Annotated in this window: 50 protein-coding genes (2 of these 50 only partly in view); 15 read left to right on the top strand and 35 right to left on the bottom strand. The window is 66.9% G+C overall.

What is annotated here, in order from left to right; translation table 11 throughout:
• Window positions 1–2,255 carry the 3' portion of a TonB-dependent receptor gene (locus N4261_RS02915; protein ID WP_261758741.1) on the top strand. The gene continues 403 nt to the left of window position 1, outside the view, so only the last 2,255 of its 2,658 coding nucleotides appear in the window; its start codon lies beyond the left edge, outside the window; its stop codon occupies window positions 2,253–2,255.
• 230 nt (window positions 2,256–2,485) lie between these two features.
• On the opposite strand, the gene N4261_RS02910 is transcribed toward N4261_RS02915, so the two are convergent.
• The 16 genes from N4261_RS02910 to trpE form a co-directional block, all read right to left on the bottom strand.
• Complete coding sequence (locus N4261_RS02910) at window positions 2,486–3,193, bottom strand: DUF6445 family protein (protein ID WP_261758740.1); 708 nt, start codon at window positions 3,191–3,193, stop codon at window positions 2,486–2,488.
• 111 nt (window positions 3,194–3,304) lie between these two features.
• A complete protein-coding gene (locus N4261_RS02905) occupies window positions 3,305–4,378 on the bottom strand; it encodes an acyltransferase family protein (protein ID WP_261758739.1) in 1,074 nt (357 codons plus the stop codon).
• A gap of 29 nt (window positions 4,379–4,407) precedes the next feature.
• Window positions 4,408–5,253 (bottom strand): glycoside hydrolase family 16 protein, encoded by an 846-nt coding sequence (locus N4261_RS02900; RefSeq protein ID WP_261758738.1) that lies wholly within the window; start codon window positions 5,251–5,253, stop codon window positions 4,408–4,410.
• A gap of 263 nt (window positions 5,254–5,516) precedes the next feature.
• A complete protein-coding gene (locus N4261_RS02895; RefSeq protein WP_261758737.1) occupies window positions 5,517–6,824 on the bottom strand; it encodes an MFS transporter in 1,308 nt (435 codons plus the stop codon).
• Between the two features lie 195 nt (window positions 6,825–7,019).
• Window positions 7,020–8,501 carry a beta-N-acetylhexosaminidase gene (gene nagZ, locus N4261_RS02890; RefSeq protein ID WP_261758736.1) on the bottom strand — a complete coding sequence of 494 codons (1,482 nt, stop codon included), beginning with the start codon at window positions 8,499–8,501 and terminating at the stop codon, window positions 7,020–7,022.
• A 191-nt stretch (window positions 8,502–8,692) separates the two neighbouring features.
• Window positions 8,693–9,703 (bottom strand): SIS domain-containing protein, encoded by a 1,011-nt coding sequence (locus N4261_RS02885; protein WP_261760592.1) that lies wholly within the window; start codon window positions 9,701–9,703, stop codon window positions 8,693–8,695.
• Window positions 9,693–10,835 carry an N-acetylglucosamine-6-phosphate deacetylase gene (gene nagA, locus N4261_RS02880; RefSeq protein ID WP_261758735.1) on the bottom strand — a complete coding sequence of 381 codons (1,143 nt, stop codon included), beginning with the start codon at window positions 10,833–10,835 and terminating at the stop codon, window positions 9,693–9,695. The genes N4261_RS02885 and nagA overlap by 11 nt, the downstream gene beginning before the upstream one ends.
• Window positions 10,832–11,575, bottom strand: coding sequence for a GntR family transcriptional regulator (locus tag N4261_RS02875; RefSeq protein WP_261758734.1), 744 nt, complete (start codon window positions 11,573–11,575; stop codon window positions 10,832–10,834). Before N4261_RS02875 ends, nagA begins: the two co-directional genes overlap by 4 nt.
• A 16-nt stretch (window positions 11,576–11,591) precedes the next feature.
• The gene (locus N4261_RS02870; protein WP_261758733.1) at window positions 11,592–12,536 is read right to left on the bottom strand and encodes a glucosamine kinase nucleotide-binding domain-containing protein; all 945 of its coding nucleotides are present in this window, start codon (window positions 12,534–12,536) and stop codon (window positions 11,592–11,594) included.
• A 582-nt stretch (window positions 12,537–13,118) separates the two neighbouring features.
• On the bottom strand, window positions 13,119–13,820 hold the full coding sequence (locus N4261_RS02865; protein ID WP_261758732.1) for a uracil-DNA glycosylase: 702 nt from the start codon (window positions 13,818–13,820) through the stop codon (window positions 13,119–13,121).
• Between the two features lie 5 nt (window positions 13,821–13,825).
• Entirely contained in the window at window positions 13,826–14,617 is a 792-nt protein-coding gene (gene trpC / locus N4261_RS02860) for an indole-3-glycerol phosphate synthase TrpC (RefSeq protein WP_261758731.1), read from the bottom strand.
• A 15-nt stretch (window positions 14,618–14,632) separates the two neighbouring features.
• Window positions 14,633–15,151, bottom strand: coding sequence for a hypothetical protein (locus tag N4261_RS02855; protein WP_261758730.1), 519 nt, complete (start codon window positions 15,149–15,151; stop codon window positions 14,633–14,635).
• A gap of 57 nt (window positions 15,152–15,208) precedes the next feature.
• Window positions 15,209–16,288 (bottom strand): anthranilate phosphoribosyltransferase, encoded by a 1,080-nt coding sequence (gene trpD, locus N4261_RS02850; protein ID WP_261758729.1) that lies wholly within the window; start codon window positions 16,286–16,288, stop codon window positions 15,209–15,211.
• 13 nt (window positions 16,289–16,301) lie between these two features.
• Window positions 16,302–17,363 carry a low-specificity L-threonine aldolase gene (gene ltaE / locus N4261_RS02845; protein ID WP_261758728.1) on the bottom strand — a complete coding sequence of 354 codons (1,062 nt, stop codon included), beginning with the start codon at window positions 17,361–17,363 and terminating at the stop codon, window positions 16,302–16,304.
• Entirely contained in the window at window positions 17,360–17,944 is a 585-nt protein-coding gene (locus N4261_RS02840; protein WP_261758727.1) for an anthranilate synthase component II, read from the bottom strand. The genes ltaE and N4261_RS02840 overlap by 4 nt, the downstream gene beginning before the upstream one ends.
• Window positions 17,945–17,974: 30 nt before the next feature.
• Window positions 17,975–19,459, bottom strand: coding sequence for an anthranilate synthase component I (gene trpE, locus N4261_RS02835; RefSeq protein WP_261758726.1), 1,485 nt, complete (start codon window positions 19,457–19,459; stop codon window positions 17,975–17,977).
• A 392-nt stretch (window positions 19,460–19,851) separates the two neighbouring features.
• Here trpE and N4261_RS02830 point away from each other — a divergent pair, with 392 nt between their 5' ends.
• Window positions 19,852–20,559, top strand: coding sequence for a chalcone isomerase family protein (locus tag N4261_RS02830; RefSeq protein ID WP_261758725.1), 708 nt, complete (start codon window positions 19,852–19,854; stop codon window positions 20,557–20,559).
• 199 nt (window positions 20,560–20,758) lie between these two features.
• Here the strand turns inward: N4261_RS02830 and gph are convergent, their stop codons facing one another.
• The 3 genes from gph to N4261_RS02815 form a co-directional block, all read right to left on the bottom strand.
• Complete coding sequence (gph, locus tag N4261_RS02825; protein ID WP_435531998.1) at window positions 20,759–21,418, bottom strand: phosphoglycolate phosphatase; 660 nt, start codon at window positions 21,416–21,418, stop codon at window positions 20,759–20,761.
• A gap of 145 nt (window positions 21,419–21,563) precedes the next feature.
• Window positions 21,564–22,559 (bottom strand): 2-hydroxyacid dehydrogenase, encoded by a 996-nt coding sequence (locus N4261_RS02820; protein WP_261758723.1) that lies wholly within the window; start codon window positions 22,557–22,559, stop codon window positions 21,564–21,566.
• Window positions 22,560–22,575: 16 nt separating this feature from the next.
• Window positions 22,576–24,081 (bottom strand): DASS family sodium-coupled anion symporter, encoded by a 1,506-nt coding sequence (locus N4261_RS02815; protein ID WP_261758722.1) that lies wholly within the window; start codon window positions 24,079–24,081, stop codon window positions 22,576–22,578.
• Window positions 24,082–24,683: 602 nt separating this feature from the next.
• Here N4261_RS02815 and N4261_RS02810 point away from each other — a divergent pair.
• The 3 genes from N4261_RS02810 to N4261_RS02800 all read left to right on the top strand — a co-directional run bounded on the left by N4261_RS02810 (window position 24,684) and on the right by N4261_RS02800 (window position 29,316).
• Window positions 24,684–25,919 carry a PfkB family carbohydrate kinase gene (locus tag N4261_RS02810; RefSeq protein ID WP_261758721.1) on the top strand — a complete coding sequence of 412 codons (1,236 nt, stop codon included), beginning with the start codon at window positions 24,684–24,686 and terminating at the stop codon, window positions 25,917–25,919.
• On the top strand, window positions 25,916–26,830 hold the full coding sequence (locus N4261_RS02805; protein ID WP_261758720.1) for a pseudouridine-5'-phosphate glycosidase: 915 nt from the start codon (window positions 25,916–25,918) through the stop codon (window positions 26,828–26,830). Before N4261_RS02810 ends, N4261_RS02805 begins: the two co-directional genes overlap by 4 nt.
• 263 nt (window positions 26,831–27,093) lie before the next feature.
• On the top strand, window positions 27,094–29,316 hold the full coding sequence (locus tag N4261_RS02800; RefSeq protein WP_261758719.1) for a hypothetical protein: 2,223 nt from the start codon (window positions 27,094–27,096) through the stop codon (window positions 29,314–29,316).
• Between the two features lie 49 nt (window positions 29,317–29,365).
• Here N4261_RS02800 and N4261_RS02795 read toward each other — a convergent pair whose 3' ends face one another.
• From N4261_RS02795 to N4261_RS02780, 4 genes are all read right to left on the bottom strand, one after another.
• On the bottom strand, window positions 29,366–29,977 hold the full coding sequence (locus N4261_RS02795; RefSeq protein WP_261758718.1) for a DNA-3-methyladenine glycosylase I: 612 nt from the start codon (window positions 29,975–29,977) through the stop codon (window positions 29,366–29,368).
• A 167-nt stretch (window positions 29,978–30,144) separates the two neighbouring features.
• The gene (locus N4261_RS02790; RefSeq protein WP_261758717.1) at window positions 30,145–30,621 is read right to left on the bottom strand and encodes a low molecular weight protein-tyrosine-phosphatase; all 477 of its coding nucleotides are present in this window, start codon (window positions 30,619–30,621) and stop codon (window positions 30,145–30,147) included.
• Window positions 30,622–30,776: 155 nt separating this feature from the next.
• Window positions 30,777–31,463, bottom strand: a complete 687-nt coding sequence (rpe, locus tag N4261_RS02785; RefSeq protein WP_261758716.1) for a ribulose-phosphate 3-epimerase — start codon at window positions 31,461–31,463, stop codon at window positions 30,777–30,779.
• An 89-nt stretch (window positions 31,464–31,552) separates the two neighbouring features.
• Window positions 31,553–32,659, bottom strand: coding sequence for a substrate-binding periplasmic protein (locus N4261_RS02780; protein ID WP_261758715.1), 1,107 nt, complete (start codon window positions 32,657–32,659; stop codon window positions 31,553–31,555).
• A gap of 56 nt (window positions 32,660–32,715) precedes the next feature.
• Here N4261_RS02780 and apaG point away from each other — a divergent pair, with 56 nt between their 5' ends.
• The 3 genes from apaG (at window position 32,716) to mltA (ending at window position 36,735) form a co-directional block, all read left to right on the top strand.
• A complete protein-coding gene (apaG, locus tag N4261_RS02775; RefSeq protein ID WP_261758714.1) occupies window positions 32,716–33,090 on the top strand; it encodes a Co2+/Mg2+ efflux facilitator ApaG/CorD in 375 nt (124 codons plus the stop codon).
• Window positions 33,090–35,135, top strand: coding sequence for a transporter-like protein TlpB (gene tlpB, locus N4261_RS02770; RefSeq protein ID WP_261758713.1), 2,046 nt, complete (start codon window positions 33,090–33,092; stop codon window positions 35,133–35,135). The genes apaG and tlpB overlap by 1 nt, the downstream gene beginning before the upstream one ends.
• A 304-nt stretch (window positions 35,136–35,439) precedes the next feature.
• Window positions 35,440–36,735: a murein transglycosylase A gene (gene mltA, locus N4261_RS02765; RefSeq protein ID WP_261758712.1), complete on the top strand. Its 1,296-nt coding sequence runs from the start codon at window positions 35,440–35,442 to the stop codon at window positions 36,733–36,735.
• Window positions 36,736–36,897: 162 nt separating this feature from the next.
• On the opposite strand, the gene N4261_RS02760 is transcribed toward mltA, so the two are convergent.
• The gene (locus N4261_RS02760) at window positions 36,898–37,179 is read right to left on the bottom strand and encodes a DUF427 domain-containing protein (protein ID WP_261758711.1); all 282 of its coding nucleotides are present in this window, start codon (window positions 37,177–37,179) and stop codon (window positions 36,898–36,900) included.
• A 152-nt stretch (window positions 37,180–37,331) separates the two neighbouring features.
• Here N4261_RS02760 and N4261_RS02755 point away from each other — a divergent pair, with 152 nt between their 5' ends.
• The 3 genes from N4261_RS02755 to N4261_RS02745 all read left to right on the top strand — a co-directional run bounded on the left by N4261_RS02755 (window position 37,332) and on the right by N4261_RS02745 (window position 40,059).
• Window positions 37,332–37,598: a hypothetical protein gene (locus N4261_RS02755; protein ID WP_261758710.1), complete on the top strand. Its 267-nt coding sequence runs from the start codon at window positions 37,332–37,334 to the stop codon at window positions 37,596–37,598.
• Window positions 37,599–37,819: 221 nt separating this feature from the next.
• Complete coding sequence (locus N4261_RS02750; protein WP_261758709.1) at window positions 37,820–38,491, top strand: dienelactone hydrolase family protein; 672 nt, start codon at window positions 37,820–37,822, stop codon at window positions 38,489–38,491.
• 110 nt (window positions 38,492–38,601) lie between these two features.
• Entirely contained in the window at window positions 38,602–40,059 is a 1,458-nt protein-coding gene (locus N4261_RS02745; protein WP_261758708.1) for a M20/M25/M40 family metallo-hydrolase, read from the top strand.
• Between the two features lie 94 nt (window positions 40,060–40,153).
• Here N4261_RS02745 and N4261_RS02740 read toward each other — a convergent pair whose 3' ends face one another.
• From N4261_RS02740 to N4261_RS02725, 4 genes are all read right to left on the bottom strand, one after another.
• Window positions 40,154–40,852: a hypothetical protein gene (locus tag N4261_RS02740; protein ID WP_261758707.1), complete on the bottom strand. Its 699-nt coding sequence runs from the start codon at window positions 40,850–40,852 to the stop codon at window positions 40,154–40,156.
• Window positions 40,853–41,001: 149 nt separating this feature from the next.
• Window positions 41,002–41,442 (bottom strand): hypothetical protein, encoded by a 441-nt coding sequence (locus N4261_RS02735; protein WP_261758706.1) that lies wholly within the window; start codon window positions 41,440–41,442, stop codon window positions 41,002–41,004.
• 174 nt (window positions 41,443–41,616) lie between these two features.
• Window positions 41,617–43,872, bottom strand: coding sequence for an NHL repeat-containing protein (locus N4261_RS02730; protein ID WP_261758705.1), 2,256 nt, complete (start codon window positions 43,870–43,872; stop codon window positions 41,617–41,619).
• Window positions 43,873–44,197: 325 nt separating this feature from the next.
• Window positions 44,198–44,320, bottom strand: coding sequence for a hypothetical protein (locus N4261_RS02725; RefSeq protein WP_261758704.1), 123 nt, complete (start codon window positions 44,318–44,320; stop codon window positions 44,198–44,200).
• An 11-nt stretch (window positions 44,321–44,331) separates the two neighbouring features.
• Between N4261_RS02725 and N4261_RS02720 the strand changes: the two genes are divergently transcribed.
• The 4 genes from N4261_RS02720 (at window position 44,332) to N4261_RS02705 (ending at window position 50,846) form a co-directional block, all read left to right on the top strand.
• A complete protein-coding gene (locus tag N4261_RS02720) occupies window positions 44,332–44,610 on the top strand; it encodes a TIGR02450 family Trp-rich protein (protein WP_354005397.1) in 279 nt (92 codons plus the stop codon).
• A 153-nt stretch (window positions 44,611–44,763) separates the two neighbouring features.
• Window positions 44,764–45,213: a hypothetical protein gene (locus tag N4261_RS02715; protein ID WP_261758703.1), complete on the top strand. Its 450-nt coding sequence runs from the start codon at window positions 44,764–44,766 to the stop codon at window positions 45,211–45,213.
• A gap of 292 nt (window positions 45,214–45,505) precedes the next feature.
• The gene (locus N4261_RS02710) at window positions 45,506–49,915 is read left to right on the top strand and encodes an NACHT domain-containing protein (RefSeq protein ID WP_261758702.1); all 4,410 of its coding nucleotides are present in this window, start codon (window positions 45,506–45,508) and stop codon (window positions 49,913–49,915) included.
• 31 nt (window positions 49,916–49,946) lie between these two features.
• Window positions 49,947–50,846: a DUF6387 family protein gene (locus N4261_RS02705; RefSeq protein WP_494338143.1), complete on the top strand. Its 900-nt coding sequence runs from the start codon at window positions 49,947–49,949 to the stop codon at window positions 50,844–50,846.
• 628 nt (window positions 50,847–51,474) lie between these two features.
• On the opposite strand, the gene N4261_RS02700 is transcribed toward N4261_RS02705, so the two are convergent.
• From N4261_RS02700 to N4261_RS02670, 7 genes are all read right to left on the bottom strand, one after another.
• Window positions 51,475–51,894 carry a methylglyoxal synthase gene (locus N4261_RS02700; RefSeq protein WP_261758700.1) on the bottom strand — a complete coding sequence of 140 codons (420 nt, stop codon included), beginning with the start codon at window positions 51,892–51,894 and terminating at the stop codon, window positions 51,475–51,477.
• A 46-nt stretch (window positions 51,895–51,940) separates the two neighbouring features.
• Window positions 51,941–53,209, bottom strand: coding sequence for a glycoside hydrolase family 18 protein (locus N4261_RS02695; protein ID WP_261758699.1), 1,269 nt, complete (start codon window positions 53,207–53,209; stop codon window positions 51,941–51,943).
• 173 nt (window positions 53,210–53,382) lie between these two features.
• Window positions 53,383–54,474 (bottom strand): hypothetical protein, encoded by a 1,092-nt coding sequence (locus N4261_RS02690; protein WP_261758698.1) that lies wholly within the window; start codon window positions 54,472–54,474, stop codon window positions 53,383–53,385.
• A gap of 114 nt (window positions 54,475–54,588) precedes the next feature.
• Complete coding sequence (locus N4261_RS02685; protein ID WP_261758697.1) at window positions 54,589–55,248, bottom strand: hypothetical protein; 660 nt, start codon at window positions 55,246–55,248, stop codon at window positions 54,589–54,591.
• 174 nt (window positions 55,249–55,422) lie between these two features.
• Window positions 55,423–56,166, bottom strand: coding sequence for a zinc metalloprotease (locus tag N4261_RS02680; protein WP_261758696.1), 744 nt, complete (start codon window positions 56,164–56,166; stop codon window positions 55,423–55,425).
• A 128-nt stretch (window positions 56,167–56,294) separates the two neighbouring features.
• A complete protein-coding gene (locus N4261_RS02675; RefSeq protein WP_261758695.1) occupies window positions 56,295–57,188 on the bottom strand; it encodes an EamA family transporter in 894 nt (297 codons plus the stop codon).
• 214 nt (window positions 57,189–57,402) lie between these two features.
• Window positions 57,403–57,671, bottom strand: the 3' portion of a protein-coding gene (locus tag N4261_RS02670) for a hypothetical protein (protein WP_261758694.1). 745 nt of this gene lie beyond the right edge of the window; the window shows 269 of its 1,014 coding nt (coding positions 746–1,014); the start codon falls outside the window, past its right edge; the stop codon is at window positions 57,403–57,405.

Genomic DNA, 57,671 nt, shown 5'->3' with positions numbered 1-57,671 from the left:
ACCGCTCGTTCAACTATTCCCTGCTCCCCTCCGAGCTCATCGGCGGCATGGAGGTCTACAAGACTTCCCAGGCCGACCTGACCGAAGGCGGCATCGGCGGCACGGTGATCGTGAAGACCCGCAAGCCGTTGGACATGGACCCCAATGCCGCGTTCTTCAGCGTGAAGAGCGGCAAGGGCACCGTCAGCAAGGACTGGAACAAGGAGGTCTCAGGCCTGTACAGCTGGCGCGACAGCAGCAAGATGTTCGGCGTGCTGGTGGCAGGCGCACTCGAAAAGGGTGACTACATGCGCCGCGGCATTGAGGCCGACGGTCGCTGGTCGGGCGACGTGACACCGGGCACCTTCGTGCAGGAGCGCGAGCGCAAGGCGCTGAACGTCAGCCTGCAGGCCCGCCCGGCGCAAGGCGTCGACCTGGGCTTGACCTACACCCGCCTGGAATACGACGCCGACGCGTCCAACACCACGCATTACCTGTTCACGCTGCAGGACCCAGGCAAGGGTTACGCCAACACCAACGCCTGCGTCCAACCGAATCCGGATCCGGCGCTGCTGTGCCAGAAGACCAGCATTGACGCTGCCAACGCGACCAGCACCTTCCTGCAGACCTGGGCCCGCGCGGCCAAGATGACCTCGGACACCCTGGTGCTTGACGGCTCGTTCAAGGGCAACGGCTTCAAGGTCGAAGGCGTCGCCGGCACCACGAAGGCCGACGGCGGCACCTCGCTGACCACCAACTACAGCTACCTCGGATGGGGCAACGCCCCCGGCCTGCCGAAGTGGTACGGCACGACCGACGCCACCGGCAAGACCGTGTCGATCAATCCGGGGCATGACATGACGGTCGGACTGGGCAACCTGCCCGCCACCTCGTCGCCGGAGTCCTGGGCCACCGCGCGCGGCCCCAACAAGGACAAGGAAGACTACGCACAGGCCGATGTCACCATCGACATGGACTGGAACTTCCTGACCGCCTTCAAGGCCGGCGTCCGGGCCACCAAGCACACTTTCACCAAGGACGAGTACCGCCCCACCTTCGTGACCACGCCGGTGACCGCGTCCACCGACAGCCTGTTCAGCGGCACCATCCCGATGGGCACCCCGGGCTGGAGCGTGCCCAAGCCCAATCTGGGCGCCATGTTCGCGCTGGCCAATGCCAACGTGGCCAGCTGGATCCAATCCCGCGGCGGCTACGGACAGATCGAGGAGAAGAACACCTCGCTGTACGGCATGTTCAACTTCGAGAAGGACGCGCTGCACGGCAACTTCGGCCTGCGCTACATCCGCACCAAGGCGAGCAACGAGGCCTACATCTTCGACGGCACGCCGCTGGCCACCGGCGACGTGGCACAGAACATCGGCTGGAGCACCAACAAGCAACGCAACAGCGCGTCCTACAACGACGTCCTGCCGAGCCTGAACCTGGTGTATGACCTCAACCGCAACACCTTGCTGCGCCTGGCTGCCTCCAAGGCGATCACCCGCCCGAACTACGACAACATGTTCGCCGGTGCCACCCAGGGATGGCAGGACGGGGTGAACAACAACGAGACGGTCAACTACGGCTCACCCAGCCTGAAGCCGATGTCGTCCAAGCAGTTCGACCTGGGCATCGAGTACTACTACGGCCGTGGCAATCTGGTCTCGGCCAGCTACTTCCACAAGACGATCGACAACTTCATCACCACCGACACGCTGATCAATCAGAAGATCGGCCTGGTCAGCCCGGACACGAACGTCGACAACTGGACGGTGAATCGCTACATCAATGCCGGCGGCGGCAAGATCAACGGCATCGAGACCCAGATCAACCATGCTTTCAACAACGGCTTCGGCGTGGTGGCGAACTACACCTACACCGATGCCAAGGCACCGGCGACCAGCTACCAGGACGAGCTGAATGTCTTCACGCTGTCCTCCAAGCACAACGTGAACCTTGTGGGCTACTGGGAAGACCAGGTCTACTCCGCGCGTCTGGCCTACAACTGGCGCTCGAAGTACATGGTTCGCGAGACCGGCTACTACGGCAACCGCATGCATGACGACTACGGCACGCTGGACCTGAGCATGGGCTGGAACATCACGCCCAAGCTGCGCCTGTCCTTCGACGCGATCAACCTGCTGAAGGAAGACGACGTCCAGTACGGCGCGGCGGCTTCGGGCACCACGCTGCGGCAGTCGCTCAAGGGCGGCTATCCCGCCTGGTCCTTCATGGGTGAAACGACCTACCGTGTCGGCCTGAGCGCGAAGTTCTGAGCAAGCGTTCCTGAACGCGTCATTCGGGGCCGAAGCCTCGAGCAAAGCCCGGCACCACGCCGGGCTTTTTCGTTTCGGACGGCAAGCCGGAACGCACCCGGCATCCGCATCCTCAGCGCCCTCACCTGCCCCTTCGGACCGATCGACGTCGAGCGCCTGCAGCCGCCCCCAGGCGCAAAAAAGCCCGGTCGAATGCCGGGCTGAATTCACTGCGGCAGCGGTTGTGCGCGTCAGAAGTCGACGAAGGTGTTCACCGTCAGGCGCCCGCGTCGTGGATCGTCTCGAATGCTCATTCCGGGATTGATGCAGGCGGTGTGCAACAGCCCGCCGCTATAGACCACCAGCCGATTGAAACGCGCGGGCACCATGCCCAGGAACTGGAAGTGCTGGTCGGAGTCATCGAAGTAACGCGGCGGAGGCGGCCGTCGTTCGATCTCGGCGCGATAGGCCTGCGCGTAGCGATCCTTGGTCTGCGGCGTGATCTGCTGCAGCCCGGTCGCGATGTGGCGATAGAAGCCGGTCCCGCCATGCTCCGCACCGCAGAGATACAGCAGCGCCGCCATGTGATGCGGCGTGCTGGAATCGAAATGCGGCGTGCGCTGAAGCGGCCCCAACGAAGCCGGCGCCACCGTGGTCAACGAGAACATGCAGGGCGTCTTGCGCAACGGCAACGCCTCATCGACCCCGAAATTCAGCTTGATCAGCGGATCCAGCAGCGCCCCCAGCGCCTGTGAATAGGCAGACGGTGCGGTCGCGCGCATGCCGGGGTAGCCCTTACCCTCCGCTACGCCGGGGCAGGTCTCGAACGGACTGGCGCAGGCGGCCTCCACCAGCGCCTGCGGATCTTCCAGGAAATCGTCAATCAGCAGCACCTGGTGCTCGCCGATCTGCAATGACTGGACATCGGGCGGCATCCGGATGGAGAACGATGAACTCATGACCAGAACCTGTCGCGGTGATTCGAGTGGACGGGAGGAGCGCCTGCGGGCCTCATCGACAGGCGTCGACGGCCACATTGTCAGCGCGGCAATGCAGGACGTCTTGCAGGTTCACACCTTGATGTAGATCCGACGCGCATCCATCAGACGCACCACCGCCCACCACACCCCGACGAAGACCAGCGCAAACGCAAGCGACCGCCCCTCGGGCCCCACGATCGACGCCAGCCAGCCGAAGCCGTGCGCATAGAGCGGCGCCATCCCACCGGATCCCTCCAGGACCACGGTGCAGATCCACGCGCCGGCATAGGCGGCAATCGCATTCACCCCAAAACTGCGGAACAGCGCCGGCCAGCCGCGGGCATCGATCAATGCATGCGCGAGCCACAGCGCCATCGCGGCCAGCCCGCCGGTCCACAGCACAAACGCGGGCGTCCACAGGTTCTTGTTGATCGGCATGAGGCCCGACGCATCCAGGCCCCAGCCCATCGATGCCGACACCGCCGCAAGGATCGCGAGCTGGCGCAAGTCGCCTTGACGCAACGCCTCCCCGCATCGCCAGCCCAGCAAGGTGGTGGCCAGCGCACCGAGGGTCGACACGATGCCCTCCGGATCGTGCCCCAGCCCCGTCACCGGATCCCATTCATAGCCATGCGGGCCCAACAGCCAGGCATCGACCCGACTGGCGATATTGCTCGCCTTGTCCAGTGGACCGCCCCACAGCAGCAGCGCGCCATAGCCGACCAGCAGCAGCGCCAACCACGCCCACTGGCCGCGTGCACGCCAGTGCAGGGCGATCAACCCCACCAAGCCAAAGCACAGCCCGATGCGCTGAAGCACGCCGGGGATGCGGAAGGCCGGACGGTCCAACACCCACCAGGCCAGCGCATGCAGCGCCACGCCGAGCAACAGAATGCGCAGGGCACGGACGACCACGGTGCGTCGCAAGCCGGTGGCGTGGCCGGTCTCCATCCGCGCGCCCATCGCCAAGGACAGCGACACGCCCACGATGAACAGGAAGAACGGAAACACCAGATCGGTCGGCGTCCAACCGTGCCAAGCGGCGTGCTCCAACGGTGCGTAGACGTGACCCCAATCGCCGGGGTTGTTGACCAGCAGCATCGCCGCAACCGCCAGGCCGCGGAGCGCATCCACCGACGCAAGGCGTTTGGGCATCGAGCTCATGAATTCTTCTTCCTCAGACCGCAGCGCGCTCACACGTCGCAGCGGCTCTCCAACGCCGGCTGTGCGGGCGGCACGGCGTCGAGCCTCGTCACACCGGTTGTGCGCCATTGCGTCACCTGCGCCTCGACCTGGGCCGGCGTGAGGACCACATCCTTTGCATGCAGCACCCAGTCGACATCCTGTTCATACACCCGAGGGGCGCCGCCCTGCGGCAGCGGCCCATTCGGCGAGAACCACAGGTTGAAGTTGATCGACATCGGCACCACCGGATAGTTGCGCCCGCCATGCTCGCTGATCGGCCGACCGTCCAGGAACCACCGGGTCCGGCCGTCCGCCACCTGGATCACCAGCGTGTGCCAGTCCCGCCCCGCGGCACCCAATGCGCCAAATTCCTCATGCTGCTGGTTGTAAGCCAGCCAGGGATCCAGCCGCACCGTCTGCCAGGTGATGCCGTAAAGCCGCGTCTTGTCGCTGCCCCAGCCGCCGTTCGGCAGGTATTCCCAGTCCAGCTCACTGAACTCCGGATCAAAGTCGAATCGCAGCGGGCTCACCGCATAGAAGGTCTGGATGACCGGATCTCCGTCCGCACCCGACACCGGTTGATCGCTGAAGCGCACCCGCGCCGCATAGGTGCCGGCCAGATATTTGCGCTGATGGCAGAGTTGCACCTGCGTCGTGCCGGCGCCCGTGCCGTCGGTGGCCGCACGCAGGCGAAGCCAGCGTTGGCCGCGATGCCGAGGGTCGTCCACCAGGCTCACGCCTTCGACTGACCAGCGTGCGCCGGCAATGCCTGGATGGCCTGCCGCCGTGCGGGCCGTCCATCCCTGCCGCCAGAGCGCAGCCGTGTCGGTGTAGTCAAAGTCGTCGAAGAACATGGGCGCGGCCTGCGCCTGGGCCTGCGCAGGCGCGATCGCGGGCGCACTCGACGCCGCCGTCGAACGGCCCGAAGTCGCAGTCGCAGTCGCAGTCGAAGTCGAAGTCGAAGTCGAAGTCGCAGTCGCAGTCGAAGTCGAAGTCGAAGTCGAAGTCGACTCTGCAGCAGTTGCCGCTGCGGCCCACGCTGACGCGCCACCCATCGCTGCCGCCAGGGCGAGGCCAACCGCACCCACGACCGCACGCGCGGTGAATCGGTCGCTCCTCATGGCGCGCTTTTCACCACATCCTGCTCAGCGACGTCGGCAGTCTGCGACGGCGCAGCAGCACCGGGCAGCCGCACAAACAGCAAGAGCAGGAACGCCGGCACGCCGCAGGCGATGGTCCACAGGAAGAAGCGCTCATAGCCCATGGCGATCTGGATGTCGCCGCTGATGGTCTTCGAGAAGATGAAGCCCAGCTGCATCACGCCCGAGCCCAGCGCGTAGTGCGCGGTCTGGTACTTGCCCGGTGCCACCGCCTGCATGATGTAGAGGATCATCCCGACGAAGCCGAAGCCATAGCCGAACATCTCCACCGCCACGGCGCCGCCCACATGCCACAGGTCGTGCGGCAGGGTGGTGGCGAGGTAGTAGAAGGTCACATTGGGCACCGCCATCGCAACGATCAGCACCGGCATGGCCCGGCGCAGGCTGAGCCAACTGGTGAAATAGCCGCCCAGGATGCTGCCCAGCAAAAAGGCACCGGTCCCGACCGTGCCGTAGATGCCACCAACCTGCTCGGTGCTCAGCCCCAGGCCGCCCTTGTCGCGCGCCTCGATCAGGAACAGCGGGCCGATGGTCTGCACCTGGCCTTCAGCGAAGCGGAACATCATGATGAACAGGATGGCCATGCCGATGCCCGGCTTGCGCAGGAAGTCCTCGATCACCGCCCGCAGCGTCTTCCACACCCCCGAGGCGGTGAGGTCGGCATGATCGGTATTGAGCGCGCCGGGCAAGGCATAGGCGTTGTAGGCCGCCAGCACGAACAGCAGCACCGCCAGCAGGCCGAAGATCACCGACCAGGCGTTCATCACGCCCATCGCCCGCTCCAGATGGCCGGCCAGCACCAGCAACCCACCCAGCGTCAGGAACTTGGACGCATTGAAGAACGCGCCCTGCCAGCCGGCATAGGCCGCCTGCTGCTTGTCGTCCAGCGAGGCCATGTAGAGCCCGTCGCAGGCAATGTCATGGGTGGCCGACGAATAGGCCAGCAGGAACAGCACGCCGATGCTGGCGGCAAACCACATCGGCAGCTGCAGTGCCAGCACCATCAGTGCCAGCCCCGCCGCGCCGGTGAACTGCATCGACACCACGATCAGCTTCTTGCTGCGGGCCAGCTCCAGGAAGGGGCTCCACAGCGGCTTGAAGGCCCAGGCCAGTCCGAGCACGCCGGTCCAGCGCGCGATCTGGTCATTCGGCACCCCCATGTTCTTGAACATCAGCCCCGCGATCAACATGACCACGAAGAATTGCATGCCCTGCACAAAGTAGAGGCTGGGCACCCAGCGGATCGGCGAACGCGGGGAGGTCATGGTGGGGTCCTCGTCTCGAAAGTGGGTGGCGTGGTCGGGGGCGTGCTCAGGGTCGGACTCGGCATCGGCGTGATGGACCGCTCGTCCGCAGCCGCATCCGGCCGACGTCGAGGGGCGAGGCACAACGGCACCGCCGCACGCCGCGCCGGGGCGACGATGCGGGAGACCGACAGTGCGCCGAGGTGCACGTCCGTCTCAGTTCAGCGTCACGGGCGACTGGCCGGCGGCCGGTGCAGCGCCCTGTAGCCAGCCCTTGAGCGCCGCCAGCGCGCCATCGGCATAGCCCCAGCTCACCACCGTCGGCGCCGCCACATCCAGCGCCTGGAACGGATTCCACAGCACCAGATGCAAGTCCGGTGTCCACCGCCGGGCCTGCTCGCCGTAGCGCGCCCGGTGGGTGGACACCACGATGTTGAGCCGCCCATCCGATGGCAGCGAAGTCCAGTCCAGCGCGGCAATGTCGTGCAGCGCCACGAACTCGACATCCCGATGGCCGTCGAACAGCGCGCGGGCCTGCGCACCGGTCGGGCCCGCCTCGGACACGCCGTCGGTCGGCACCAGGTCCTGCACCAGCACCCGCAGCGGCTGATCCAGGCCCGGGGGAAGCGCGCCGCGCAAGGCGCTCAGCCCGGCAGCCCAGGCGCGGCGCATCAGCGCGTCGTCCGCGTCGCGCTGGGCGCCTTGGTAATCGTCGAATCGCACCGGATAAGCCCGCGCCATGCGGTCCAGACGCGCTGCCGACTGCCGCACCCGCTCCGCGGTCAGCGCGCCACTGCCCAGCGCCTCATGAAGCGCCTGGATCGACTGCGCCTGCTCGTCCAGCGAGCCTTGGGCCAGGATCATGTCCGCACCGGCGTTGATGGCCAGCACGGCGGCCTTTGCATAGCCGTAGCGTTCGGCGATCGCCTTCATCATCAGGGCGTCGGTGATGACCACGCCGTCGTAGCCCCATTCCTCCCGCAGGATGCCGCCCAGGATGCGGCGCGACAGCGTTGCCGGATACGCCGGATCGATCTTCGGATAGACGATGTGGGCCGTCATCATCGACGGCGCCAGATCGCGCAAGGCCTTGAACGGACGCAGCTCCAGCGCGTTCAATTGCTCGCGGGTCTTGTCGACCGTGGGCAAGTCCAGATGGGAGTCGACATGGGTGTCGCCATGGCCCGGGAAATGCTTGATGCAGCAGGCCACGCCCGCCGCGAGCGAGCCGCGCATCCAGGCGCCGGCCAGCCGGGTCACGGTCTCGGCGGTCTCGCCGAAACTGCGCTCGGCAATGACCGGATTGGCGGCGTTGTTGTTGATGTCGGTGACCGGCGCAAAGTTCCAGTTGATGCCGATGCCGCGCAAGCCCTGCGCCACCGCAGCACCCACCGATTCGGCCAAGGCCTCATCGCCGGCGGCGCCCAGCGCCATCGCGGATGGGGCCTGCGGCAGGAAGGTGGCACGCACCACCGATCCGCCCTCCTGATCCAGGCCGATCAGCGCATCCGGGCCCATCGCCTCGCGCAGGTCGCGTGTCAGTTGCCGGACCTCGGCTTCGGTGCCGAGGTTCTTGCGGAACAGGCAGACCGCCCGGATCTGATGGTCTCGGATGAAGGCGGCGGTGGCCGCGTCCAGGGTCTTGCCCTGGATGTCCACCATCACCAGGCGACCGGGGTGAATACTCGACTCGTTCATCTCAACTCTCTTCCGGCACACCGGCCGCGTTGATCCCGCTGTGCCGCGGGTCCGGCTTACAGACGCGCCGACAACGGGCGCTCGCCAGGGACCGCCCCCTGCGGCCCGGGACGGCGCTGTTCAGGCGTCACTGCATCCATCGATCGATGCATCAATGCGGCACCGCTTCAACGCATCGATACGTCAATGCATCAATGGGTCTTGGTGACCTTGGCCAGGTGCCGCGGCTGATCGGGATTCAGGCCGCGGGCTTGCGCCAGCGCCTCCACCATCGGATAAAAACTCTGCACCGCAGCGATCGGATCCAGGTCTTCATTGCCGGTGCAGGCCAGTGGCAGCTCGGCACCGGGCGTGCCTTCCGGCGCGGCCAGCAACACCCGGGCGCCGCGGCCACGCATTTCCTCGGCCAAGGCCAGCAGGCCGGCCTGGGCAGGACCACGCGGCGCAAAGACCAGCAGCGGATACCCCTCTTCCACCAGCGCCATCGGCCCGTGCTTGACCTCGGCGCCGGAGAAGGCCTCCGCCTGGATGCCGCAGGTCTCCTTGAATTTCAGCGCTGCCTCCAGCGCAATCGGCAGCGACGTGCCACGGCCGATGACAAACAGCTTGTCCGCCCGCTGAAGCACATCGACCGCCACATCCCAGCGGAGCTTCGCTGCCTGCGCCATCGCCTGCGGCAGTTGCTGCAGCGCGGCAGCGAGGTCCTCATCACCCTGCCAGGCAGCCACCACCCGCGCACCCGCGACCAGTTGCGCGATGTAGCTCTTGGTCGCCGCCACGCTTTGCTCCACGCCGGCATGCAGACGGAAGACGTGTTCGGCGGCCGCTTCCAGCGGTGAGCCGTCGGCGTTGACGAAGGCGACCGTGCGGGCGCCATTGGCGCGGAAGTACTGCGTCGGGGAGACCAGGTCCGGGCTCTGGCCGGATTGGGAGAACGCCAGCGACACCAGGCCCTTGCTCTCGATCTTGCTCTGATAGAGCGTGATCAGCGACATCGGCAGCGAGGTCACCAGCCGTCCCAGGCGCGCCATGATCAGATAGGCCAGGTAGTGCGACGCATGGTCGGAACTGCCCCGGGCGATGGTGAGCAGCGAGCTTGGCGGCTGATCACGCAGAGCCTGTCCCAGCGCGGCATAGGCATTCTGATCGGCGGCCAGTTGACGGGCCACCACCTGCGGCGCGCTGAGCGCCTCATCCAGCATTCGCGAGGTCAATTGCTTCCCCTTCTACGACCACGCGTTGCAACAGCAAGCCACGGTCCAAGACAACAAGATCCGCCCAGGCGCCGGGGGCCAGACGGCCCCGATCGTCCAGACCCAGGTAATCGGCCGCATGCGTCGAGACACGCCGCGACGCGTCCTCGATCGGCAGCCCCAGCTTCAGCACCAGGTTGCGCAGGGCCTGGTCCATCGTCAGCGTCGATCCGGCCAGCGTGCCATCAGGCAGCCGCACGCCGCCCATGCACTTGGTCACGCGGTGACGCCCCAGGCTGTACTCGCCATCGGGCATGCCGGCGGCGGCGGTGGAATCGGTCACGCAGAACAGGCACGGAATGCTGCGCAGCGCCACGCGGATCGCACCCGGATGCACATGCAGCAGATCCGGGATCACCTCGGCGTACTGGGCATGCGCCAGCGCGGCGCCCACCATGCCGGGCTCGCGGTGATGGAGCCCGGTCATCGCATTGAACAGATGGGTGAAACCGCCCGCGCCGCGTCCCAGCGCGGCCACGCCGTCCTCGTAGGTGCCAAGCGTGTGGCCGATCTGGACCTGGAAGCCGGCCTCGCGCAGTTGTGTCACCAGCTCGAGGTTGCCCGGCAGCTCAGGCGCCAACGTGATCAGGCGGATGGGGGCGATCGCATGCAGATCACGAATCTCGTCCAGCGTCGCGACCTTGGCGAAGTCGGGCTGTGCGCCCAGCTTGCCGGGATTGATGTAGGGACCCTCCAGATGCACGCCCAGCACCCGGGCGGCGCCGGCGGGTCGCTGCCGGCAGGGGTCGGCCAGATCGCGCAAGGCGCCGCGGATCTCCTCCAGCGGGGCCGTCATCGTCGTGGCCAACAGGGCGGTGGTGCCGTGCCGCACATGCAGCCGCGCGATCGCGTCGGCTGCGCCCTCGCCTTCCATCGTGTCGCGGCCGGCGCCGCCATGCACATGAAGGTCGATGAAACCGGGCAGCACGATCGGCAGATCCTCGCCCCCGTGCCGCACCTCGAATTCGGAGACGGCATGGCCGTCGATGCGGGTGATGCGTCCCGCCTGGTGAACCAGCACACCGCGGAGGAAGCCGCTGGGTGTCAGGATGAATCCGTCGATGTGCTGTGTGTCCGTCATCCGTCGCGCCTCATCTCCGCGACGAAGTCGTAGTAATCGCTGCGGCAGTAGGAATGGGTCAGCTCCACCGCTTGCCCCAGGTCCAGATAACCCACCCGCGTGATGAACAGCACCGCCTGGCCCACCGGAACTTCCAGCAGGCCGGCCAGCCGCGAATCCGCATTGATGGCTCGAATGTGTTGAAGCGCCCGCACCGGCGCGCGGCCCTGACGGGCCAGATGTTCGTAAAGGGAGGACTCGACCTTCTGCGGATCCGGCAGCACCGCCTCCGGCAGCACGCTGAGCTCGTAGGCCATCACCACCGCATCGGCCAGGCGCAGACGCTCCAGGCGCGCCACCCGCTGGCCGGTCGTCAGACCGAGCGAGAGCTGCTCATCCGGCGCCGCCATCGCGAAGCCGCGGGTCAGCCAGCGGCTGCTGGGCTTGAAGCCGCGCTGGTGCAATTCCTCGGAGAAACTGGTGAGCCGCGACAAAGGCTGCTCCAGCTTCGGCGCGATGTAGTTGCCGGAGCCGCGCTTGCGCACGATCAGGCCCTGCTCCACCAGCCGGTCGATCGCCTTGCGTGCGGTCACCCGCGACAGATCCAGCGACTCCGACAGCACCCGCTCCGAGGGCAACGCCTCGTCCGCCTGGTACTGGCCTTCGCGGATGGCCTGCGCCAGCTTGTGGGCCAGCTGCATGTACAGCGGCGACGCGGCGGCGGGATCGGGCTTGAATTGGAAGGGCAGCTTGGTGCTCATCGGGTGGTTCTCGATCTCAACGGAGGGTGGAGAGAGCGCCACGGATCAGCCGCAGCGCCCCGTCGGCCGAATCGCCCTGGGGCGAGACGCAACGGGCCCGAATGTTGCCTGAGAAAAGCCCGCCCAATCGCTGCGCAACGCTGCCCGCAAGCGAGAGGGGCAACTGCTGCGCGGGGTCCAGCGCCAGCGCCAGTTGCTCGAGTTCATCCACGGCCTGGCGGATCAGCGCCGCGGCAGCGGGGTCGGTCTCCGCGCAGTCGAACACCAGTGGCGCCAATTGCGCATAGGCATGCTGTCCCGCCTGAGCGACCCAGGCGGACACCGCGTCCCGATCCTGTTCATGAGCGGTCCCGACGGCCGCCCACACCGCACGTGCCAGCGCCCCGGCGACCGCGCGACCATCCATCGCCTTCTGCGCCTGACGCATCGCCTGAATGCCCAGCCAGGCGCCGCTGCCTTCGTCACCACCGATCCAGCCCCAACCGCTGACGCAGGCCAGGGTCCCATCGGCCCGCAAGGCTTCACCCACCGTGCCGGTCCCGGCCGCGATCACGCCACCCGGTTGGCCCGCATGAGCGCCCAGCACCGTGGTGGTGCCGTCATTGACCAGTTCCACATGCGCATAACCCGGCTGCTGAGCGACAAAGGCCTGCGCCTGGGCGATCACACCCGCACCGGAAAGTCCGAGGCCGATGGCGGTCTCGTCGAACGACAGCCGATGCAACTGCGCCTTGTCGGCGGCTTCCTGCACCGCCTGCTGGATGTGCCGCCATGCCTGCGCCACCCCTTGGCCGAGGGCAGACGGTCCCGCCCAGCCCTGGCCCAGCACACGCCCTTGCAGGTCACTCAGGCGGACCCTCGTTCCCGTGCCGCCACCGTCCACCCCCACAAGGAAGCGCACAGCGGCAAAGCGCGGTTGCAAAGGCGCGGACCAGGCGTCCGCCAAATTGGCTGCGTTCATGATTAATACCAGTTTAGTACCAAAAATCGAAGAACGTCAATTGGTAGCGCACTGGACTTAACCCTGATGGCTCAGCCGTTGAGACCAGCGTCAGACCATGTCAGTTCCGAATCGGTTTTTGTCGCGATGGAAACAATGGGGACGGCGTCGCGGGGATCTGGGTGGAACCATACCAGACGCTTCAACCGGATTGCGGGAGGGGAACAACCAAAACCGTACCAGTTAGACGCTGGAGGCGGCTTCGGCATGCCGGAAGCCGCTCGGACGGCCTTCTGCAGTGCGAAGCTCGAGTGCGCGCGACACGTCGTGGTACCGGCTCGCATTCACTTCCTCACACGTTCAGCGCAAGCTCGGGAGCGCCGGCGCCCCTTTCCGCTCAGACGCGCTCGCATTCGCTTCAAGGGGCGCCGGCGCTCCCGAGCCGAATCACCGAGCAGTTCGACGACAACTGCCACCACCACGACAACGAACCACGTCTGCGGCATTCAACAGCTGCAGCGCGGCAGTGTGGACTCTTGATGGCGGGGCGTGGCGGTGACGGTGGCGGTGGCGGAGGTGCGGACGATCGGGGCGACGAGGGACTCAGTCCAGCGTCCAGGCGAAGTCGACGCCCTGCTCACGCAGCCAATCGCGTGCGGTGGAGAAATGACCGCAACCCATGAACGGCGTAGGGCCGCGCGTGGCAGAGAGCGGCGAGGGATGGTTGGCCTGCAGCACCCGATGCTGCGGTCCCACCGCCGCAATCAGCGGCGCCTTGGCCTGCGCATGAGCGCCCCACAGCAGGTAGACCTTGGGCGCGGCATCCCGGGCCGTGGCCTCGATGAGCGCGTCCGACAGCGATTCCCAGCCCCGCTTCGCATGACTGCCGGCGGCGCCGTCTTCCACGGTGAAGCTGGTGTTGAGCAGCAGCACACCGCGTTGGGCCCAGCCGCCGAGGTGGCCGGTCATCGCAGCCGCCTGACCCAGGTCGCGCTGCAGTTCCTTGAAGATGTTGCGCAACGAGGGCGGCAGCTTCTCGCCGGCCGGCACCGAGAACGCCAGCCCCTCCGCCTGACCCGGGCCGTGATACGGATCCTGACCGACGATCACCACCCGGACCTGGGACAACGGCGTGAGCCGCAGCGCCCGCAGCGGATCGGGCGGATAGATCACCGCGCCCGCCGCCAGGCGCTCGCGCAGCAGGGCCTCGATGCGATGTCCGTCGGGGCCGTGGCGCCAGGCATCGATCAAGGGTTGCCAGCCGTCGCCCACCTGCCAGTCGACGCCTTGAAATCGGGAAGCCATCGACATCAGCGGAATAGCGCCGCCAACGCAGCCCCCGGATCCGGCGCGCGCATGAACGCCTCACCCACCAGGAAGGCATTGACCTGCGCCGCACGCATGCGCTGCACATCCGCCGCGCCCAGAATGCCGGACTCGGTCACCAGCAGCCGGTCGGCCGGCACCTGGGGCAACAGGCCCAGCGTGGTGTCCAGCGTGACCTCGAAGGTCTTCAAGTTGCGGTTGTTGATGCCCACCAGCGGCGTCTTCAGGCGCAGTGCACGCGCCAGTTCCTGGCCGTCATGGACTTCGACCAGCACATCCAGTCCCAGCTCCAGCGCGCAGGCCTCCAGCTCGGCCATCAGGCCGTCGTCCAGACTGGCCGCGATCAACAGGATGCAGTCCGCCCCCATCGCCCGCGCCTCATAGACCTGGTAGGGATCCACCATGAAGTCCTTGCGCAGCACCGGCAGGCTGCAGGCGGCACGCGCCTCGCGCAGATAGTCGGGCGAGCCCTGGAAGAACGGGGCATCGGTCAGCACGCTCAGGCAGGCCGCGCCATGCTGCGCATAGCTGGCCGCGATCTCGGCGGGACGGAAATCCTCGCGCAGCACGCCCTTGCTGGGGCTGGCCTTCTTCACCTCGGCAATGACCGCGCTCTGGCCGGCAGCAATCTTCGCGCGCAGTGCCGCACCGAAACCACGGGTCGCCTCGGCGCGCGATTCCGCTTCCTCGCGGAGACTGGCCAGCGAGCGACGCTGCTTCGCAGCGGCCACCTCGTCCCGCTTGACGGCATTGATGCGGTCCAGGATGTCAGACATACGATTCTTTCTCTCTCATAAGCTCAGGCCCTCGCGCGGGACTGCCAGGCGGTTGGCGATCACATCGGCCAGCCGGCTCACCAACGCATGCTCACGCCGGTCAGCACCCGCGCGAGTCTGCAACACCCGCAAGGGCCGACCACCGTCCTCATGACGGAACTCCAGCGCCAGCGAGCGACGCTTGCTGCCGCCAATGCAATACAGCCGCCATCCCGGTCCCTCGAGGGAGGCCGGCGTGCCGACCTCACCTTCCGGCACCAGCCGACGCCGGTCAAAGTCCAATCGCCAGCCCACGCTGCGGCGGCGCCACAGCGCCCACATCAGCATGGCCGCCAGCACCATCAGCAGCGCCAACCATCCCAGCAGTTCGCGCCCTGGCAAGGTCGCGTCCCGCGTGCTCCACAGTCCCAGCGCCGTGCCCGCCAGCCCCACCGCCCAGGCCGCCGGATGCGGCTCGATGCGCGGCAGCAGCACGCTGGCCTCGCGCTCACTCTGCGCGATCAGGGCCTGCCACAGCGCACGGTCGGACCTCATGACGTTTCCCTGCAGACGACGCTTCGCTGGCGACGGCGATCCGGTCCGCTCAAGCCGTCAGCCGGCCTGATCCTGCGACGGCGACGGCGATGGCGACGACGACGGCGATGGCGCGTGGGCCTGCGTGGCGGCGACGAACTGGTCGAGCTTCGCACGCGCCGCGCCGGAGTCGATCGCCGCCCTCGCCTTCTGGATGCCGTCGGCAATGCTGTCGGCCACATTGCCGGCGTAGAGCGTCGCGCCGGCGTTCAGCAGCACGATGTCGCGCGCCGGACCGGGCTCGTTGCCCAGCACACCCAGCAGGATGCGACGACTTTCCTCCGGACCGCTCACCCGCAGGTTGCGGCTCGCCACCATGGGCATGCCGAAGTCTTCAGGATGAATCTCGTATTCACGGATCTCGCCGTTCTTGAGCTCACCGACCAGGGTCGACGCACCGAGCGAGATCTCGTCCATCCCGTCCTTGCCGTAGACCACCACCGCATGCTCGGCGCCCAGCCGCTGCATCACACGCACCTGGATGCCCACCAGGTCCGGATGGAACACGCCCATCAGGATGTTGGTTGCGCCCGCCGGATTCGTCAGCGGCCCCAGGATGTTGAAGATGGTGCGAACGCCCAGCTCCTTGCGCACCGGCGCGATGTTCTTCATCGCCGGGTGATGGTTGGGCGCAAACATGAAGCCGATGCCGGTCTCGCGCACGCAGTTCGCCACCGCCTGCGGCGACAGCGACAGCGCCACGCCCAGGGCCTCCAGCACATCGGCGCTGCCGGTCTTGCTGGAGACGCTGCGGTTGCCGTGCTTGGCGATCTGCGCGCCCGCGGCAGCCGCGACGAACATCGAGCAGGTCGAGATATTGAAGGTATGCGCGCCGTCTCCGCCGGTGCCCACCACATCGACCAGATGCGGTCCGGGCTCGATCGGCACCTTCACCGAGAACTCGCGCATCACCTGCGCGGCGGCGGTGATCTCGCCGATGGTTTCCTTCTTCACCCGCAACCCGATCAGGATCGCGGCCGCGATGACCGGGGAGATGTCGCCGCTCATGATGCGGCGCATCAGGGCCAGCATCTCGTCATGGAAGATCTCGCGGTGTTCGATGACGCGGGTCAGCGCTTCGTTGTCGGTGATGGGCATGGCGACTCCCGGATCAGGCCTGGGCGTGGAAGAACTGACGCACCGCGGCGATGGCGCGATCCACGCCCGCTGCATCCACGTCGAGATGGGTGACGAAGCGCACGCGGTACAGCCCGGTGGCCAGCACGCCGTGCGACTTCAGATGCGCGACCAGCCCGCTGGCCCGCTCCGGTGCCACGTCGCAGAACACGATGTTGGTCTGCGGCGGCTCGACCGTCAGCCCCGGCAGGCCTTGCAGCCCCTGGGCCAGCCGCTGGGCCAGCTGGTGGTCGTCCGCCAGGCGACGCACCTGGTGGTCCAGCGCATGGTGCGCCGCAGCCGCCAACACACCGGCCTGGCGCATGCCGCCCCCCAGCATCTTGCGCCAGCGATGCGCGCGACCGATCAGGGCCTGGGTGCCGCACAGGACCGAACCCACCGGCGCGCCCAAGCCCTTCGAAAAGCAGACCGACACGCTGTCGAAATGCCCGCAGATCTGCCGGGCCGCCGCATACGGATCGGCCGCGTTGATCGCGACCGCCGCATTGAACAGCCGTGCGCCGTCCAGATGCCGCGCCAAGCCGCGGCGGGTGGCCAGCTCGGAGGCCGCCGCCAGGTAATCCATCGGAAGCACCTTGCCGCCGATGGTGTTTTCCAGGGCCAGCAGTCGGGTGCGCGCGAAGTGCGCATCGTCGGGCTTGATGTTGGCCTCGATGTCGGCCAGCGGCAACGAGCCGTCCGGCGCATGGCTCAGTGGCTGCGGCTGGATCGATCCCAGCACCGCCGCACCGCCGCCTTCCCAGCGGTAGGTGTGGGCGAACTGGCCGACGATGTATTCATCCCCGCGCTGGCAATGCGCCATCAGCGCGCAGAGGTTGCTCTGGGTGCCGGTCGGCATGAACAGCGCCGCTTCGAACCCAAGCCGCTCCGCCAGCGCCGCCTGCAGCGCATTGACGCTCGGATCGTCGCCGAAGACATCGTCGCCCAGGGCCGCCGACGCCATCGCGGCGCGCATGCCGGCGGTCGGCTGGGTGACGGTATCGCTGCGCAGGTCGACCACCGTCGCCCCGGACGAAGCATTCGGGCGTTCACTCATCGTGCCAACTCCAGGAAGTTTCGAAGCATGGCGTGGCCGTGCTCGGAGAGGATGGATTCGGGATGGAACTGCACCCCCTCCAGCGGCGTGGCGGTGCCGGCCAGCGAGCGGTGGCGCACGCCCATGATCTCGCCGTCCTCGCTGCGGGCGGTGATCTCCAGCTCGGGCGGGATCGTCGATTCCTCGATCGCCAGCGAGTGGTAGCGGATCACGTTGAAGCGCTCCGGCAAGCCGGTGAAGACGCCCTTCGCATCGGTCGAAATCGTGCTGGCCTTGCCATGCATCTGCACCTTGGCGCGGATGATGTTCCCGCCCAGCGCGGCACCGATGCTTTGATGTCCCAGGCACACACCCAGGATCGGCAGGCGGCCCTTGAAACGCTCGATCGCCGGCACGCACACGCCGGCTTCCTTGGGGGTGCACGGCCCCGGGGACAGCACCAGATGGCTGGGCTGGAGCGCCTCGATCTCGTCCAGCGAGATCTGGTCGTTGCGCACGGTCTTCACCTCGGCGCCGAGTTCAGCGAAGTACTGCACCAGGTTGAAGGTGAAACTGTCGTAGTTGTCGATCATCAGCAGCATGTCGTCGCTCCTTGGTCGGCTCGTGTGGCCTCAGAAACCTTCTTCAACCAGTTCCGCCGCACGCACCAGCGCGCGGGCCTTGGCCTCGGTTTCCTTCCACTCCAGCTCGGGCACCGAATCGGCCACGATGCCGGCGGCCGCCTGCACATACAGCACCTGGTCCATCACGACACCGGTGCGTATCGCAATCGCCAGGTCCATGTCGCCGCCGAAGCTCAGGTAGCCGCAGGCGCCGCCATAGATGCCGCGCTTGACCGGCTCCAGCTGATCGATGATCTCCATCGCCCGCACCTTGGGCGCACCCGACAGCGTGCCCGCCGGGAAGCTGGCGCGGAACACATCCATGTTGCCGACGCCCGGCTTGAGCAGGCCCTCGACATTGCTGACGATGTGCATCACATGGGAATACCGCTCCACCGCGAAGGCATCGGTCACCTTCACGCTGCCGGTCTGGGCGATGCGACCGATGTCGTTGCGGGCCAGGTCGATCAGCATCAGGTGTTCGGCGCGCTCCTTGGGATCGGCCTTGAGCTCCACTTCCAAGGCCTGATCCTGCTCCGGCGTGCCGCCGCGCGGGCGGGTGCCGGCCAGCGGACGGATCGTGACCTTGCGCCCCTCCGGCGTGGATTCCTGCCGCACCAGGATCTCGGGCGAGGCGCCGACGATCTGGAAATCCCCCATGTCATAGAAGTACATGTAGGGGCTGGGATTGAGCGATCGCAGGGCGCGATACAGGCTCAAGGGCGATTCGGTGTAGCGCTTCTTCAAGCGCTGGCCGAAGACGATCTGCATGCAGTCGCCGGCTGCGATGTAGGCCTTGGCCTGATCCACCGCCGCCAGAAAATCCGCCTTGGCAAATTCACGCTCGACCGGATGCGCCTGTCCGCGCACCACGCGCGGCGCCGCCACCGAGTAGCCGAGCTTGTCCTTGAGTTCGGTCAGCCGCTTCTTGGCGCGGAAATAGGACTCCGGCTGACCAGGGTCGGCGTAGACGATCAGGTAGAGCTTGCCCGACAGGTTGTCGATGACCGCCAGTTCCTCGCATTGCAGCAACATCACGTCGGGCGTCGGCAGACCGCCGGCAGGCGTGGTGCCCGCCAGGCGCGGCTCGATGTAGCGCACCGCGTCATAGCCGAAATAGCCGGCCAGGCCGCCGCAGAACCGCGGCATGCCGGGCCGCAGCGCCACCTTGAAGCGCTGCTGATAGGCCTCGATGAAGGCCAGCGGATCGCCCTCGTGGGTTTCGATCACCTCGCCATCGCGGATCACCCGGGTGACAGTGCCTTCGCTCCGCAGCACGGTGCGTGCCGGCAGGCCGATGAAGGAATAGCGACCGAAGCGCTCCCCGCCGACCACCGATTCCAGCAGGAAGCTGTGCCGGCCCGGGCCGTTGCCGGCGCAGAGCTTCAGGTAGAGCGAGAGCGGGGTCTCGAGATCCGCAAAAGCCTCGCTGATCAGCGGGATGCGGTTGTAGCCGTCGGCGGCCAGGCTTTGGAATTCCAGTTCAGTGATCACGTCGTCAAACCTCGTGGCGGTTGCGTCAGGCCTGCGTGACCGAGCCAAGTGCCCGGTCGCTTGGCGGCGCGCGCAAGCGGAATCTCAGGTCGCCTGTTGGACCTGCCCCGTTCGATGAGGGTGCAGCGGATTCGTGACGGTGGCCCGTGTCCGCAGATCAGCGGTGGACGACGGGCGGCAAGCAGCAGGCGGCTTCAGGTGAAGTCGTGCGGGCGTCGCCAGGGCCAGGCTCCCCGGTCGTTCGACCCCTTGATGTGCTTGCGCGTGATAAACATGGTGCGAACGAGTGTAGCAGGAGGAGCCCCAATGGCCGACCGGGCATGCCTTCGCTCATACTGCGCCGCAGAGTCCGCAGCAAGCGGGCCGATCCTCAATGAGGAAGGAAGAGACACATGACCAAGCTACATACCATCCTCGTCCCAGGCTGGGTTTCCAGCCTGATCCTGGCTGCGGTGCTCGGAGCGCCCTCAGCCCACGCGCAGACCGCCACGTCGCCACCCGCGCCCGCCACCTCCGCCGCGCCGCCGGGCGCCGCCCCACCGATCGAGGTCAACGGCGTCAAGTACGACACCGTGGTCGAGGTCGCGGGCCAGAGGCTGGTGCTCAACGGCGCCGGCACCCGCTACAAGGCGATCTTCAAGGTCTACACCGCCGGGCTTTATCTGAATGCCAAGGCCGCCACGCCCGAGGCCGTGCTGGCCAACACCGGTCCGAAGCGCATGCACATCCAGATGCTGCGCGACATCGATGGCGAGGAACTCGGCAAGCTCTTCACCAAGGGCATGGAGCAGAACGCCACGCGAGAGGAATTCGGCCGGGCGATCAACGGCGTGCTGCGCATGTCGGAGATCTTCGTGCAGAAGAAGAAGCTGGTGACCGGCGAAAGCTTCGGTGTGGACTACATCCCCGGCACCGGCACGGTGATCTTCGTCAACGGCAAGGTGATGCCCGGCGACCCCATCAAGGAGGCCGAGTTCTTCAACACCCTGCTCAAGATCTGGCTGGGCAAATCGCCGGCCGACAGCGGCCTGAAGACCGACCTGCTCGGCGGACGGGCCGCCACACCGAGCACCCGCAACGCGGTCGGCAGCGGACGCTGACGTCCGCCGCGCCGTGCCCGCCGGGCTGTCGCTGGGCGGTCCGTTGATTCGTCGATCGGTTGATCGGTTGATCGGTTGATCGGTTGATGGGTTGATGGGTTGATCGGTTGATGGGTTGATCGGTTGATCGGTTGATCGGTTGATCGGTTGATCGGTTGATCGGTTGATCGGTTGATGGGTTGATGGGTTGATGGGTTGATCAGCCGATCAACTGATCCAGCCGATCGATGTGCCGCTGCGCCGGCACCTCATCGATCGGTTGGCCGTGGTTGTAGCCATAGCGGACCAAGGCGACCGGGCAACCGGCCGCATGGGCGGCGCGCGCATCGTTGCTGGAGTCGCCCACCATCCAGGTGGTCGACGATGCGCTGCCCAGGGCCTCGCAGGTTTTGAGCAGCGGCAACGGATCGGGCTTCTTTCGCTCGAAGTCGTCGCCGCCGAACACGCGGTCGAAGAACCTGTCCAGGCCCTTGCGCTTGAGCAGTTCACGCGCGAAGGCCGCCGGCTTGTTGGTGAGGCAGGCCATCGGCAGGCCGAGCGCGCGAAGCGCGACCAGTCCTTCCATGACGCCAGGAAACACCGCCGCATGCAGGCCGTTGAGGCGCTCGTAGTGGTGTTGATACAGCGTCCAGGCCGGGTCGTACTGCGCAGGCGGCGCACCCACCTCGGCCAGCACGCTCCGGATCAGATGCTCGCTGCCCTGCCCGATGGTGTGCTCCACAAATTCGCGCCGCACCGCCGGCAGCGACAGATCCGACAACACCTGGTTCAGGACGGCGACGAAATCACCCAGCGTGTCGACCAAGGTGCCGTCGAGGTCGATCATGAAAGCGGTGGGAGCAGGCTGGAGCAAGGTCATATCGTCAGGGAATGAAGAAGGTTGCAGATCCCGGCGGGTTGAGGGCGAACGGCTCGACCCTCGCGGCCGAGGCGGCGCAATGCAGGCCATCTTAGTGACGGCCGCCGGTTCGCCCGTCCCCCCAGCGGACCAGCCCCCCCACCCGCTACCCCGCAGGAATCCGGTTCACCAGCGGCGCCCCATGCTCAAACGCGGTGAGACTCTCGATCGTCGTGCGCATGATCTGTCCGATGGCCTCGACGGTGAAGAACGCCTGATGCCCGGTCACGATGACGTTGGGAAAGGAGACCAGCCGCTGGATGACGTCGTCGGTGATGACGGTGGACGACAGGTCCTGGAAGAACAGGCTCGCCTCCTGCTCATAGACATCCAGCGCCAGTCCTCCCAGCGCGCCGGTCTTCAAGGCCTGGATCGCGGCCTCGGTGTCCACCAGACCGCCGCGGCTGGTGTTGACCAGGATGCTGCCGCGCTTGAGCCCCGCCAGGGTGGTCGCATTGACGATGTAGCGGGTCGCGTCGTTGAGCGGGCAGTGCAGCGACACCACGTCCGCCTGGGCCATCAAGGCCTCGACGCTCAGGTAGCGGCCGCCGATCGCGTCGAACTCCGGGCTGGGATAGGGATCGTGCCCCACCACCGTGCAGCCGAATCCCGCCATGATCCGCGCAAAGATCAGCCCGATCTTGCCGGTACCGATGACGCCCACCGTCTTGCCGTGCAGATCAAACCCCATCAGCCCATCAAGCTCGAAGTTGCCCTCACGGGTCCGCACGCTCGCCCGCGCGATCTTGCGGTTCACAGCCAGCAACAGGCCGACGGCGAATTCCGCCACCGAGTACGGTGAATAGTCGGTCACCCGCACCACGTCGATGCCCAGCCGCGCCGCCGCACCCGCGTCGATGTGGTTGAAGCCGGTGGAGCGGGTGGCGATCAGCCGCGTGCCCTGCTCGGCCAGCAGCGCCAGCACCTGCGCATCCACGTTGTCGTTGACGAACACGCACACGGCCGGGCAACCGGCAGCCAGCGGCGCCGTGTCGACCGTCAGCCGATCCTGGATGAACCTCAGCTCATGCCCGGCGGCCTGGTTGGCGGTCACCAGCAGGGACTGGTCATAGCGACGCGCACTGAAGACCGCTGTTTTCATGCCTTTGCTCCCGGGCTCACCAGAACCCCAGTACCTTCCACCACAGGCAGCCGACGATCGCGAAGATCAGCAGCTCCACCATGCACATCACCGCCCCCACCCGCCACCAGTGGCCCATCGTCACATAGCCGCTGCCGAAGATGATGGGCGAGGTGCCGGTCGCATAGTGGGTCAGCGTCATCATGATGCCGGAGCCTGCGGTCATCATCAGCACGAACGGCACCAGGTAGGTCGCCGGAATCAGCTGCGCGCCCACCGTCAGGAAGGCCAGCATCATGGCGCTGATGTGCGCCGTGGTGCTCGCGAACAGGTAGTGCGAGAACACGAAGGCCAGCACCAGCACCGCCGCAATTGGCAGCCAGCCCATGCCGCTGGCCACGATCGCGCCTTTCATGCCGGCCGCGAACCAAGCGATCACGCCCAGCTTGTTCAACTGCTCGGCCAGCATGACGAGCGCACCGAACCAGATCAGGGTGTCCCAGGCGCTCTTCTCGGACAGGACATCGTCCCAGTCGATCGTGCCGGTGATGATCAGGATGAACAGCCCCACGAACGCCACCACGGTCGGATCCAGCGCATACGCCGCACCGAACAGCATCTGCGGCACATTGGCCCACAGCAACAGCATCAGCGCGAAGGTGCCCAGCATCACCTTCTCGCGGCCCGAGAGCGGCCCCATCCTGGCCATCTCGGTGCGCGCATAGTTCACCGCGTCCGGCGTGGCCTTCAACTGCGGCGGTGACAGCCCGTAGATCAGCAGCGGCATCAGCAGCAGACAGGCCAGACCGGGCAGCAGCATGCACAGCGCCCAGGTGGTCCAGCTCAGGTGAAAGGTCTGGTCGGTGGCCTTGGCCACGAAGTCCACCACCAGCGGATTGGGCGCGGTGGCGGTCAGGAACATCGCGGAGGTGATCGGATTGGCGTGATAGTTCACCAGCGCCAGATAGGTCCCCACCTTGCCCTCGGTGCCCTGGGCCGGATCGGAGTCGAAGGCAGTGGCGATCGACTTCATGATTGGATGCACGATGCCGCCGCCACGCGCCGTGTTGCTGGGCGTGAACGGGGCCAACACCAGTTCGCAGATGGCCAGCCCGTAGCCGATGCCGATCGTTCGGCGACCCAGCAGCGAAATGAACAGCAACCCGATCCGGTTGCCCAGCCCGGTCTTCTTCAGCCCGCGGGAGATCAGGATGGCCACCACGATCAGCCAGATCAGCGGACTCGCAAAACTGCTCAGCGCATCGGTGATCGCGCCTTTCGAGGAACCGGCCGTCACCTGGGACAGTGACACGATCACGATGGCCATCATCGCCATCACGCCGATCGGCATCACCTTCAGGATGATCGCCACGATCGTGGTCAGGAAGATGGCCACCAGCTGCCAGGCCTTGGGTGTCAGTCCGTCGGGCGTGGGAATGAGCAACAGCCCCAGCAGCACGCCGGTGGTGATCAACGCAGGCACCAGCCGGAACGGCACGGCGGCCTTGAAGTAGCCAAACATGGCCGCGATCGTCTTGAACATCGTCGGAACTCCCTCGCGACCGAGGGCAGGGTCCCGCCCCGACGGCCTCGACGCGTTCCGAATGTAGCGCCGCCGACCCCGGCGAAGGGGCAAGGACTGGCCCCAGGGCAACAGCTCGCGCGCGCGCTCCACCTGGAAGTCGACGGATGTCAAAACGCGGCGGCGACGGGGCGATCTCCCATCGCCGCGAGATCGCCATCAGGCCGCATGCCTTGGCCCGGCGCCCGCGAGAGGTGGCGGCCCCAAAAGACGACGGCGGACATCCGTGAGGATGCCCGCCTTCTGAACCAACCACCCAACAACGTCCAACATCGTCCGGCTTGCGCCTTTGGAGACAAGCCACCATCCCGTCTCCATGGGTTGAAGAATACGAAAGGCGTCGCGGCTGCCCAAGCCGCGGAACACCCAAGCGGGGCGTCATGTTCGACCGATTCCGCTGTCGGGCATTGACTGACGTCGTCGGCCGGACGGCGCAGGCCGAAGACCGCAGCTCACCGCACTGGGCAGGATGCCGCACCCGTCCAGCCTCCATCGTCAGCCCGCCCCACCCGCCAGCATGGACACTTGTCTATCTATCAAGACAATTGTCTAGAATGCCGACAATGAACACGTCGAAAGACCAATTGCTGTCGCTGGTGGAGGCCAATCCCTTCATCAGCCAGCAGGAGCTGGGCGATCAACTGGGCCTGTCGCGCTCGGCGGTCGCGGGCCATCTGGCGCAACTGGTGAAGGAGGGCCGCATCCTCGGGCGGGCCTATGTGCTGCCGACCCGACGCCCGATCGTCTGCCTGGGCGGCACCAACCTGGACCGCAAGCTGCACGCGATCGAATCCTTGAAGATGGGCAGTTCCAATCCGGCACGCCAATCCGAATCGCCGGGCGGCGTCGCGCGCAACATCGCCGAGAACCTGGCCCGCCTGGGCCTGCCGGTGCATCTGCTCACCGCGGTCGGCCGCGATCCTGTCGGCTTGTCGTTGCTGGCCCAACTGCAGACATTGGGCGTGGACTGCGCCGGCAGCCTGCAGGCCGCCGACACGCCGACCGGCAGCTACACCGCCGTGCTGGACGCTCAGGGCGAGCTGGTGCTGGCGCTGGCGCACATGGTGTTGGCCGATCGGCTGGACTCGGACTTCCTGCGCCAGAGCGCGCCGCAACGCGCGGCCGCCCGCTGGCTGGTGGCCGACCTCAACCTGCCGCGCGAGACACTGGATCAGCTGCGTGCCGAGGCCATTGCGCGGCAGCAGTCGTTGGTGGTGGTGGCCGTGTCCGCACCAAAGATGAAGCGGCTCGGCGAACGGCTGGAGGGCATCGAGCTGTTGGTGCTGAACCGGGGCGAATTGCACGCCCTGATGTCGGCGCCGCAGGCGACCGGATCCTCGAAGGCATCACCCCATGGACCGCGCGAGCGGCCCCCCGAACTCCTGGACGACAACGCCAGCGCCAGCGCGAGCGACAGCGACAGCGACAACGACAACGACAACGACCACGCCCTCACCGAGGCCTGGCACCGACTGCGCGAGCGCGGACTGCGTCGGCTGGTCATCAGCGAAGGCGCCAAAGGCCTGCGCTACAGCGACGGTGACCGCCTGCGCACCCTCCCCGCGCCGCGCCTGGCGGCACGCCGCATCCGCGAGGTCACCGGTGCGGGTGATGCCATGACCGCAGGCATCGTCGCCGCGCTCAGCCGCGCGCCCGACGATCTGCGCGCTGCCTGCCAGCTCGGGCTGAAGCTGGCGGCGCTCACGCTGCAGAGCGACCACACCGTCAGCGATGCCCTGCATCCCGGACTCCTGGACGGCGTCGCGCCGTTCCCCACCCACGAATCGAGCCCCCCATGACGCTGGAACACCTGATCGAGTTTTCTCCCGAAGTCGCCAACGCCCGCCTGGCCCGCCAGCCGATCGTGGCGTTGGAGTCCACCATCATTTCGCATGGCATGCCCTATCCGCAGAACGTGCAGACCGCGCGCGAGGTCGAGGCCATCGTGCGCGAACACGGCGCGGTGCCTGCCACCATCGCGGTGCTGGACGGCAAGATCCGGGTCGGCCTGGATGAGGCCCAACTCGAATGGCTGGGCCGGTCGCCCGATGCGATGAAGCTCAGCCGCCGCGACTTGCCCTTCGCGCTGGCCACCGGCCGCATCGGTGCCACAACGGTCGCCGCCACCATGATCTGCGCCCAACTGGCCGGCATCGAAGTGTTTGTCACCGGCGGCATCGGCGGCGTGCACCGCGGCGCGGAGACCTCGTTCGACATCTCCGCCGATCTGCAGGAACTGGCCCGCACCCCGGTCGCCGTGGTCTGTGCCGGCGCCAAGAGCATCCTCGACCTGGCCCTGACGCTGGAGTACTTGGAAACCTACGGCGTGCCGGTGATCTCGGTCGGACAGGACAACTTCGCGGCGTTCTACACCCGGGACAGCGGCCTGAAGGCGGACTTCCGGATCGATGATCCCGGCGACCAGGCGAAATTCCTGCGCGCGAAGTGGGCGCTGGGACTAGGCGGCGGCGCGGTCATCAGCAATCCGGTCCCGGCCGAGGCCGCCATGCCACCGGCCGTCATTGACGGCTACATCGCGCAGGCGCTCAGCGAGGCCGACGCCCAGGGCATCAGCGGCAAGTCGGTGACGCCCTACCTGCTGGCGCGCATCAAGGACCTGAGTGGCGGCGCCAGTCTCGCCACCAACATCGCGCTGGTGAAACACAACGCCGCGGTCGGCGCCGCGCTTGCGAAGGCACTGGTCGTGTGAGACAGCGTCACAGCCTCCAAGGAGGACGGGGGCCGATAACCGTGAGGTCGCGCCCACGCGATTGACCGAGCACCCCGCGGGCCCGCACGCAGACTGAACACCCTGCTTGCCAACCGCCCGCGGGGTCGCGGCACATGCCGGCGGGCCGGCCGGGGGCCTCCGGCGCCGCAGCTGGCGGAGTCGACGGATCTTGCAGGTACTACAGGTGCGGCGCGGAGCGGCTGCAGTCAGAACCGCGGCCAGGGTCTGCGCACTGATTGCGCATGTCTTGGACCCTTCCCGGCTTCACGCCCACCTTCTTGCAGCGCGGCGGTACGGCGGCGGACCCCTCCGCCGGCCCCTCAGCCGATCCGCCCTCCGGGGCGACAGCCGGCCATCGCTCCCCGCCGGACGTGATGAACGTGCCAAACGTTCCCGGGGCGCCGGTGCCCACCACACCCGTGCGCTACAACCCGGCACGACATGGCACGGTCGCCCGCTTCCGCGTGAGCGACAGCTTCCCCCTCTTCCGCGACGAGCTACACCAGCACATGCAGCAGCTGAGGAACTTCGCGAACCGTCACCTGTCCCAAGCCGCAGCGCTGGCCGTGTTCACGGACCTGTCTTGCCTTTATGGCCGCATCATGGACTTCGACATCCTTGGACGGCATCGCCAATGGGGTCCGCAGGCGGGTGACTTCTTCAATCACGGCCAGGATCTATTGGCACTGTTTGTCAGGCGAGTCACCGACGAGCGCGTCGACCTCGTGCCTCGGCTGACAGCCCTGCAAGAGACCACACCGCGATTGACCTTGTGCCTGGACGGCGTGCTCCTGGCGCTGCAGGAGGCCTGCATCGCGCTGGATCGATCCCGCACCGGCCTGGCGGCCACGGCCGACCTGGCCATGGAAGCCCTGCTGACCCAGATCATCGTCACTGAGGTAGAACGGTTGCACGAATGGACGCTGCGTATGGCGCCGGGCTCCCAGGTTCACCTGGTGTCCGGCCTGCGGCATGCGCTGTATCCGGCCATGGGGCGGCCGCCGCCGGCCGATCGGCTCGCGGCGCCCCCCGACCGCCAGACGCTCGAACAGGTGCGGCTCGAGGTCCAGCATCGGCTCGTGCCCGGTCGTCTGGCTGAGCACCTGGCAGAGAACTACCTCCAACGCTGGCGCGACAGCTTCCTGTCCGAACTGCCTGAAGCATCCCGCCCCTCGTCCGAACCCTGGCGATGGAACGATGACATGGACCGCGCAGCCGCAGCAGCGGATGCCATCCTCTCGCCCGAGTTCGGTCAGGTACCCCGCCACGGCGTCCTGGATCTGGATGAAGACGACGACGGGGTGATGTGGGCAAGACCGCTCCGCGACCCCGCCATGGTGGGGCGTCACCTGCTGAACGAGCTTCGGCGTCTGGATGTGATCGCGGACGAGAGTCACCCACGGACGATCACGCAGATGCTGGTGCCCCATCCGTTGATCCCGGGTCGGCAGACCCTGCTCTCGGTGATGCATCAGGACGAGGTATTGGCCTGGGCGGAAGAGGCGGGTACGGCCCGTCCGCTGCGGCCGGCCGACCTGGCGAGCTGGGCCGATGCCAACGTGCATGCCCGGTTGCCTTCGAATGCCGCCCGGGCGGCGGTCAACGCTGCGCTGCGCTGCCCCAATCCCGCGGAATTGGTTCAGATGCCTTCATGCAGTCTTCTGGACGAGGCGGCGCAATGCGAGCAGCTCTGCAGCCGCCTGACTGACGAGGCGCTGCAGGGGCTGCTGTCCGCGTGGCGCCTGCCGCTGGACGGTGTGCGCAGCCGTTGGTTTCTGAACGCATTCATTGCCCAGCACCGCGTGGCCCTGCTGGCACCCGATCAGGTACGAGGTTGGACCACCCTTTCGGAGAACCACATCACCGGCGAGATGGTCCGCCTGGCGATGCAACAGGACTCGGCCGAACTGATGAGGGCCGTCGGCACCTTGATCGAACAGATCCGCAATCGATCTCATGTCTCGTTCACCGGAATCCTATGGCGCCATGTCTGTCTGCTTCCCCCGGACCTCCCTGGCCCACGCGGCGCGTTCACGAGTGCCATCCAAGCTGGCCGGGGTCAGGTGCTGAGTGCCTATGTGCAGATGATCGCGGAGCTGCGCCACGATCGGCCCCTGAGCCCGGCGACACCGCGCACGCAACCGCCCCAAATCCTGCCCCCCGCGGACATGGTCAGCCTGCTGCGGCAGTTTTTGAGGTTGGCTGCCATGTGCAGCTCACCGGCGTCGCTGCGTGGATTGATCGATGGCATCGTGCAGGCCTTGCACAACGGCGCCATGTCCGCAAGGGAATGCCGGCAGGCGCTCGATCTGGGCGAGCCTGCGGCCGATGACTCCCGGCTGGCGGACCTGCTTGAGCGTCGCGGTGCTGCGCATTTGGCAGCCTTCCAAGAGGGCCTCGCACGCTTGAGCAATCCGCCGCCCGGTTCGCTCATGAACGTCACGACCTACGACGCATCGGACTGAATCCGCGTATCTGCGCGGGCCCGTCCTGCGACCACCTGGGCTGCGGCGTTCAGGTCGGCAGCCGGAAGCGCGCGCGGGCCCGGTCGACCGCGTTCCGGCCGATGCACCCCGGGGCATGGTCATTGACCAGGCCCATGGCTTGCATGAACGCGTAGACCGTCGTCGGGCCCACGAACTTCCAGCCGCGCTGTTTCAGGGCCTTGGACAGGGTCCGTGAGCCGTCCGAGGCCCCACGCACCTCATGCGGCGGCAAACCCGTTTCTTCATGCCGCCAGAAGAACGCGGCCAGCGAACCGGCCTCCTGTTGAAGCGCCAGCGCGCGGCCCGCGTTATGGATCGCCGCCTCGATCTTGCCGCGATGACGGACGATGCCCGCATCGGCCAGCAAGCGCTCGATGTCGGCCTCGTCGAAGCGGGCGACCCGTTCGATATCGAAGTGGCTGAAGGCTGCGCGAAACGCCTCCCGCTTGGCCAGAATCGTCCGCCATGACAAGCCGGACTGAAAGCCTTCGAGACAGAGCTTCTCGAACAGCCGACGGTCGTCGTCGACCGGATAGCCCCACTCCTGATCGTGATAGTGGCGATAGGCGTCAAAGCCCGGCGTCTCGCACCAGCGGCAGCGCCACTGGCCATCCGGAGCCTGGAGCAATCGATCGGACATGGTGAGCCTTGTGAATGGGGCTGAAGGAAGGGGCCCGGCGCGATGGCGCGCGAGAGGTCTAAACCCGCCGTGGTCCGCCGTGGTCCGCCGATTCCTGTCGAAGTCAGGCGGCGTCCAACGGCTTCCGACGGCGTCTGGCGTGACTGTAGACGGGCGCGCCGGCGTCCTCAGTCGAGGTCGGTGCTGAAGGCGCGTGCCTCGCTCGGCCAGGTCTGCACCCGCGCCTCGATCAGGTCCAGCACCAGGGCAAAACCATCGGTCGCGCCGTAGTAGGGATCCGGCACCTCGTCCAGGCCCAGGCCGGTCATGCCGTTCAGGAACAGGCCGATGCGGGCCGGCGACACGGGCGGCCGCATCGACCGCAAGGCGCGCAGCACGGTGCGGTCCATCGCCAGGATCAGGTCATGGGTGTCGAAGTCCTCCGACCGCACTCGGCGTGACCGCCAGCGCTTGTCCAGTGCATAGCCTCGGGACGACAGCACCTGATGCGCTCGCCTGTCCACCGGCGCCGCCCGGGACGATGCAAAGACGCCGGCCGATGCCACCGCCGTCAGGCCGAGCGGGGCGGCACGGGCGCGCAGCACCGCCTCGGCCATCGGCGAGCGACACAGGTTGGCGGCACAGACAAGCAGGAGCGAGGTCAACGCATCAGGATCAAGAAGGACTGCAGGACATGACGCACGCCGTGGGCATCAACGGCATCACGAGGGCGAGGCAACGGTCAGCAAGTCAACGGTCGGGAAGTCAACGGTCGGCAAGTCAACGGGCAGCGAGGCGGACGGTCAGCGGAAACCCGTGCTCAGCGCGCCAGCTCGGCGCGCATCGAATCGATCACCGCGCGGTAGTCCGGCTTGCCGAAGATGGCGGAACCCGCGACGAAGGTGTCGGCACCCGCGTCGGCGATTTCGCGGATGTTCTCGACCTTCACGCCGCCGTCGATCTCCAGTCGGATGTCGCGGCCGCTGGCCAGGATCATGGCCTTGGCCTGCTGCAGTTTCTTCAGCGCACTGGGGATGAAGCTCTGGCCGCCGAAGCCGGGGTTCACGCTCATGATCAGCACCAGGTCGATCTTGTCGATCACCCACTCCAGCACATCCAGCGAGGTGGCCGGATTGAAGACCAGGCCGGCCTTGGCGCCTTCGCCGTGGATCAACTGGATGGTGCGGTCCACATGCTGGCTGGCCTCGGGGTGGAAGCTCACCAGGTCCGCGCCGGCGCGGCAGAACGCCTGCGCCAGGCTGTCGACCGGCTGCACCATCAGGTGCACGTCGATCGGCGCGCGGGTGCCGTCGGGTTTGACGGCATGCTTTTTCAGCGCCTCGCAGACCATCGGCCCGAAGGTCAGGTTGGGCACGTAATGGTTGTCCATCACGTCAAAGTGAATCCAGTCTGCGCCTGCGGCCAGCACCTGGCGAACCTCCTCGCCCAGGTTGGCGAAATCGGCGGACAGGATGCTGGGGGCGATGCGATGGGTCGGCGGCGTCATGGCAGGAATCGGCAGTGGGAGCCGGTGGCGGGGAAAACCGTCATTGTAGGAACCCGGATGCGGGCGTGGTCGGACGGCATTTGCCGCGCTCAACGATAGCGTTCAGCAAGTCGCGCCAATTCGCCGCTGACGGCCAGTTGCCGCAGTCGCTCGGTCAGGCGGGCCACCACCGGGGCCGACACCCCACGCGACACCACGGCGTACTGCACATCCTCCTGGAACACCGTGGGACCGATGCGCACCAGCCGCTCGAGCTCGGTGCCACGCTGCGCCTGCCGCAGCCCGAGATCCTGCCCATAGACGGCGGTCGCCCGGCCGCGCACGAGCATCTCCATCGCGTCCCGATCGGTGCGGGCGCTTTCGACATGGCGCACATCCGCCTCCCGCAAGGTGCCGGCCAGCTTGGTGCCCTGCTGCACCAGCAGCGGCTCGGTGCGGGCGAACGCACGCAGTTCGTCCCAGTTCCGCGGCACGCGCGGGTCATCGGCCCGCATCGCCAGCACATGACGCACCCGGTACAGCGGCACCGGCAGATAGCGCATCAGCGGACTCCGATGCTCGGCATCCAGCAGACAGAAAAAGACATCGATCTCACGACGGCCCAGCATCAGCTCGACCCGGCGCAGCGGCACCCGTTGCTCCACTCCGTCCAACCGAAGGTCGGGATCCGCTCGCAGCAACGCCGTCACGATCTCGCCGCACAAGCCAGGCCGCTGCGGATCACCCGAGCTGTACTTGAGCGGCGAGCCGGACTGGGAGGCCGTGCGCAGCCGCAGCAGACCACTCGAGGGGACCGCGTCGCCCGAACTGGCGACCGAACGGGGCGCGGGAATCTGCGACGCCGGTGCTGGCGCGGGAGCGCCGGTGCTGGACGCGCCGCCACGGGCCATGGGGTCGGGGACGGGCGACGTGGCCGCCGACGCCGGGGCGGGCCCCATGCCCAAGGGGATCGCGCCGGCGTACCGAGCCGTTGCGAGCACGCCGGTCAGCGCGACGGCGCTTCGCGCCAGCGCCACGAGTGTGAACCGCCGACCGGCCTCAGCCTCGCCGGAGGAGCCCCCCCGCTTGCCAGCCGCCGAGTGCGCGGTGCCTGCGGCGCGCGGCGCGCCCAGGTCGCGCACCGAGGCCGTCACGGCGTCGGCCGACGCAACGCCAAGGGCCTTCGGCGGCACAGAGGGGCCTGGACTTGTCTCCATGCGGGTTCTTTTGATGATGGACCCAGCATACCGGACCCCCACCTAGAATTGGTGCAATGGCACATCCGCACTTTCACTGCAGCGTCGTCGTCGAGCCCCTGGCCGAACAGACCTTCCCGGAGCGCGGCCAGCACGCGTTCACCTACACCGTCACCATCGAGAACCGCGGGGATGTCACGGCGCAACTGATCGGCCGTCACTGGACCATCGTCGATGCCAACGGCCATTCGCAGGAGGTCCACGGCCTGGCCGTGGTCGGCCATCAACCGGTGCTTCAGCCCGGCGAGCGGTTCCAGTACAGCTCCTGGGCCCAGATCGCCACCAAGCAGGGCAGCATGAGCGGCCGCTATCTCTGCGCCACCGAAACCGCCGACGTCTTCTACGCCGACGTCCCCGAATTCCTGCTGGCCGAGGCCGGCAGCCTGCACTGATGTGGAAAAGCCGCGGCTGGGACCTGACCGCGCTGCTCAATGCGGCGCATCCGCGGGCGCCGCTGGCCGAGCGCAACCTGTGGCTGGTGCGGTTGGTCGAATGGTTGCGGCACGCCCCGCTCAAGGATGATCGCCCCACCGCTCCGGTGACGGTGCCGGCCGGCGCGCCCTTGAGTGTGCAGGTCGAGGGCCCGGTGGTGCCCATCCCCACGCCGCTGCCGGTGCGGCGGCTCAAATACCTGCTGAACCTGCTGGAGCGTCATCCCGAGCACGCGGCATCCTTCGCCGGGGTCATCGCCGGCGTCTGGGCGGAGGTGGACGCGATCAGCCTGTTCGCCGAAGTCGGTTTCGCGCCGCGCATGGCCCTGTGGGGCGAGTTCCTGGGGCGGATCCGGCGCCGCGTGCTGCCGCAAAGCGCCGACACCCGCGATCTGGCCGAGCTGTTCGAGCTGCTCTTTCCGCACGAGGAGGACGCCGAATGGATCAACGCCGTCGACGATGAGCTGCTGAAACGTCTGAGCCTTCTGTTTGCGGGCGCGCCGGAAGGCGACTGGCGCGAGGAAATGCGGGCCGCCGTGACCGTGCTGGTGAGCTCCGTGCGCGCGGCGGGCCTGTCGGGCGCGCTGCGCGCCCGCATGGATCCGACACGGCTGGCCAGCCGGCCCTTCCGCAACCTGGCGACCGCCTGGGAGCAGGTCGAACAGGCGCTGGTCGAGGACGACCGCGCCGCCCTGCCTGCCGCGCTGCAATACCTGCGCGCCCTGCTGGACGAATGCCGCGCCGCGGTGCGCTCGGTGCCGGACCATCTGGAGGAACACGGCGTCTCGGTGGACCTGATGTTCGGCGTCGAGCAGATGCAGGCGCGGCTGCGACGGGTCGAGGACCTGCTCGCGGTGCTGCTGGCGCCGCATCCGGAACGCGAGCTGCTGCGCCTGGTGGCCAGCCTGGTGTCGGTGGTGCATGACCGGCGCAGCATCCGCACCCTGTTCGCACGTCACTACTCCCTGCTGGCGCGCAAGGTGGCCGAGCGCAGCGCCGAGACCGGCGAGCACTACATCACCCGCAACCGCGACGAATACCGCGACATGCTGCGCCGCGCCGGCGGCGGCGGTCTGGTCATCGCCGGCACCACCTTCGCGAAATTCGCGATCATGGCGCTCGGGCTCTCGGCCTTCTGGGGCGGCTTCTGGGCCGGCGTGAACTATGCGCTGAGCTTCGTGATCATCCTGCTGCTGCACTGGACCGTCGCCACCAAGCAGCCCGCGATGACGGCACCGGCCCTGGCCGAAAAGCTGCGCCACATCGACAACGATTCCGGCCTTCAGGCCTTCGTCGACGAAGTGGTTCACCTGTTCCGATCACAGACCGCCGGGATCATCGGCAACCTGGCGCTGGCGGCACCGATGGTGCTGGCGGTGCAGCTGCTGGCCTGGCTGAGCTTCGGCAAACCGCTGGTGGGTGTGGAAGATGCCGAGCACGTCCTGCACTCGCTGACGGTGCTGGGTCCGTCGCTGTTCTTTGCGGCCTTCACCGGCGTGCTGCTGTTTGCGTCCAGCCTGATCGCGGGCTGGGTGGAGAACTGGTTCGTCTTCCATCGGCTGGACAGCGCAATCGCTTGGAATCCGCGCATCGTCGCGACCCTGGGAGAGAACCGGGCCAAGCGCTGGTCCCGTTGGTGGCGGGAGAACATTTCCGGTCTCACCGCCAACATCAGTCTGGGCCTGATGCTCGGCCTGGTGCCCGCGCTGCTGGGATTCTTCGGGCTGCCGCTCGAGGTCCGGCATGTGACGCTGTCGAGCGGCCAGCTCGCCGCCGCGGCGGGTGCACTGGGCGTTGATGTGTTGAAGCACTGGCCGTTCTGGCTCTGCGTGATCAGCATCCTGGGCACCGGTCTGCTGAATGTCGGCGTGAGCTTCTATCTGGCCTTCAAGGTGGCGCTGCGGTCCCGCGGCATCAAGCTGGCGGATCGCAAACGGGTCAGCGCCGCGATCTGGGCACGGGTGCGTTCGCAGCCGCTGAGCTTCCTGGTCCCGCCGAAGTCCTGAACCTCCCGACGCTCCGCAGGCGCTGGGGCGCCGGGGGCGTGTTTCGAGGGAGCGTCAGGCCGCGTCGCGGTCCTCCGGGCGTTCGCCGCCCTTGCGGCCCGAGAACATGGTCCACCAGACGATCAAGACCAGCAAGGCCAATGCGCCCAGCGCCTCCAGCAAAATCATGCCCATGATTTGTCGCGGTCCTTTGAGTTTCCAATCCGGTCTTCGTCGTCTGCTGCGGACCCGGGTTCCGTCCCCAGCCCGGTGCACGACGCGGGAACACGGCCACCACGTCCATCCCGCCGCCCCCTGGGGCGCCGTGCTGGCGATTCTAGGCGTGCTGGCCGGCTGCGGCGGGCCGTCGGTCGTCCGTGAGCCGGGCTCGGCCAGACCGGCCCCGACGGGCACGGGCACGGCCAGCGGATCGACCTCCAAGGTCGATCCTGCCCGTTTGCTCAACGGCGACTGGCCGGGCACTGACAACCGGAGCAGCGCGGCCGCGGCGGCGCCCTCGCCCGGCAGCGCCCCCGGCGCCAGTGACGACCGTCGCGCCGACACCGTCGGCCGACAGGTGCTGGCCCGTGAGCGCGCGCGCTGGGTGGCAGCGGAATGGAATGAACTGCCCGGCTGGGGCCAGGACCGGGCGCTGGAGTGGTGGCCCGCGCTGCTGCGCGGCTGCGAGCGGCCGATGCCGGGCTGGACGGCGCTGTGCACCCAGGCCCAGCGGCTGCGTCCGTCGGACGACTGGGACGCCTATGTCTGGCTGATGAAGCGGCTGCGCCCCTATCGTGTCGAGTCACCCGAGGGTGAGCGCGACGGTCTGGCCACCGGCTATTACGAACCGCAACTGGAAGCACGGCGGCAGGCGCTGGGCGACTTCCGCGTGCCGCTGCTGGCGCCACCGCAAGACCTGGCCCAGCGTCGGCCCTACGACACCCGTCAGCAGATCGAGAGCAACACCCGGTTGAGCCGGCTGAGCCTGGCCTGGGTACAGGATCCGCTGGACGCGCTGGTGATGCAGATCCAGGGCAGCGGCCGCCTGCGGGTCACCGAGTCGGACGGCAGCAGCCGCTGGGTCCGCCTCTCTTTCGCCGGGCACAACGAACAGCCTTATCGGTCGATGGGCCAATGGCTGATCGCGCAGGGCGAACTGAAGGCGACCGAGGCCTCCTGGCCCGGCATCAAGGAATGGGCCCGTCGCAATCCGCAGAAGTTGAAGGAAGCGATGTGGGCCAATCCGCGGTATGTGTTCTTCCGCGAAGAGCCGCTGTCGGACCCGGCCGTCGGGCCGCGCGGCGGCCAGGGCGTGCCGCTGACGCCGGGCCGCTCGATTGCGGTCGACAAGGCCAGCATTCCCTATGGCACACCGGTGTGGCTGGACACCACCGAACCGCTGTCGACCACACCGATGCGTCGCCTGGTGATGGCCCAGGACACGGGGGCCGCCATCACCGGCGCGGTGCGGGCCGACTTCTTCTGGGGCTGGGGCGATCAGGCCGAGCAGCAGGCCGGCCGCATGAAGCAGCCTCTGCGGCTGTGGGTGCTGTGGCCGCGCGAGACCGCCTCGGCGTCCGCCGCGACGGGGTCCGCGACGACGGGCCTGTCCGCACCCTGAGCGAACGCCGCACCGTTCGGGCAGCGGGCAGCGAGCGACGGGCGACGGGCGGCGGGCGGCGAGCGGTCTCGGTCTCGGTCTCGGTCTCGGTCTCGGTCTTCAGACGCCACGCCGTCGACGGCGTGGCATGGGCGGGCGCGATGGCGGCACCCGCCGCGCCGCTCATTCCGTGACCTGGACGCCCTTCCAGAACGCCACACGGTCCTTGATCTCTGCGGCGGCCTCGCTGGGGTTGGGGTAGTACCAGACGGCGTCGGGGTTCATGTCCCCGTGGACCAACAAGCTAAAGTAGTGCGCCTGACCTTTCCAGGGGCATGACGTCCGGTGATTACTGAATGCGGTGAACTCACGCTTGAGCGAGGTCATCGGGAAGTAGTGATTGCCTTCGACGACCACGGTGTCGTTGCTCTCGGCGATGACTTCGCCGTTCCAGGTTGCCTTCATGGGTGGATCTCCTGCGGGTGGCTGGTTGCTGAGGGTTAAGGATGGATGGCTGCACGCGGATGCGCGGGCTGCAACGGCCGGGCCTGTTCGGCTGGGCTGACGCTTGACCGGACTGTCGCTCACGACGGGACCGGACGTTTGATCGGATCGATTTGAAACGCTATTACGAGCATCGGGGCAAGGACCTCTTCATCACTTCCGGCTCCAGCCGCGATCTGGCGCCAGGCAGTTTCGGCGTCTGTGCGATCGGTGGCGGGGCCGAAGGCTGGTCGGTTGTCCATGTGGGCCCGGACGGCGATGCCGCCGACCTGGGCGGCGAGTACTACTTTGCCACCGCCGAAGAAGCCCTGGCTTTCCTGCGCGAACTGATCGATCTGATGATCGACGGCGGTGAGCCTGAAGGCCTGCGCGACGCGTGAGGCGGAGCCGGGTCAGGGAACCGCGCGGCGTGCGCTGATCGCATCCAGGCCCTGCCGGGCCGTCCATTGGTACAACTGCTCGTGCAGACTCACGGGTTCCTCCCTCAGGATGGCACGCCGAACGCATGCCCGTCTTGTGAGGCCGATGATACGGATCGGGCGGGCCTGACCGGTCGTGGGTCGGCCCCCGGATTGCGCCCTCTGACACTACTGGAGTTCCCATGGGACAGATGATCGAATTCGACCGCCCCGACGGCGGACGCACCAGCGGCTATCTGGCCAGCGCCGGTGACGGTGCGCCCGGCATGATCCTGATTCAGGAATGGTGGGGACTGAAACCCCACATCAAGGACATCGCCGAACGCCTGGCCTCTGCGGGCATCACCACCCTCGCGCCCGACCTCTACCGGGGCCGCATTGCCGCCGATGCCGACGAGGCCAGCCATCTGATGAACGGCCTGGACTTCGGCGACGCCACCACCCAGGACCTGCAAGGCGCACTGAACCATCTGCGCGACCGCCTGGGCTGCGCCAAGGTGGGCGTGATGGGCTATTGCATGGGCGGCGCACTCACCGTGGCGGCCTCGGTGCATGTCCCGGAGCTGGACGCGGCCGTCTGCTACTACGGCATTCCGCCGACCGAGTTTGCGGACCCCGCGAAGATCAGCGTGCCCTTCATGGGCCACTTCGCCACCCGCGACGACTGGTGCACGCCCGAAAAGGTCAGCGACCTCGAACAGCGCATGACCACCGCCGGCAAGCACCCGGCCATCCATCGCTACGAAGCGGACCACGCGTTCTCCAACGCCACCCGCCCGGAGGTGTATGACGCCGACGCCGCCCAACTCGCCTGGCAACGCACGCTGGACTTCCTCAAGCAGCACCTGGCCTGATGCCTACGCCCTGCCCTGTCGCGCGGGTCGTCGACGCGCGGTGGGGTATGCCAGGCCGGTCGCCCGCTCAGGCGAGCGATCGTCCTCCTCCCCACGCTTTCAACCACTTCATGCGATACACCGCGCACACCACCGCTCTCGCCCTGGCCGCCCTGCTGCTGACCGCCGGCGCCCAAGCGCAGAACTCCACCGGCTTCACACCGGACGCCCCGCAGGCGCTGGACCCGCGCGTGGCCCCGATGCTGGCCGATGTGTCCGCCGATCGCATCGAGGCCACCATCCGCAAGCTCGCGGCGTTCGGCACCCGCCACACGGCCTCGGAGACCGCCAGCGAGACCCGAGGCATCGGTGCCGCCCGACGCTGGATCGAGCAGCAGCTCAAGGACTGCGCCGCCAAGACCGGCGGCCGGCTGCAGGTGACGATGGACAGCTTCATCGAGCCGCCCGGCCCGCGCCTGACCCAGGCCACCGAGCTGGTGAATGTGGTCGCGACCCTGCCCGGTGCCTCGGCCGGCACGCCCCGCGAACGCATCCTGGTCGTCAGCGGGCATTACGACTCCCGCAATTCCGACGTCATGGATGCCAAGGGCGAAGCGCCCGGTGCCAATGACGATGCCTCGGGCACGGCCGCCGTCATGGAAATGGCCTGTGCCATGGCCAAGCAGCGCTTCGACGCCACGCTGGTCTTCATGGCGGTGCCCGGTGAGGAGCAGGGCCTGCTGGGCGCTCGCCACTGGGCGCGTCGGGCGCGTGCCCAGGGGCTGAATGTCGAGGCGATGATCACCAACGACATCATCGGCAGCTCGCGCGGGGATGCCGGGCAGCACGATCCGAAGCGTCTGCGTCTGTTTGCCGATGGCTTCGACCCGCTGCTGCGTCTGCTGGTGAATGCCAGCACCAACACGCCGGCCAGTGAGGACGAGATCAAGACCAATGCCGCCATCCGCGCTCAGCTGCAACCGCTGGCCGTCGCCGGTGGCAGCGAGGACCTGCCCACCCAGCAGTTCGGCCGCCACCTGAAGGCCCAGGGCGAACGTTATCTGCCCGGGTTCTCGGTTGACCTGATCCAGCGTCGCGACCGCTACCTGCGCGGCGGCGACCATCTGCCCTTCCTGGAGCGCGGCTATGCGGCGGTGCGTTTCTCGGAGCCTTTCGAGAATTTCCAGCACCAGCACCAGAACCTGCGCACCGAAAACGGCGTGGTCTATGGCGACCTGACCGATTTCGTCGACTTCGCCTATGTGGCCGACGTGGCGCGCATCAACCTCGCGGGGCTGGCCACCCTGGCCTGGGCCCCGGCGCCGGTGCAGGGCGCGCGCATCGATGCGCGCGAGCTGACCAACGACACGACCCTGCAATGGACCGCCAGCCAGGACCCGGACCTGGCGGGCTACCGCATCGTCTGGCGCCGCAGTGAATCGCAGGCGTGGGAAGGCGCGAAGTCGGTTGGCAATGTGACCCGGGTGACGCTGCCGCTCTCGAAGGACAACCTGATCTTCGGCATCCAGGCGGTGTCCAAGTCCGGCCACGCCGGCCTGGCGAGCTATCCGCTGCCCCTGGCTCGCTGAGCGCCAAGGGCCACGCGCCACACCATCCCCGCCGCTCGACCCAGGCCCGCCGTCACTGGCGGGCATTGTGGTCATGTGTGGCGTGGCGTGAAGATCAGTCCACGATCAAGTTGTACGACACGGCCTGCAGCATGCTGGGCAGTGCACCGCCGAAGTTCAGGGTGTGCCGGCCGGGCGAGAGCGGCCTGAGCATCACGTAGTAGCCGTTGGCGGCGGTCGGGAACATCCGCACCTTGGGCTTGGCGCGGGCGCCCAGGTCGAAGCACTCGCTGGTGTGCTGCCGATGCAGCGCCAATTGGTCGAATCGCCGACCGTCCACCTCCAGCACCAGGTCCGACACGTCGTCGGTGATGCGCAGCGCCGTCCGCTGGACGGAGAGGCAGGTGGTGGTCATGCCCGGGGCGGCGGTCACCATGTAGTTGATGAGCGGGAAGAACAGGTACTTGCCGCGCGGCACATGGCAGCTGCGGATGGTGCGCTGGGTGCCATAGGTGCCGGCCAGGAACCAGACCTCCCCTGACTGACCGCTGGCGCACAGCACGCCACTGCGATCGGCGATCGGGCTGGCCGCTTGGCTGAACGAACCGGCCCATTGCCACCAATCGCGCGACCAGAGCGCTTGCGACTGCCCGCCGATCTGCTCGTCATGCGGCACCAGCGGATCGTCCGACGGCGATGTGGAGGCGGCCGTGCGGTGGCTGGCGTCGCTGCGGCTGCAGACGCCGTCGTCGGTGCCGGCGGTTGGTCCGAGGCCTGCGCCTGCGCGAGGCCGCAGGTCAGTGACAGCGTCCACGCCATCGCCGCCGCCCGCCCCATGACGACACGGGCGGCGCCGAACGAACGCGCGGAACCCGCCTGGCAGGTGTCGGTTTGCTTCATCTTGTGTGTTCTCCCTGTTTGCGAACGGCGCGGATGATGCCATTGGCCAAGGGGGAACGCTGATCAGACCTTGGCGAGGAAGGTTGCCGCATCCCCTGCTTCGCACTGCCAGTCTGCGAAGACCCCGACCAGGTTGCATTCCACGCAGTGGCAGGCAATGTAGTACCAGCGCACGTCATGGGTGCCTTCGTGCACGGAGACCCCGGACACCAGTTCGAACACCTCGTTCTCGCACACGCACTCGTGCGCCTCGGGCGCGGCGTTGTCCATGTGGTCCGCGCTGTCGCCCATCAGGTGGTCCTGCCCGCAGTCGGTGCAGGTGCGGATGGCCACCCCGGCCTCTTCATCCGTCTGCAACGCGAAGGTCCGGCATCCGCAATCGCATTGGGACGAGGCAAACCTGACGGCCTCATGGCGATTCGCCACGCTGTAGCTGCGCAGTTCGGCTTGGGTGTCGCCGGACGTGGTCCCGTACCAGAACTCGCCCTTCTTCGTCAGTGCCATTGATGCTGCTCCATTCCTCAAGAGGGGCTTCCCGGCTGGCCTGACGCCGGCCCCGCCCCGGACGTCTGGATTCTGCCTTGCGGTCCGGCGCGTGGTCGTGAATGAATGGGATCGCAGCGGTCGTCCACCGGCGCTGCGGACCGGACCGCTCCGCCCGGCGGAACGGTCCCGCTCTCAGAGCCCCGCCGACACGGGTTCCGACAGGCGCCAGAACCCGAACCGGCCCCGCTCCGACATCACCAGCCGCCCTTGCGCATCGATGCCGACGGCGCGGAACTTCAGGTCGAACTCATGCTCCGGCATGCCGACGACCACCTGGCGGCGCACCGGTCCGAACCAGAGCACATCCCGCCGCTCGGTCAGCGTCGCGCGCTCCAGCCAGGCCAGGTCGCGCGTGTCGGCCACGGTGTTCAGGATCCAGAACGCACCGTCGGGCCCTGTCACGACGGCACCGCCAGAGAACCCAGGCAACAGCCTCGGATTCTTCGGCCAGTCCACGCGCGTCAACGCGCTGCCTTCGACGACCTTGAAGATGCCCAGGTTGTTCATCGCGTACAACTGGTCGTCCGTCCCCACCGCCAGGCGGTCCAGGTTCCAGTTGCCGTCGCTGTAACGGACCAGCGTCGTGACGACGCCCGCCGGCGTGATCCGGAGGACGCGGTTCTGGTTGGCGATCGCGTAGACGTTGCCCTTGCTGTCCGTCGTCAGCGACCGTGGCCGGCGGAACGCGGCCGCCGCCCCCGCGCCGTCCGCATCCTCGATCGCCCCCATCGTCCTCGGGTCGCCCGCGATCGTGGCGATCTCGCCGGTCGAGGGGGTGTAGCGTCGCAGCGTCTGGAAGTCGGAGAAGTACACCTGCCCAGCGCGATCGATCGTCACTTCAGCGTCCTGCCATGTGGACAGCCGCGCCACGATCGGCGAGCCGTCGACCGGGTCGGTGCTGTCCTTGCGGCCCGCCACGCAGCCCACGTCCCCGGACGGAGAAGCGACCCGGCACAGCCGGGCGTTGTCGATGAAGTACAGGTCGCCGCTGGGGTGAACGCCGAAGCTCCGGACCTCGCCGAATGACGCCAGGTCCTGGAACGGCGACGGGAAGCTCGACCGCTCTTTGGGCGACAGCCCGAAGGTGTAGGGCGCACCGATCACGTGGCGCGTGACCGTGTGATCGTCGGTGAGCGCCGTGTGGAGGGTGCCGTCGGCGTCGACCGCCACCGCGTCCACGCCACCATGTCCCAGTACCGTCTGCATCGACCCGTCCGGCTTCACCAGCGTCACGTCGGAGGCCGTGGCCAGGTAGACGCCGCCGCCCGGCGCCACGGCCAGGCCGGTGCCGCAACGCCCTGGATAGACCGCGTCGGGCGTGCGGGCGACCGTGTCCACCCTGCCGTCGCGCGACAGGCGACGCAAGCGCGTGCAGCCGTCCTGGATCCACAGCTCGCCGTCGGGGCCGACGACCATCGCCCGGATGTCCGTGAAGCGCGCGTCCGCCTGCGCGCCGTCGACGTTGTCGAAGACGTCCAGGGAGCCGCTCAGCAGCGTCGCGGTGCCGCCCTTGAGCAGGCGTACCGTGTTCCGGCTCGCGACGTAGAGATCTCCGTTCGGCGTCGCCGCGATGACCCGGGTCCAGGACACGCCTGGCGCGGTGTCGGCCAACCGGCCGGCGTACAGGCCGCCGGGGACGGCGGTGATCGCGCCCTGCGGCGACACCTTCAGCAGGCGGTAGACGTCCGCGACGTAGAGATTGCCCGCAGCATCGCGCGTGAAGCTCAATGGCGCGCCCAGGCGCGCGACGCCGTTCTTGCCGAGCTGGTCGCCGCCCAGCGTCGGCACGCCAGCGACGGTGGACACCACGCCGTCCTTGCCGATCTTGCGGATGACGCTGTTGCCCTGGTCCAGCACCAGCATGCCGCCGTCAGTGGCCGGCAGCAGGCCGACGGGCTGGTTGAAGCGGGCCAAGGGGCCGCCGTCTCGCATGCCGGCGCCGCCGAGGCTGACGATCACCGGATCGACCTGCACCGACCTGACGCTCAGCGCGTCCGATGCGGCGGCCCTGACATGACCGCCGGCGTCGGTGACCTTCAAGTCCACGGTCAGGCTGCCGGGCGTCGTGGCGACCCACTCGAAGCCGGGCGTGTCGATGGCGACACCGCCGACGGTCCAACCGTAGCGGAAGCTGTCGGGGACCACCTGGTCATAGCGTTCGAAGCTGAAGCCGGCCACGACCCGCAGCACGGTCCCGGTCGGCACGGCGACGTTGTAGGGCAGGGGCGAGACCATGTGGGGTTGCACCAGCGCCGGATCGGGCGCCACTGTGCCCGCGTTGCCGCCCGGGGTCGCCGACGACTCGCCGCCTCCTCCCCCGCCGCAACCGGCGAGCGCGCAGGCAAGCATCAACGGCAGCATCCGCGGATGCGTCGAACGTCCAAACATCGAGAAACTCCCCTGGGGCCGTCATCACGATCTCCCGGCGGTGAACGCCGGTGATCGGCCTCGCCGCAGTCCGGGCGGACGGCAGGGGCGACTGGCCGTGAATAAAAGCACCATCATAGGCGGCGCCCGGCTCGCGCCTGCGGGGCGCCCGCTCAATCCAGGGGAGTGCGATCGACGACGCGCCATCAGCGCCTGGGCCGGGCCTCAACGGCAACGAGGGCCAGGACGGTGTCCACCCAACTTGCCTGATGAACGCGAGCTAACGTCCGTCGCCAGCGGGAAGCGGCCCCCACCATCAATGGCCGCTTTGCCGCAGTTGCTTTGATCAACGCTCGACAGCGCTACTCGCGGTGATCAGCGTCGAGCAGTCGTTCGCCGAAGCGTAGAGGCGCAGGATGAATGTGGCGTGTCCGGCGAACAGCCGCTGATTGGTCGACGCCTGCGGCATCATCACTCCCTATGAAACCGAATCCCGAGCCCGTGGCTGTAGCGACTGCGTCCAAACATGGGGCGCCGAAGAACCCGCTGAGCCCAAAGAAGCTGTTGCTGACGAAGTGGACGGCGGTGAAGCCGCGCAATCGCGAAAAGCACTTCGTCGTCACGCGCGTCATCGAGCCCGAACCACCCTCGATGCGTGTCGAGCAAGTCGAACTGGAGGCCGTGCATTCCAAGCAGGTGTATCTATTGCACTGGCGCGAGCTCACCGATGCGTGTCTTTGGCGCCAAGGCTGGGTTTGACGCGAGGTCATCTCGGGCATCTGCTAGCCGTGCATGGGAACTCAGGTGCTCGACTCATTGGCGACTTCCGATCAGAGAAGGCGGACTGCAGCATTGCAGCGGAAGCGGACATCTCTCGCAGAGACCGCCAGCAACTTGGGTTAGCCTCCGATCATGTGGATACTTCGTCAGCTCTTTGCGCCCGAATGGGAGGAGTTTCAAGCGGCAATGGAGATTGCGGGAAACGGGTATGGGTGCTGGTCCATCGACTGGGAGATGAGCTATGGCGTGGCGGTGCAGGTCGCGCACAACTATCGAAGCCACGCACTGCTCTTCTTCCTGGGCATCCACCCAAAGGAATCTGGTTCCTCGTACTACCACTTTGGAGCGGGCGGACTTACCGTTTTCTCCGAGGTTGATCGTCGTTCCGCGACCATTCACTCTTGCGGTGTCCCCCTGGATGGGCGTTTGACCTCAGTCGGCCTCGAAATCTGCGATGCAATTCATACGCTAGGGCCTCGTCTGGATGGCCAGCCCGAAGTGGGCCTTCGGGTGGACCTCCATGCCCGTGACCGGATCAAGCGATTCGCGCCCATCAACGGTTCGGCTGCAGGACGCCGCTGACGGCTCAGAATGACCGCTGCGAGCCCGAAGCCGCCGAGTCTATGTGTCAGCAACGCAGCGGTTGCTGTCCTTGATCTGAGTGCGCTCACTGGCAGCTTCATCGTGCCAAGCAGCCATTCGAACAGAGAGCCGAACAATGTGCCGCCTTGAGCAAACCTAAACTGGCAGTGACACTCCCCCTCCATTGGACCAAGATCTTGTCATCGGTCCTATGATTCGAGGGTGGCAAACGAGGGTAAGCAGCGGCAGAACAGTGGCGACACGCGATGACTTTTCCACGAGGACAAAGAGCATGCTCGCCGGCCGGGCTGGCTACGCTTGCTCGAATCCTGACTGCCGGCGCCCAACCGCCGGCGCGGCGCTTGGAGACGACGCCAAGTTCGTTAGTGTTGGCGTCGCCGCGCATATCAAGGGAGCGGCCCCAGGTGGCCCCCGCTATGACCCGCTGCAGACGGCCGAAGAGCGGCGAGACGCATCGAACGGCATTTGGTTGTGTTCGGCTCACGCGAAGCAGATCGACGACGACCATGCCCACTTCACTGTCGACCAGCTCAAGAGTTGGAAACAGCAAGCGGAGGCAAGTTCGGCGTTCGCGATCCTCACTCTGCAGGCACCCGATGCAAACGCGCTGCAGCCCGAAGCAGGATCATCGACAGTCGGTTTGGCGCAAAGGCTGGGCCTCTTGCCGCGGGACAACGTCGAGGCGGTAACTGCGCGGCTGCGGGCGGCCGCTGCGCGCGATCTCGACGCGTTTTTGGCGGCACTCAAGTCTCCTGCTGACGTGATCGCGCTCGGATTGCGGCTGATCGAAAGCGAGCGTGTCACGCCGTTCGGAGTGGCGGGACTCGCCGCCGCGATTGGAACGTTCAACGAAATTGTTGTCGTGGCCCCGCCTGGCACAGGAAAGACCACAACACTTCTTCAAGTTGTCCGCAGCATCGCGGCAAACGAGAACCTTGTCGCCGCGTTCGTTCCCTTGAGCGAATGGTCTGCACAGGGACAAACTTTGCTGCAGTCGATCGTTCGGCGTGCCGCGTTCGCCGGGGAGCGCGAAGAGCATCTGAAACTTCTCGCTGACGGGGGCCGCCTGGTCCTCTGCATGGATGGCTGGAACGAGTTGGATAGGCCGTCGCGAAAGCGCCTGCGTTCTGAAGTTCAAGGCATGCAGCGCGACTTCCCCGGCCTCGGCATCGTGATGAGCACGCGCGTTCAGGCGCTGGATGTGCCGATCTCAGGCCCGGTGGTCGAGATTGAACCGCTGTCGGAAGCGCAACAGCTGGCTATCGCGCGCGCCTACCGCGGCGAAGCCGGGGAAGGCTTGCTCGATCAGGCCTGGCGGACCAGCGGCCTCCGCGATCTTGTAGCGATTCCGCTGTATCTAACCAAACTCCTCTCGGACACGCCGGGCGGAAACCTGCCCACGACGAAAGAGGAAGTGCTACGCCTCTTCGTCGCTGAGATTGACCGCAATGCGGCCGCGCACGAGGTCTTGCAAAGCGCGACCGCGGGATTTCATGGAGAGATGCTTTCGGCGATAGCCATCGATGCGACCGTGGCGGACAGCGTCACGGTGTCGGATCATCGCGCTAGGAGACTGATAAGCGATGTGGCGGGCCGGCTTGTTCGCGAAGGCCAAATGACGGCGCCTCAGCCCGACGTCGTGCTGGCAGCCCTTGTCAGCCACCACCTGCTGGTCCGCACCGCGAGCGGTGTCGAGTTTCAGCATCAGCAGTTTCAAGAATGGTTCGCCTCGCATGAAGTCGAAGCACTAGCGCGGGCCGCCGCGGCTGGGGACGTCGAGGCCCGGAAGCGCATGCGAACCGAAGTCCTCAATACGGATGCATGGGAAGAAGCGGTGCTGTTCGCATGCGAGCGGGCCTCGCGTGGCGATGCCGACGGCGTGGCGGGCGCCGTGACCCTTATCCTTGAAGCGCTCACCATTGACCCGATGCTTGCGGCCGAGGCGATCTACCGAAGCTCTGACACTTTGTGGAGTGCCGTCAAGGATCGCGTCGTCGAATTTGCTGACCGCTGGCACACGCCGAAGGAAATTGACCGCGCGGTGCGGTTCATGATAAAGACCGGCCGCGCCGAGTTTGCGGAAACCCTGTGGGCATTCCTCGCGGACCCGAATGATCAGGTCTACCTGAAAGCAACGCGTGTCGGCGGCCGCTTCCGGCCTTCAGTGCTGGGGAGTGACATTGCAAGCCGCATTTCGAAGCTGCCGCCCACGCATCGATCGCACTTGCTGTCCGAGCTTGTGATGTACGGTGGTGTTCAAGGGATCGAGACGGCCACAAGCATCGCCCTGTCCGATGGCGACGCCGTTGTAATGAACAGCGTCGCGGAATCGCTGCACTTCAGGCGCGCGAACCGGCAACTGCAACGGCTCCTGACCGCGGCTCCGCGTGAAGTCTGGCAGGCGCTCGCGCGCAAGGGCTATGCAGAAGAGTCAATGCCGCCTGGGCTGCTGGAGCGCATGCGGCAGGAGTCCCAGCAATTGATCCAGGATGAACAGAGCGCCGCGCAAAAGCTGCGCGCGCTGCTGCACAAGAATGATGATCGGCAGGCTGTTGCCGCGGCAATCAAGCCTTTAATCGAGGCCGGCGACTTCAGCGACGAAGAGGAGCGCGCCTGGAGTGCGATCGACGAAGCAGGCCGGCTCTATCCGGAAGAGGTCAGGGACGCGCTTCGCGGCCGCCTGGAACGGCGCCTGCCGTTTCCGTTCCGCGCCGAGGAGTTGCTGCGCGGGAGCACCGTCATTGTTGACGACGGGCCGATCGCCGAACTGGCGCTGGAAGCGGATGTCGACCGACAACTCGCAAACGCCGCAGCGGGGCTTCTCGGCTCCAACACGACGGGCAGACTCATCGACGCACTGCCCGGCATGCGCGAACAGCTCAAACAGTCGCCGCCGGCAATAAGCCACGACGAATACCATCGCGTCCGAGGCTTGGTCGCGTTGACGCCGTTGGAGTCTTTCATCGCGGCCGTGCTGCCGCGCGCGTGCACTTCAGATCCAACGGCCATCGGGGATTTGGCCGATCTCATCGCGCGGCACGGCGAAAGCGGAGATCGTGGCCGCCTGGGTCTCGGTGATGCCTCCCGCGACGCATTGATCGCTACCGTGCGAAGGTGGGTCGACGTATTGCTCGCTGACGAAACTTCGCCGCGGCGCATCCTCGGCGAAGTTGCGCGTGTCATCGAGAGGCTGGCCGCCCTGGAACTGACGGAGCCGCTTGCGCGCATGCTGGCCCGCGATCTGAAGCAATGGCGCCAGCAGCGGGAAGAGAGCATCGCGGCACGGGCACGCGGCAAGCACGATGGCGCGTCGGAGGCCTTTCACTCCTGGAACTTGCAGTATGCGCGCGCGTTTGTCGCGATCGGTGACGATCAGGCAATCGCGACATTGCAGTCCTACCTTATGGACACCGGCCTCGGCGGGTTCGGGATTGACGCCGCCGGGGCGCTGTCTGCGATTGGGCAGCGACAGCTGGGGATGACGAATGACACGCCCTTCAGAGGGCTGCCGGAATTTTCCAATGTGCGGATGCGGCGCGCCGAACGGCAGGGCTCTTTGGCCCCGGAAACTTGTTCGATCGCAGAGGCGATCTTTGCCGCCGTGGACAAGCTCCTGCAGGACGGCGCAGGCGATGAGGCCCTGGCCCATGCCCTGCAGCTCGCCGCGACCGCCCTGGCCCTGCCCTACGGTGACAAGCGAGCCATCATCGATCGGCTGCAGCGACTGCCGCAGCCATACGGCAAGAAGCTCAGGTTCTTCACGGCGCTGGTGAACGCGGGAGAACTGATCGACGCCCAGCTGATCGTTGAAAGCATCGACGCGCTGCTCGAAGATGCGAAGACGAAGCCGTGGCTGCTGCAGGAAAACCAAGGCGAGATTGATCGTTGGCTGTTGCTGCTGCCCTTCACGAGCCGGCCAGAGGTTACGTTGGATGTGCTCGCGCGCTTGCACCCGCACATCCGCTTGCCGTGGCGTCTTCGCCCATTGCTGTCGGCTTTGGGGTTTGCTCCGTCCGACGCCGCCGAACAGGTCCTCATGTGCCTGGCAAAGGAGGATGCGCGATTCCTGTCTGACTATTACTGGTTCGCCGCCTTGGAGAACCGGGATACGCTGTCATCGCTGCGCGCACTACTTGACCTGATTTGTGACGGCGAAGCGAAGGGCGAGGGAGGCCAGCCGGACACCTGGACATTCGGCCGGAGGCTCGCGGCCGGCATGCGGTCCCATCCTGAATTTCGGGCCGACGTATATGCGCGGGTGGCATCCGGGGTTCCGCCGCCGGCGATGGCGATCCTGGAATACGCCGTGGCGGAAACGCCTGACGAAGCCGGCGTCATGCTCCTTGTCGGCAGCCACAGCGCCACCGGAAGAGCATTCAGCGGCACGCTCGACTCGGCAATCGAGAACCTGGCCGTGGAGCGGCGGCCGCTGTCAGACTGGGCCGGTGCCTATGAACAAATCAGCGCGCCAGTGCCGTCACTTCGCAGGCGGCTGTTCGAGCTATCCCGCACTGCTACCAGCGAGGAGGCTAGCCTTGCACTGGCATGCCTAGTTCACATCGATGAACTGCGCGACATGCACGGTGTAGCGTCAGGCGAGCCACGCCACCCCGATATCGCTACTGGCGCGCCTTGGCCGACGCTGTTGACCCGTAGCGTGGCTTCCGAGGCAAGACTGTGAAGCCCCGCCGGCAGAGTATGCAGGGGGCCACGTGGTAGGGAAAAAACGAACTCCTTCTCCCCCCGGGTGGTACGTACGGGATGCCTATCGCGCCGCGGAGGAGTTGGACGCAGGCGATTGGCTCCTCAATCTAAGCGTTCGCCGATGGCTGCACAGCGACACACAGCCGCAGACAGAAGCTGCTCTCAGAGCAGCGGGCCCCGTGCTCCGACGCGCAGACAGCCAGCAGATTAAGCGCATGCACATGGCCGACGCTCATCGCTGGGTCTACTCATTCAGTTCGGCCGAGTGGGACGACTCACTTCACGCGTTCGACGAGGCCTGCCGACGGCCTCAGTTGCCGTCGGACATTTGGAACGCGCTGCGATTTGGAAAGGTGCGCTCTGGCATAGATCCGCTCAGCGTCGGCGCGCTGTACGCGTTCGAAAAGATGCTGCCCGAAGATGTTCGCGCTCGCGGCGTTCGGCTGCAGAATGGCAATCGCTCAGCCACGGGGCGAGGCGCGTTCGCTGGAAGGCTCGACCATGCCTTCTCCCCTCAGATGGTGAGCCGGTTTGTTCGCATCGATCTCTCGCTCCCCGACGACGTGCTTCGCGCTGATTTCGACGCGTTTCTCGCTTCCGAACGCCAAAGCCTGGCGCAGATTGGCGGCTCACAGCCGTACCGCGAAGCCGCGAGCCTGAAGTTGAAGTCTCACGAACTTCGCACTCTCTCAAACGTTGGTCTTCTACAGTTCCTCGACCTGGACCGTTGGCAACGGGCGCAGGGGCTCAATCTCAGCCAATACGCGGTCCGAGAGATGGCCGACGTCGTCGATCGTTCGCGTGAACCCGAACTGCGTCATCGTGTGCAGTTGACGCTGAATCAGTTTCAGCTGCACGCGTGGTTCGCACGTCTCGAAAGGGGCGGTGGAAGAGTCAAGCGTTCTTAGTCGGAACTTGTGTCGCCATCCTCCTGCCTACATGCAGCCGAATGACGCGCACCATTCGGATCAATCTGGCGTACCTACTCGACGACATTGAGTTGGGCGGATTCAGGATTGACACGAGGTGGCTATGTCCGAGCAGAAGAACATTTACTCAAGCTTCAAGCACGACCGAGAGAGGCTTTGGGCCGTGATTTCCCGTGACCTTCGAATCGTGGCCATCACCGCAATATGCGCAACATCAGGCACACCTTCGCTGCTGGATGCCGTGACTCGATGGCTCTGACGTGAGCTGGTCACACAAGGGGTCATCGACACTGGTCGCTCGATGACTTTGAAGAACGTTCGAGCTTTCGCGGCTAGCTAGACGGCAGCTCTTGGCAAGAGCGGTCATTGCGTGACGTTGGGCGAATGTTCGCATCCAGCCTACTGCTGTCCCACGCCAAGGCCCACGGTGCCGCGGATGGTCACCCCTGAGGCGCTGGCAAAGCTCAAAGATGAAGGAGCAACTGATCCAGACATAAAGACTCAACGAGTCTCCAAACGCCTGATACAAGCCCAGCCCCAGCTCACCGATGAATGCCTGTCGACAACCTCCGACGTCCAGCCAATACCCAGGCCACCCAACGCGGGCTCAAGTCCTCGGCAACTGAATCGCCGTCAACAGCAGGCGCGCGCTGGACACATTGGTGGCGCAGGGAACGTTGTGGACGTCACAGGCCCGCACCAGGGCATTGATGTCGGGCTCATGCGGCTGCGGCGTCATCGGGTCGCGCAGGAACACGACCGCGTCCACCCCGCCGACCGCCAGTCGCGCGCCGATCTGCAGATCGCCGCCGTGGGGACCGGACAGCATCCGCTCCACCTCCAGGCCCACCTCCGCATGCAGACGCGCGCCCGTCGTGCCGGTGGCCACCAGCGTGCAGGTCTTGAGGAAGTCGGCGAATTCGGCGGCCAGCATCACCATCTCGCCCTTCTTGCCATCGTGGGCGATCAGGGCAATGCGCAACGGGCCGGTGCGGACCGGGGAAGGGGCAGAAGTCGTGTCGATCATGGCGTGATGGTAGGGCGACGGAACGGCCGCCGGACCCCGGATCGGGTTACCGGCGCGGTTCTTTCTGCGCGGACCCGGTCGACAGCACCTCGTTGCCCACGCCACGGTTCATCGCATTGAGCAGATCGCCGTTGTCCTGGCTCAGCTCCCAGGCAAAGAGGCCGGCCAGGCCCTGCGCCCGGACGAACCGGCCCTTGGCCAGCACCGCGCGCGGGTCGTCATAACCCGTCCACAGCTTCAGCGCAGGATGGAAGAGCGACCAGGACTGCGTCACCGGATCCCAGACCGTCCGGTAGCCCTGCCGGCCCCGCCCATGGGCATCGATCAGCCGCCCGGCGAACTCCCGGTAGCCCTGGGCGCCCTCCGCGCCGGGATAGGTGCCGGTCTTGGCGCTGCCCGCCTTCGGGACCGAGACGCCGGTGAAGCCGCGGCCGTACATCGCCACACCCGCCACCAGCTTGGACCGCGGCACGCCCGCCGCCTCCAGGTTGCGCACCGCGCGTTCCAGGCTGTCATCGGCGTCCGGGGCCGAGCTGCGCAGCGTGGTGTGGTGTCCCGCCACCGGCGACCAGCCGCCGTAGAAGTCATAGCTCATCATGAACACCAGATCCAGCGGCGCGGCAGCCTGCTTGAAAGGAATCCGGTCGACGATGGGCGAGGTCGGATTGACGGCGGTCGTCAGCAGATAGGGCCGCCCGGTCTCGGCGGTGAGCGCGTCCAGCGAGCGGCGCAGGTCGGTCATCAGGTCGGCATAGCCCTGCCCGTCCTGCGGGCCGCCCAGCGCAACGCCGTTGGCCGAGCCGTTGCTGCCGGGATGTTCCCAGTCGATGTCGATGCCGTCGAACGCCGGATGCGCCCGCAGGAATTGCTGGACCGAGGCAGCAAACACCGCGCGGCGTGCGGCATCGGGCGCCATGTGGAAGAACGGATCCGAGCCGCCCCAGCCGCCCACCGAGGCCACGATCTTCAGATGCGGTGCCCGCTGCTTGTAGCGGGCAAAGGCGTCATTGAATCGATCGTCGATCGGGCCGGTGCCGATCTCGAAATCGCGCTTGCCCTCGCATTTGGCCGCGTCCTTCTCCAACTGACCGGGACCGCACAGCCGCAGGAAGGCGTAAAGCACGTGGGTCAGATTTTGCGGGGGCACCCGCTCGATCAGCTCGACCGGCTCCCAGTTCGGCACATAGACGCCGACCACCTTCCCGCCGGTGCGTTCGAAGGTCACCGGCTGGCCGCCGAACAGCGGATAACCCGGTGCCTGCAAGGCCACCGCCGGCCCGCCGCTCAACTCCGCTGACGCAGACGCGCTCGCCATGCCTGCCAGCCCGCACGCCGTCCACAGCAAACGGGCTATGGACGACCGCAGGCACCGGCACACGGTGCTCACCATCGCAGACATCGTCGAGAAAAAGAGGGGATCGGCACGCATGGGAAGGCTCAAGAGAGGACCCCCAAGCCTACCCCAAACAAAGACCAGTCGAATACCAATCAATGCTCGTGAGTCGAGGGGGGCGAGTCAGGCGCCAAGAACCTCCCCCTCAGCGAGGGGAAAAATGCGAGCAAGCCCCAGTAGCACCGCGGGTCCAGCCGTCTCAGTCGTTCCAGATGGGCCGCATCCGATTCCCCCTCCATGGCAGGGAATTTCCTCAGCACATTCAAGGCACCACGACACCGCCGCGTGTGCACAAGGCTTTTCGCATCGTCCTCGGACAGCTTGGTGACCAGTTCCACCTGCCTCGCGGTCACAGAACATCGTTGGTCCCATACGCTCAAGAGCAGGCGCCGTGCAAAGCTCTCCTTGGACTCGCCACGGCGCCGCGCGACCTCAACGGCCAAAGACCGAAGTTCCTCCAATCTCATGCTTTGCCGACGGGGCACGGGCATTGCCGTGGTGCGCGGCGGCCCCATCGGCGACATGATCGGCACCACTGGCGCCATGGCGACACCGAGCTCCGCCCTCGCTGGATGGCTCACCTGGACGCCTGTCGAGGCCGTGGCCGTGGCAATGACGGGGAAGGGGCGGTATGGCGGATGCTCCATGACGGGCGCGATCGCCGGCGCGGCCATACTGATCGTCACCCGAGGGCTGCCCCAAGGATCCACACCCAGGCCGATGGGAAAGGGCCACGGTTGGTGGCGTTCGTCAAGCACCTCAGGTGGACGTCCGGGATCGAAAACAACCCGGGCACGACCTCCATGCGGCATCCCCGGGTTGGCATCCAGCAGAAGCTCGATCGACTGAGGCCAGGGGGGAATGGACAGCTCCACCGACTTCAGCCGGTTGAACCCCAGGTCCAGCACACTCAATTCCGGCCAGAGCCGAAAGGCAGGCAGCGCGTTCAGGGACAGGCGATGGAGTTCAAGCCGCGGGTTCCCATGCTTCATGCCGTCCATGATCAACAGGTTGGCCTGGAGTCGCTCCTCGTTGCCGTAGTCGTGCAAGCGCCAGACCACCGGCACATCCACCTCGTCTCTCGGCGGGCCGCCCGCAGCGGCGAGCGGCACTCGCTCATCGCACGACGGGCCTGACTGCGATGACGAAGCCGTCTGATCATGAAAGCTGGTGGGGAAGTTCAACATCGACGTGGTCTCGGGTAACTGCGGTCACCTTCAGTCCGCTCGACCTCACCAGGGTTCGAGCCACGCGCCCTCATCGCCCCCCCTGCGCCTGCAGGCAACCGACCGCCCGAGCCTTCAGGGCGCGACGTCCACCCGCAACTGAAGTTCGCGCAGACGCTGCACTTCCGCGTCGCGGGTGCTGTAGGTGTTGCGATCGGCGCTGACACTCACCCCGCCGCTGCGCGCGATCGTGACCCACTGTCCCATGGCGACCTGCACGGTGCTGAGCAACGAGGTGCTGTCCTGGCGCTGGGCCGAATCCATGGCCGCGCCCGGCGGCAGTTGGGGCGCGAGATCCAGGGTGCGCACTTCCACCGTCACCGGCTGCTGGCCGCCAGGCCATTGGGGCTTCACGCTGAAGCTGCGGCTACGCTCGGCCACGCCCTGGCGTGGAACCGCCTGGATCCGGTCCTCCTTCGGACGACGTTCCAGGCCGATATCGACCCACTGGATCGGAGTGACCTCGCTGAGCGTGATCGACGCCTGCTGGCCATTGAGCACCATCAGGCGCGGCAGGCTTTGCTGGCGCTGGGTGCGGGTTTGGGTGCTGATCGTCACGCCCCCCCGCGAGGACACAGTGCCCCCCGTGCTCACCACCACGCTACCGTCGCGCGCGCCCGCCACCGCCGCTGCGCTGAGGTCCTGATCGACCCATCGCAACTCGATCCACAGGTTCTGGCGCGGCAGGGACTGCGCCCACGCGGGCGCCATCGCACCGAACAGCGCGACTGCCATGACGGCGAGCGCCATCCCCCGGCGCGAACAAGGCACGGCCGCGCTCAAGCCTGACGGCGACGGCTGCGCACAGACATCGGACATCCGGCCGGTCGAGGACGCAGCCAGGAATCGGAATGGGCGATGAGTCATGCGAACCAGCATACGCCGCGAACGGGCCCCTGGCGCGTCCGCTCACCGATTGACGGCGCGGCAACGTTCGAGGTCGCAGGCGGTGGGCAGCATCGAGCGGTATTCGGTGACCGTGCCCCAACTGGCGGGATCACGCAGGGCGCACCGCTGACCGCGACCGTCGTCGTAATAGGACATCACGTCCACGCACCGGCGTGAATGCGCCATCAGCCCCAGGAAGTGACCCATCTCGTGGGAGAGCGCCATCTGCAGCGTCTCTTCCGCAGGATGGCGCGGATTGCGCTGGCGCAGCACGCCGAACAGGCCCGGGCTGAGCGACAGGCTGCGCGCCGCGAGATTGGCCAATCCGAACTGACCGCGGCTGCCGGTTTCGCTCCACACGATCTGGATGGCATCGTCGGGCGGTGACTCATCCCGCGCGATCGCCATCACCCGCAGCGTCAGCCCGCAAGCCGTCCAGGCCTGGGCCGACTTCTGCACCAGCCCCAGCACCTGCGCCGCAGTGAACCAGGACGGCGCGCCCTCATGGCGGTAGGCAAACCGCAAGGTCCGGGCAGCGGCCGGACGATCGCGGCCATCTTTCCAGGTCTGCACTTCGCCGGGTTGGCAACTCGCGATCTCCTGATCGCGCAGCGATATGAGGTGGGCGCCTGACGCTGCCGTCGAGGACGGCGGAACCAGCTGCGCCCAGGAAGTCGACGTCCCCAGCAACAGCGCCATCACGGCGGCCCAGCGCGACAGGATGCGGCGACCCCGCGCCGACGGGCCGAAGGTGGACGCGACCATGATGCTGGCAACGGCAACGGCAACGGCAACGGCAACGGAAAGGGAACGAGCTCGGGCGCGGGCGGAGGAAGGGGAGCTGGTCGCCGTCACCATGCTGAGTCTCCTGATCGACGAACCGTCACCGGCCCTCAGGCCGCCTGGGCCTTCGCCAGCCAACCGCGCACCCGGGGCCACAGCAGGTTCAGCGCCAGACCGCTGATCACCAGCGCGGCGGCGGCCAGCTTCCAGGGTGGCAGCCCTTCGCCCAACAGCCAGGCCGAGCAGCTCATGCCGAAGATCGGCACCAGCAAGGCCATGGGCACGATGGTCGCCGCGGGATGGCGCGACAGCAGCCAGCTCCACACGCCATAGCCGAACAAGGTGTTGCCCACCGCCTGCCAGGCCAGCGCGGCCCAGGCGGTGGGACTGGCATGGGCCAGCGCCTCGCCGACACGGGTCGGACCGTCCACCAGCAGCGACAACAGCCACAGCGGGGGCGCTGCGAAGGCGCTGCTCCACACCACATAGGCCAGCATGTTCACGCCCACCGCCCGCTTGCCGACGATGTTGCCACCGGCCCAGCAGGCCGCCGCCGCCAGCACCATCACCAAACCGAGCACCGTGGTCGATCCGTCGGTGTGCAAGGCGATCACGCCCACACCCACTGCCGCCAACGCCAACGCCAGCCACTGGTACCCTCGCACCCGCTCTCCACTGGTGCGCATGGCCAGCAGCAGCGTGAAGAACACCTGAGTCTGGATCACCAGCGACGCCAGACCGGGCGAGATCTGGCTGCGCATTGCCAGATAGAGCAAGGCGAACTGGCCGGTACCCACCAGCAGCCCGTACGCCGCCAGGTTGCGCCAGCCGAGCTTCGGACGCGGCAACAGGAGGATCGCCGGCAAGGTGGCCAGTGTGAAACGCAGCGCCGCGAACAGCAGCGATGGGAACTCATTGAGCCCCACCCGGATCACCACGAAATTGCTGCCCCAGATGACCACCACACACAGGGCGAGCAGGAAGTGGCGAAGCGGAAGAGTCATGAGCCGGTCCGGTGACAAGAGCACAAGGCGTCGACTATGCCAGCGGCGATCGATCACAGGCCTGTACACAAAGGCCTCAGGCCGACCGATACAGCGGGCGCTGGGCAGATGCGCGGGCGCCGTTCGCTGCTTGGGGCGGCCTTCTCGGGCGCTTTGTTCGGGCTCTGTTCAGGCGTTCAGCCCGGCGGGCCATCCTCCGTCCAGATGGCCGCTTTCAGAGGCTCGGGCAGCTCACCTGCTCCTGAGCCAGAGCCAGACGTTCGGCCTCCCGCCACACGCGGACCAGATAATCCTCCGTCGACTCCTTCCGTCGACGCGCCACGCTACCGAGCGCCGTCAGGCAATGGGGCCGCTTGATCAACGCTTCCAATTGCTGGCAGTGGTGCCGCGGCACCTTGCAGGCGAACGACAGTAGATCGAGGTCAACGGGAAGCCCCAGCTGCTTCGCGCGGACCAGCATGGCCACCGCACTGTTCAGCCCCT

Origin of the sequence: Roseateles amylovorans, assembly GCF_025398155.2 — a bacterium.
Classification (GTDB): domain Bacteria; phylum Pseudomonadota; class Gammaproteobacteria; order Burkholderiales; family Burkholderiaceae_C; genus Roseateles; species Roseateles amylovorans.
The sequence above is the reverse complement of the archived record's forward strand: the minus strand, read 5'-3'. Positions and strand labels throughout refer to the sequence as shown.

Coding starts and splice junctions, on each gene's coding strand:
- N4261_RS02910 (WP_261758740.1), bottom strand. CDS start 3,193: ATGAGTTCATCGTTCTCCATCCGGATGCCGCCCGATGTCCAGTCATTG.
- N4261_RS02905 (WP_261758739.1), bottom strand. CDS start 4,378: ATGAGCTCGATGCCCAAACGCCTTGCGTCGGTGGATGCGCTCCGCGGC.
- N4261_RS02900 (WP_261758738.1), bottom strand. CDS start 5,253: ATGTTCTTCGACGACTTTGACTACACCGACACGGCTGCGCTCTGGCGG.
- N4261_RS02895 (WP_261758737.1), bottom strand. CDS start 6,824: ATGACCTCCCCGCGTTCGCCGATCCGCTGGGTGCCCAGCCTCTACTTT.
- nagZ (WP_261758736.1), bottom strand. CDS start 8,501: ATGAACGAGTCGAGTATTCACCCCGGTCGCCTGGTGATGGTGGACATC.
- N4261_RS02885 (WP_261760592.1), bottom strand. CDS start 9,703: ATGCTGGATGAGGCGCTCAGCGCGCCGCAGGTGGTGGCCCGTCAACTG.
- nagA (WP_261758735.1), bottom strand. CDS start 10,835: ATGACGGACACACAGCACATCGACGGATTCATCCTGACACCCAGCGGC.
- N4261_RS02875 (WP_261758734.1), bottom strand. CDS start 11,575: ATGAGCACCAAGCTGCCCTTCCAATTCAAGCCCGATCCCGCCGCCGCG.
- N4261_RS02870 (WP_261758733.1), bottom strand. CDS start 12,536: ATGAACGCAGCCAATTTGGCGGACGCCTGGTCCGCGCCTTTGCAACCG.
- N4261_RS02865 (WP_261758732.1), bottom strand. CDS start 13,820: ATGGCTTCCCGATTTCAAGGCGTCGACTGGCAGGTGGGCGACGGCTGG.
- trpC (WP_261758731.1), bottom strand. CDS start 14,617: ATGTCTGACATCCTGGACCGCATCAATGCCGTCAAGCGGGACGAGGTG.
- N4261_RS02855 (WP_261758730.1), bottom strand. CDS start 15,151: ATGAGGTCCGACCGTGCGCTGTGGCAGGCCCTGATCGCGCAGAGTGAG.
- trpD (WP_261758729.1), bottom strand. CDS start 16,288: ATGCCCATCACCGACAACGAAGCGCTGACCCGCGTCATCGAACACCGC.
- ltaE (WP_261758728.1), bottom strand. CDS start 17,363: ATGAGTGAACGCCCGAATGCTTCGTCCGGGGCGACGGTGGTCGACCTG.
- N4261_RS02840 (WP_261758727.1), bottom strand. CDS start 17,944: ATGCTGCTGATGATCGACAACTACGACAGTTTCACCTTCAACCTGGTG.
- N4261_RS02830 (WP_261758725.1), top strand. CDS start 19,852: ATGACCAAGCTACATACCATCCTCGTCCCAGGCTGGGTTTCCAGCCTG.
- gph (WP_435531998.1), bottom strand. CDS start 21,418: ATGACCTTGCTCCAGCCTGCTCCCACCGCTTTCATGATCGACCTCGAC.
- N4261_RS02820 (WP_261758723.1), bottom strand. CDS start 22,559: ATGAAAACAGCGGTCTTCAGTGCGCGTCGCTATGACCAGTCCCTGCTG.
- N4261_RS02815 (WP_261758722.1), bottom strand. CDS start 24,081: ATGTTCAAGACGATCGCGGCCATGTTTGGCTACTTCAAGGCCGCCGTG.
- N4261_RS02810 (WP_261758721.1), top strand. CDS start 24,684: ATGAACACGTCGAAAGACCAATTGCTGTCGCTGGTGGAGGCCAATCCC.
- N4261_RS02805 (WP_261758720.1), top strand. CDS start 25,916: ATGACGCTGGAACACCTGATCGAGTTTTCTCCCGAAGTCGCCAACGCC.
- N4261_RS02800 (WP_261758719.1), top strand. CDS start 27,094: ATGTCTTGGACCCTTCCCGGCTTCACGCCCACCTTCTTGCAGCGCGGC.
- N4261_RS02795 (WP_261758718.1), bottom strand. CDS start 29,977: ATGTCCGATCGATTGCTCCAGGCTCCGGATGGCCAGTGGCGCTGCCGC.
- rpe (WP_261758716.1), bottom strand. CDS start 31,463: ATGACGCCGCCGACCCATCGCATCGCCCCCAGCATCCTGTCCGCCGAT.
- N4261_RS02780 (WP_261758715.1), bottom strand. CDS start 32,659: ATGGAGACAAGTCCAGGCCCCTCTGTGCCGCCGAAGGCCCTTGGCGTT.
- apaG (WP_261758714.1), top strand. CDS start 32,716: ATGGCACATCCGCACTTTCACTGCAGCGTCGTCGTCGAGCCCCTGGCC.
- tlpB (WP_261758713.1), top strand. CDS start 33,090: ATGTGGAAAAGCCGCGGCTGGGACCTGACCGCGCTGCTCAATGCGGCG.
- N4261_RS02760 (WP_261758711.1), bottom strand. CDS start 37,179: ATGAAGGCAACCTGGAACGGCGAAGTCATCGCCGAGAGCAACGACACC.
- N4261_RS02750 (WP_261758709.1), top strand. CDS start 37,820: ATGGGACAGATGATCGAATTCGACCGCCCCGACGGCGGACGCACCAGC.
- N4261_RS02745 (WP_261758708.1), top strand. CDS start 38,602: ATGCGATACACCGCGCACACCACCGCTCTCGCCCTGGCCGCCCTGCTG.
- N4261_RS02735 (WP_261758706.1), bottom strand. CDS start 41,442: ATGGCACTGACGAAGAAGGGCGAGTTCTGGTACGGGACCACGTCCGGC.
- N4261_RS02730 (WP_261758705.1), bottom strand. CDS start 43,872: ATGTTTGGACGTTCGACGCATCCGCGGATGCTGCCGTTGATGCTTGCC.
- N4261_RS02725 (WP_261758704.1), bottom strand. CDS start 44,320: ATGCCGCAGGCGTCGACCAATCAGCGGCTGTTCGCCGGACACGCCACA.
- N4261_RS02720 (WP_354005397.1), top strand. CDS start 44,332: ATGAAACCGAATCCCGAGCCCGTGGCTGTAGCGACTGCGTCCAAACAT.
- N4261_RS02715 (WP_261758703.1), top strand. CDS start 44,764: ATGTGGATACTTCGTCAGCTCTTTGCGCCCGAATGGGAGGAGTTTCAA.
- N4261_RS02710 (WP_261758702.1), top strand. CDS start 45,506: ATGCTCGCCGGCCGGGCTGGCTACGCTTGCTCGAATCCTGACTGCCGG.
- N4261_RS02700 (WP_261758700.1), bottom strand. CDS start 51,894: ATGATCGACACGACTTCTGCCCCTTCCCCGGTCCGCACCGGCCCGTTG.
- N4261_RS02695 (WP_261758699.1), bottom strand. CDS start 53,209: ATGGCGAGCGCGTCTGCGTCAGCGGAGTTGAGCGGCGGGCCGGCGGTG.
- N4261_RS02690 (WP_261758698.1), bottom strand. CDS start 54,474: ATGTTGAACTTCCCCACCAGCTTTCATGATCAGACGGCTTCGTCATCG.
- N4261_RS02685 (WP_261758697.1), bottom strand. CDS start 55,248: ATGGCAGTCGCGCTGTTCGGTGCGATGGCGCCCGCGTGGGCGCAGTCC.
- N4261_RS02680 (WP_261758696.1), bottom strand. CDS start 56,166: ATGGTCGCGTCCACCTTCGGCCCGTCGGCGCGGGGTCGCCGCATCCTG.
- N4261_RS02675 (WP_261758695.1), bottom strand. CDS start 57,188: ATGACTCTTCCGCTTCGCCACTTCCTGCTCGCCCTGTGTGTGGTGGTC.